Origin of the sequence: Paenibacillus sp. RC67 (genome assembly GCF_030020805.1) — a bacterium.
Lineage (GTDB): Bacteria > Bacillota > Bacilli > Paenibacillales > NBRC-103111 > Paenibacillus_S.
This window is the reverse complement of record NZ_CP125098.1, coordinates 2,445,019-2,502,689: the sequence shown is the minus strand read 5'-3', so window position 1 is coordinate 2,502,689 and position 57,671 is coordinate 2,445,019. Positions and strand designations below refer to the sequence as shown.

Annotated in this window: 47 protein-coding genes, 1 pseudogene and 1 other annotated feature (2 of these 49 only partly in view); of the genes and pseudogenes, 9 read left to right on the top strand and 39 right to left on the bottom strand. The window is 46.9% G+C overall.

Annotation, left to right across the window (positions count from 1 at the left end):
* From addA to QMA13_RS11255, 3 genes are all read right to left on the bottom strand, one after another.
* Window positions 1–3,506 carry the 5' portion of a helicase-exonuclease AddAB subunit AddA gene (addA, locus tag QMA13_RS11265; RefSeq protein WP_282941459.1) on the bottom strand. It extends 538 nt beyond the left edge of the window, so only the first 3,506 of its 4,044 coding nucleotides appear in the window; its start codon is at window positions 3,504–3,506; the stop codon falls past the left edge of the window.
* The gene (gene addB / locus QMA13_RS11260; protein ID WP_282941458.1) at window positions 3,487–7,185 is read right to left on the bottom strand and encodes a helicase-exonuclease AddAB subunit AddB; all 3,699 of its coding nucleotides are present in this window, start codon (window positions 7,183–7,185) and stop codon (window positions 3,487–3,489) included. Before addB ends, addA begins: the two co-directional genes overlap by 20 nt.
* A gap of 294 nt (window positions 7,186–7,479) precedes the next feature.
* Entirely contained in the window at window positions 7,480–8,580 is a 1,101-nt protein-coding gene (locus QMA13_RS11255) for a rhamnogalacturonan acetylesterase (RefSeq protein WP_282941457.1), read from the bottom strand.
* A gap of 205 nt (window positions 8,581–8,785) precedes the next feature.
* Here QMA13_RS11255 and QMA13_RS11250 point away from each other — a divergent pair, with 205 nt between their 5' ends.
* The 4 genes from QMA13_RS11250 to QMA13_RS11235 are packed head-to-tail and all read left to right on the top strand — an operon-like array spanning window position 8,786 to window position 13,036.
* Window positions 8,786–10,456, top strand: a complete 1,671-nt coding sequence (locus QMA13_RS11250) for a spore germination protein (RefSeq protein WP_282941456.1) — start codon at window positions 8,786–8,788, stop codon at window positions 10,454–10,456.
* The gene (locus QMA13_RS11245) at window positions 10,453–11,547 is read left to right on the top strand and encodes a GerAB/ArcD/ProY family transporter (RefSeq protein ID WP_282941455.1); all 1,095 of its coding nucleotides are present in this window, start codon (window positions 10,453–10,455) and stop codon (window positions 11,545–11,547) included. Before QMA13_RS11250 ends, QMA13_RS11245 begins: the two co-directional genes overlap by 4 nt.
* Entirely contained in the window at window positions 11,544–12,851 is a 1,308-nt protein-coding gene (locus QMA13_RS11240; protein WP_282941454.1) for a Ger(x)C family spore germination protein, read from the top strand. Before QMA13_RS11245 ends, QMA13_RS11240 begins: the two co-directional genes overlap by 4 nt.
* Window positions 12,848–13,036 carry a hypothetical protein gene (locus QMA13_RS11235; RefSeq protein ID WP_282941453.1) on the top strand — a complete coding sequence of 63 codons (189 nt, stop codon included), beginning with the start codon at window positions 12,848–12,850 and terminating at the stop codon, window positions 13,034–13,036. Before QMA13_RS11240 ends, QMA13_RS11235 begins: the two co-directional genes overlap by 4 nt.
* Before the next feature lie 114 nt (window positions 13,037–13,150).
* Here QMA13_RS11235 and QMA13_RS11230 read toward each other — a convergent pair whose 3' ends face one another.
* From QMA13_RS11230 to gpr, 20 genes and pseudogenes are all read right to left on the bottom strand, one after another.
* Window positions 13,151–13,747 (bottom strand): nitroreductase family protein, encoded by a 597-nt coding sequence (locus QMA13_RS11230; protein WP_282941452.1) that lies wholly within the window; start codon window positions 13,745–13,747, stop codon window positions 13,151–13,153.
* A 343-nt stretch (window positions 13,748–14,090) separates the two neighbouring features.
* Window positions 14,091–15,464 (bottom strand): class I SAM-dependent rRNA methyltransferase, encoded by a 1,374-nt coding sequence (locus QMA13_RS11225; RefSeq protein ID WP_282941451.1) that lies wholly within the window; start codon window positions 15,462–15,464, stop codon window positions 14,091–14,093.
* 190 nt (window positions 15,465–15,654) lie between these two features.
* Window positions 15,655–16,083 carry an NUDIX hydrolase gene (locus QMA13_RS11220; protein ID WP_282941450.1) on the bottom strand — a complete coding sequence of 143 codons (429 nt, stop codon included), beginning with the start codon at window positions 16,081–16,083 and terminating at the stop codon, window positions 15,655–15,657.
* An 81-nt stretch (window positions 16,084–16,164) separates the two neighbouring features.
* Complete coding sequence (gene mtaB, locus QMA13_RS11215; protein WP_282941449.1) at window positions 16,165–17,505, bottom strand: tRNA (N(6)-L-threonylcarbamoyladenosine(37)-C(2))-methylthiotransferase MtaB; 1,341 nt, start codon at window positions 17,503–17,505, stop codon at window positions 16,165–16,167.
* Between the two features lie 5 nt (window positions 17,506–17,510).
* Window positions 17,511–18,314 carry a 16S rRNA (uracil(1498)-N(3))-methyltransferase gene (locus QMA13_RS11210; RefSeq protein ID WP_282941448.1) on the bottom strand — a complete coding sequence of 268 codons (804 nt, stop codon included), beginning with the start codon at window positions 18,312–18,314 and terminating at the stop codon, window positions 17,511–17,513.
* Window positions 18,315–18,454: 140 nt separating this feature from the next.
* Window positions 18,455–19,132: a site-2 protease family protein gene (locus tag QMA13_RS11205; RefSeq protein ID WP_282941447.1), complete on the bottom strand. Its 678-nt coding sequence runs from the start codon at window positions 19,130–19,132 to the stop codon at window positions 18,455–18,457.
* Between the two features lie 10 nt (window positions 19,133–19,142).
* Window positions 19,143–20,120, bottom strand: coding sequence for a 50S ribosomal protein L11 methyltransferase (gene prmA, locus QMA13_RS11200; protein WP_282941446.1), 978 nt, complete (start codon window positions 20,118–20,120; stop codon window positions 19,143–19,145).
* Between the two features lie 108 nt (window positions 20,121–20,228).
* Entirely contained in the window at window positions 20,229–20,621 is a 393-nt protein-coding gene (locus tag QMA13_RS11195; RefSeq protein ID WP_282941445.1) for a hypothetical protein, read from the bottom strand.
* 28 nt (window positions 20,622–20,649) lie between these two features.
* Complete coding sequence (locus QMA13_RS11190; RefSeq protein ID WP_282941444.1) at window positions 20,650–20,799, bottom strand: YfhD family protein; 150 nt, start codon at window positions 20,797–20,799, stop codon at window positions 20,650–20,652.
* 205 nt (window positions 20,800–21,004) lie between these two features.
* The gene (dnaJ, locus tag QMA13_RS11185; protein WP_282941443.1) at window positions 21,005–22,120 is read right to left on the bottom strand and encodes a molecular chaperone DnaJ; all 1,116 of its coding nucleotides are present in this window, start codon (window positions 22,118–22,120) and stop codon (window positions 21,005–21,007) included.
* 207 nt (window positions 22,121–22,327) lie between these two features.
* Window positions 22,328–24,169 (bottom strand): molecular chaperone DnaK, encoded by a 1,842-nt coding sequence (gene dnaK, locus QMA13_RS11180; RefSeq protein WP_282941442.1) that lies wholly within the window; start codon window positions 24,167–24,169, stop codon window positions 22,328–22,330.
* 98 nt (window positions 24,170–24,267) lie between these two features.
* Window positions 24,268–24,840, bottom strand: a complete 573-nt coding sequence (gene grpE, locus QMA13_RS11175; protein ID WP_282941441.1) for a nucleotide exchange factor GrpE — start codon at window positions 24,838–24,840, stop codon at window positions 24,268–24,270.
* Between the two features lie 121 nt (window positions 24,841–24,961).
* Window positions 24,962–26,503 carry a TCP-1/cpn60 chaperonin family protein gene (locus QMA13_RS11170; protein WP_282941440.1) on the bottom strand — a complete coding sequence of 514 codons (1,542 nt, stop codon included), beginning with the start codon at window positions 26,501–26,503 and terminating at the stop codon, window positions 24,962–24,964.
* The gene (hrcA, locus tag QMA13_RS11165; protein WP_282941439.1) at window positions 26,500–27,525 is read right to left on the bottom strand and encodes a heat-inducible transcriptional repressor HrcA; all 1,026 of its coding nucleotides are present in this window, start codon (window positions 27,523–27,525) and stop codon (window positions 26,500–26,502) included. Before hrcA ends, QMA13_RS11170 begins: the two co-directional genes overlap by 4 nt.
* A 149-nt stretch (window positions 27,526–27,674) precedes the next feature.
* The gene (locus QMA13_RS11160; protein ID WP_282941438.1) at window positions 27,675–28,136 is read right to left on the bottom strand and encodes an N-acetyltransferase; all 462 of its coding nucleotides are present in this window, start codon (window positions 28,134–28,136) and stop codon (window positions 27,675–27,677) included.
* A 152-nt stretch (window positions 28,137–28,288) separates the two neighbouring features.
* Window positions 28,289–29,443 carry a radical SAM family heme chaperone HemW gene (gene hemW / locus QMA13_RS11155; RefSeq protein ID WP_282943373.1) on the bottom strand — a complete coding sequence of 385 codons (1,155 nt, stop codon included), beginning with the start codon at window positions 29,441–29,443 and terminating at the stop codon, window positions 28,289–28,291.
* A 72-nt stretch (window positions 29,444–29,515) separates the two neighbouring features.
* Window positions 29,516–31,328 (bottom strand): annotated as a pseudogene (lepA, locus tag QMA13_RS11150) (translation elongation factor 4).
* A gap of 94 nt (window positions 31,329–31,422) precedes the next feature.
* Entirely contained in the window at window positions 31,423–31,803 is a 381-nt protein-coding gene (locus QMA13_RS11145; RefSeq protein ID WP_282941437.1) for a DUF3679 domain-containing protein, read from the bottom strand.
* A gap of 30 nt (window positions 31,804–31,833) precedes the next feature.
* Entirely contained in the window at window positions 31,834–33,087 is a 1,254-nt protein-coding gene (gene spoIIP / locus QMA13_RS11140; protein ID WP_282941436.1) for a stage II sporulation protein P, read from the bottom strand.
* A 314-nt stretch (window positions 33,088–33,401) separates the two neighbouring features.
* Window positions 33,402–34,394 carry a GPR endopeptidase gene (gene gpr / locus QMA13_RS11135; RefSeq protein WP_282941435.1) on the bottom strand — a complete coding sequence of 331 codons (993 nt, stop codon included), beginning with the start codon at window positions 34,392–34,394 and terminating at the stop codon, window positions 33,402–33,404.
* Window positions 34,395–34,587: 193 nt separating this feature from the next.
* On the opposite strand from gpr, the gene rpsT reads away from it, so the two are divergent.
* Entirely contained in the window at window positions 34,588–34,860 is a 273-nt protein-coding gene (rpsT, locus tag QMA13_RS11130; protein WP_028549191.1) for a 30S ribosomal protein S20, read from the top strand.
* 136 nt (window positions 34,861–34,996) lie between these two features.
* On the opposite strand, the gene holA is transcribed toward rpsT, so the two are convergent.
* The 4 genes from holA to QMA13_RS11110 form a co-directional block, all read right to left on the bottom strand.
* A complete protein-coding gene (gene holA / locus QMA13_RS11125) occupies window positions 34,997–36,016 on the bottom strand; it encodes a DNA polymerase III subunit delta (protein WP_282941434.1) in 1,020 nt (339 codons plus the stop codon).
* Window positions 36,017–36,249: 233 nt separating this feature from the next.
* Window positions 36,250–37,635 carry a zf-HC2 domain-containing protein gene (locus tag QMA13_RS11120; RefSeq protein ID WP_282943372.1) on the bottom strand — a complete coding sequence of 462 codons (1,386 nt, stop codon included), beginning with the start codon at window positions 37,633–37,635 and terminating at the stop codon, window positions 36,250–36,252.
* A 101-nt stretch (window positions 37,636–37,736) separates the two neighbouring features.
* Window positions 37,737–38,294 carry an RNA polymerase sigma factor gene (locus QMA13_RS11115; protein ID WP_282941433.1) on the bottom strand — a complete coding sequence of 186 codons (558 nt, stop codon included), beginning with the start codon at window positions 38,292–38,294 and terminating at the stop codon, window positions 37,737–37,739.
* A 226-nt stretch (window positions 38,295–38,520) separates the two neighbouring features.
* Window positions 38,521–39,666, bottom strand: coding sequence for a serine hydrolase domain-containing protein (locus QMA13_RS11110; protein ID WP_282941432.1), 1,146 nt, complete (start codon window positions 39,664–39,666; stop codon window positions 38,521–38,523).
* Between the two features lie 233 nt (window positions 39,667–39,899).
* Between QMA13_RS11110 and QMA13_RS11105 the strand changes: the two genes are divergently transcribed.
* The gene (locus QMA13_RS11105) at window positions 39,900–41,042 is read left to right on the top strand and encodes a DUF2264 domain-containing protein (protein WP_282941431.1); all 1,143 of its coding nucleotides are present in this window, start codon (window positions 39,900–39,902) and stop codon (window positions 41,040–41,042) included.
* A gap of 120 nt (window positions 41,043–41,162) precedes the next feature.
* Here QMA13_RS11105 and QMA13_RS11100 read toward each other — a convergent pair whose 3' ends face one another.
* Entirely contained in the window at window positions 41,163–42,065 is a 903-nt protein-coding gene (locus QMA13_RS11100) for an EamA family transporter (RefSeq protein ID WP_282941430.1), read from the bottom strand.
* Window positions 42,066–42,316: 251 nt separating this feature from the next.
* Here QMA13_RS11100 and QMA13_RS11095 point away from each other — a divergent pair, with 251 nt between their 5' ends.
* Complete coding sequence (locus tag QMA13_RS11095; RefSeq protein WP_282941429.1) at window positions 42,317–42,565, top strand: DUF3951 domain-containing protein; 249 nt, start codon at window positions 42,317–42,319, stop codon at window positions 42,563–42,565.
* A 35-nt stretch (window positions 42,566–42,600) separates the two neighbouring features.
* Here the strand turns inward: QMA13_RS11095 and QMA13_RS11090 are convergent, their stop codons facing one another.
* From QMA13_RS11090 to QMA13_RS11080, 3 genes are read right to left on the bottom strand one after another with little or no spacing between them, the layout of a single operon-like run.
* On the bottom strand, window positions 42,601–43,119 hold the full coding sequence (locus QMA13_RS11090; protein WP_282941428.1) for a P-loop nucleotide/nucleoside kinase family protein: 519 nt from the start codon (window positions 43,117–43,119) through the stop codon (window positions 42,601–42,603).
* A gap of 34 nt (window positions 43,120–43,153) precedes the next feature.
* Window positions 43,154–44,128, bottom strand: coding sequence for a pectate lyase (gene pelA / locus QMA13_RS11085; protein WP_282941427.1), 975 nt, complete (start codon window positions 44,126–44,128; stop codon window positions 43,154–43,156).
* Window positions 44,112–44,666, bottom strand: coding sequence for a hypothetical protein (locus QMA13_RS11080; protein WP_282941426.1), 555 nt, complete (start codon window positions 44,664–44,666; stop codon window positions 44,112–44,114). The genes pelA and QMA13_RS11080 overlap by 17 nt, the downstream gene beginning before the upstream one ends.
* A gap of 244 nt (window positions 44,667–44,910) precedes the next feature.
* Here QMA13_RS11080 and QMA13_RS11075 point away from each other — a divergent pair, with 244 nt between their 5' ends.
* Window positions 44,911–45,777: an AraC family transcriptional regulator gene (locus QMA13_RS11075; RefSeq protein WP_282941425.1), complete on the top strand. Its 867-nt coding sequence runs from the start codon at window positions 44,911–44,913 to the stop codon at window positions 45,775–45,777.
* Window positions 45,778–45,878: 101 nt separating this feature from the next.
* Here the strand turns inward: QMA13_RS11075 and QMA13_RS11070 are convergent, their stop codons facing one another.
* From QMA13_RS11070 to QMA13_RS11050, 5 genes are all read right to left on the bottom strand, one after another.
* A complete protein-coding gene (locus tag QMA13_RS11070) occupies window positions 45,879–47,201 on the bottom strand; it encodes an ABC transporter substrate-binding protein (protein ID WP_282941424.1) in 1,323 nt (440 codons plus the stop codon).
* A gap of 139 nt (window positions 47,202–47,340) precedes the next feature.
* The gene (locus tag QMA13_RS11065) at window positions 47,341–49,929 is read right to left on the bottom strand and encodes a DNA internalization-related competence protein ComEC/Rec2 (RefSeq protein ID WP_282941423.1); all 2,589 of its coding nucleotides are present in this window, start codon (window positions 49,927–49,929) and stop codon (window positions 47,341–47,343) included.
* 108 nt (window positions 49,930–50,037) lie between these two features.
* Window positions 50,038–50,553 (bottom strand): deoxycytidylate deaminase, encoded by a 516-nt coding sequence (locus QMA13_RS11060; protein ID WP_282941422.1) that lies wholly within the window; start codon window positions 50,551–50,553, stop codon window positions 50,038–50,040.
* A gap of 16 nt (window positions 50,554–50,569) precedes the next feature.
* Window positions 50,570–51,862 (bottom strand): homocysteine synthase, encoded by a 1,293-nt coding sequence (locus tag QMA13_RS11055; RefSeq protein WP_282941421.1) that lies wholly within the window; start codon window positions 51,860–51,862, stop codon window positions 50,570–50,572.
* 90 nt (window positions 51,863–51,952) lie between these two features.
* Window positions 51,953–52,579 (bottom strand): ComEA family DNA-binding protein, encoded by a 627-nt coding sequence (locus QMA13_RS11050; RefSeq protein WP_282941420.1) that lies wholly within the window; start codon window positions 52,577–52,579, stop codon window positions 51,953–51,955.
* 147 nt (window positions 52,580–52,726) lie between these two features.
* Between QMA13_RS11050 and comER the strand changes: the two genes are divergently transcribed.
* The gene (gene comER / locus QMA13_RS11045; protein ID WP_282941419.1) at window positions 52,727–53,560 is read left to right on the top strand and encodes a late competence protein ComER; all 834 of its coding nucleotides are present in this window, start codon (window positions 52,727–52,729) and stop codon (window positions 53,558–53,560) included.
* Window positions 53,561–53,621: 61 nt separating this feature from the next.
* Here the strand turns inward: comER and leuS are convergent, their stop codons facing one another.
* From leuS to QMA13_RS11030, 3 genes are all read right to left on the bottom strand, one after another.
* Window positions 53,622–56,072, bottom strand: coding sequence for a leucine--tRNA ligase (gene leuS / locus QMA13_RS11040; RefSeq protein ID WP_282941418.1), 2,451 nt, complete (start codon window positions 56,070–56,072; stop codon window positions 53,622–53,624).
* Window positions 56,073–56,135: 63 nt separating this feature from the next.
* Window positions 56,136–56,402: a binding site (T-box leader), on the bottom strand.
* A 254-nt stretch (window positions 56,403–56,656) separates the two neighbouring features.
* A complete protein-coding gene (locus tag QMA13_RS11035) occupies window positions 56,657–57,442 on the bottom strand; it encodes a class I SAM-dependent DNA methyltransferase (RefSeq protein WP_282941417.1) in 786 nt (261 codons plus the stop codon).
* Between the two features lie 132 nt (window positions 57,443–57,574).
* Window positions 57,575–57,671 carry the 3' portion of a CvfB family protein gene (locus QMA13_RS11030; protein ID WP_282941416.1) on the bottom strand. 809 nt of this gene lie beyond the right edge of the window, so the window shows 97 of its 906 coding nt (coding positions 810–906); the start codon falls outside the window, past its right edge — the gene reads right to left on this strand; its stop codon occupies window positions 57,575–57,577.

The following is a 57,671-nucleotide window of genomic DNA, read 5'->3' as shown; positions in this document are numbered from 1 at the left end:
TGCTCCATAAAACGAGGCCGCCTTACAATGGCAGGCCGATAATCCTTCTTCTGGCCTTGATCCATAATAAAGTCGGATTCTCCGGCAGGCGTCTCCTCAGAAAGAAGCTCCAGCAGCTTATGATGCTCGGACAACCTTTTTAATTCCGTTACGGATGTTTTGGAAAGAAGCGAGGATGCCTTCTCAAAATCATAAGACCAGGAAAGTCTATCTTGTATTTGCGATGCAAGCAGATTCTCCGAATCACCATCTCCTGCTACAGGCTCCAGCCTGAACACAGCTTGCTTCCGTTCCTCGGACACTTCATAGACGACGGCCGCTTCTTGTATTGCAGAGAACAGCTCATGGCGCAGCCAATGAACCTGCCATTTGGACGGCTCGTCTACCATAAAATAAGGCATACGGTAAGAGATCCCTGCATAATCCCTCAATTCCTTCCCGTCAGGATGCCGCATCAGTGCAGGACCGATCCAATCCAAATAGCATTTGGCACGGGCAATTGTGTCATCAGGCAATAACGGCTGCTCATGCTCCAACGCCCTTCCCCAGCTTTGGAGCAGCTTGTCCGTCCCTTTTACCGTAGCTAACAAGTACAGCTTTTCTCTGGCACGGGTCAGCGCCACATAGAGTACTCGCATTTCCTCTGCGAGCATCTCCATGCGCATTTTTCTGCGAATGGCAAGCCAAGGTAAAGTAGGGTAACTGATTCTGGCTTCGTTGTCCATCCATTTCGGTCCGAAACCAAGATCCTTATGCACCATAAAAGCGTCCGTCAAATCCCGCTGATTAAACCGTTTCGCCATTCCGGCGACAAACACGACAGGGAACTCCAAGCCTTTACTCTTATGTATGGACATAATGCGAACAACATCTTCCTGCTCACCTAATGCTCTGGCGGTACCCAAATCGCCCCCGCTATCCCTCATCCGCTCAATAAACCGCAGAAAGCGAAACAATCCTCTAAATGATGTAGCTTCATACTGGCGCGCCCGGTCGTATAATGCACGTAAATTCGCCTGACGCTGCTGACCTCCAGGCAGACCTCCTACAAAATCATAGAAACCCGTCTCTCTGTAAATAGCCCAGATCAAATCGGATAGAGACCCTTCTTTTGCCGCTTCTCTCCATGCACGCAGCCTTTTCAAAAACCGCTGTACTTTATTCTTGGCGTCGGATTCATCATCAACAGCTGATGAAGGTATTTCAATTCCCTTACCCATTTCATCCGAATAAGCTGCTGCAACTTCCTTCCAGGCAGCATTTCCCTGCCTATCCTCCGTCAACTGCTGCTCCGGTATACCTGTTTCCTCAGCTTCCTCCGACTCATATTCAGTCTCTTTGTCACTGTCCTTAGAGTAAGCACGGACCGCATCATAAAATGAGGCGTATTTTCCAGTAATCCGAATCTGGGCCAGCTGTTCTGTGGAAAGCTGTACGATAGGCGAACGCAATACGGACGCGAGCGGGATATCTTGATATGGGTTATCTATCAGCTTGAGCAGAGACAACAGGATTTCCACCTCGGTAGCCGAGAAATACCCCGAATTCAGCTCGGCATAAGCTGGAATACCCTGCTGACGGAGCTCCTCAATAAGTACGGGAGACCACTGCTGGGTTGCTCTTAGCAAAATCACCATATCCCGATAGGTAATATTGCGTTTGCCGCTCGTTGATTTATCATACACTTGAAAAGCTTGTTCCCCGTTCGAGCCGAGCAGCTTATGGATTTGAGCTGCAATAGCCCTCGCCTCCAGCTGAACCGTCTCCAGTTCTTTGCCTTCAAGGGCCGGATCAGCCGCTTCGACGTTTCCTGCGCTCTCCTCCGTGTTAGCTCCATCTTGATGTGCTATTTCTAGATCTTCAGCCCCATTGCCGCTTTCTACATCCGACCGATCTATCAAAATCAGCTCCGCAGCTTCTGAGCCATTGATCGCTGTATTCCATTCCGGATAATAGGAAGCCCCGTATTTGAGCTCTGCCTTTTCATCGTAGGCGATTTCTCCTACCGTCTCGCCCATCAGCTGCTTGAATATATAGTTAACTCCGTGAACGACAGACAACCGGCTGCGGAAGTTTTGAGCCAGATCAATCCGCTGTCCCGGTTCCGTGCCTTTGTTTTGGTAGCTCTTATATTTTTCTAAAAATAGTCCTGGCTCCGCCAGACGAAACCGATAGATGCTTTGCTTCACATCGCCAACCATAAATCGGTTGCCCGGTGCTGTCCGCGATATTAAAGCAACGATCGATTCCTGCACCCGGTTCGTATCCTGATATTCATCCAAGAGCACTTCAACGTAATGCTCTTGATAGCTAAGTGCAGCCTGTGATGGAGCTAGCTGCCCATTCTCACTGTCGTCCTCTGACAAAATTTGAAGGCAATAATGCTCCAAATCACCGAAATCAACAAGCCCTTTGGCCTTTTTGGCCTTTTGATACCGCCGACCGAACTCTATGACGAGCTCAATTAGAGTTTTCATCAAAGGAGCCATGACACGCAGTTCTTCATCATACTGCTCTGGCGTACGGCCAAACAGCTCCTCTCCTATTCCAGACAGCTGATCCTTGGCCCGGTTTCTGAGATCCTTTACTTGCTCCTGAAGCTCTTTATCATATTGATCTCCCTTGCAAGGTTTAAGCTTTCCGAAAGCCGTACCTTGGAAGGAGTCATATAAATGCTCCCACGAATAAGCAGCTACCTCCTGCAAGTAAGTAACGGCTTCAAGATCCTCTTTCAGATTGTACAAATAAGGAGAAGGACCGCCAGGCTGCTCAGCCACATGGACGGCTTCTCTCAGCACGGAAGCGACTCCTTCAAGTTCCAACCGTACCGAAGCAAGCAGACTTGGCAGCCAAGGATTAGGCGTTCCTTCGGCTCTTTCGAACATACCAGCCATTTCTTTAAGCCATTGTGATGGCTTGGGATGACTCCGAGATTCATCGTACAGACGCTGTACAAGCCGATACAACGAATCATCGCTCTTATCTCCGCTGAACCATTCTGCCAGCCTCCAAAAATCGCCTTCCTCCGTAGCAGCCTCGTATTGCTCCTCAAACAGCTCTTCGATTAGATCCTGTCTCATCAATTCGCTTTCCGTTTCATTGGCGATGCGAAACCCGGGATCGAGTGCGATTTTCTGATAATGGGTTTGAATCACTTCCAAGCAGAAAGAATGAAGCGTTGTGATGGAGGCTCTCCCGATCAGAGCCAGCTGTTTGCGTACATGATCCGACTCCGGATGGCGTTCCAATGTTTTTTCAAGCGCTTCGCTGATTCTATGCCTCATTTCCGCAGCAGCCGCATTCGTGAACGTAGCTACGAGCAACCTATCCACATCGACAGGATCCTGCTCATCGGAGATCCGACGAATAATTCGCTCTACCAAGACAGCCGTTTTACCGGATCCGGCTGCAGCAGCGACGAGCATATCATGACCATGGATCGAGATCGCGTCCCACTGATCATCCGTCCATGTTGCTCCTTCCGGTTTAGGTATCTTGTTGATCATTCGTCTTACCTCCTGTTGGATTGTTCAGCTCATCAGTTTGCAGCAAATCTACGTCAGATGTACTCTCATCGATGAACTCTATGGATAAAGCATCCTGCTTCTTACTAGCTCTTGCCGAGCGGAAAGGGACCACCTGCGGCGAAGATTCAGGAGCTTCCGTCCGTTCCTTCATCATGTCCAAGGCGCGGTCTTTGCCCAACGGCGTAAGCAGCCGATGTCCGTTCGCCTCAAACTGCGTATCGAACTGGCAGACCGGTTTAAATGAACAGAATGTACAGGCTACCTCGGCTCCCATCCGGTAAGGCTGAATCCCGACGTCGCCTCCTGTCATGGAAGACCCGATTTCCTTGATCGTCTTACGAACGTAATTGCGCATAACCGTCCACTGGGCATCGTCTGCAACCGAAGATGATTTGTAGAAGCTTCCGTCATTCTTGAGCGCAACCGGAATCAGCTGCGAATGTCCGCTCGAAGTGGCCAAGGCGTCGTCCATCAGTCGAGCGGTTTCTGCATCTGCACGAATAAGACCTCTCATTTTGAACTTCTTGCGTATCTCTTCCTCCGCTTTTTCTACCGAAATCCGGTTTTGTGTCTGAAGGAGTGGATTATGCACGTGGAAATACAGCACTCCTGCCGGCTTGGCATCTGTACCTAGCCATGCTTTGGCATGTGTCATAATTACGTCGAGATAGGTGAGCATCTGAAGCGACAAGCCGTAATAAACCTCCGATAAATGGAGAGCCGTCGCACTTGATTTATAGTCAATAACACGCAGCAGCGTGCCTTGTTCTGTATCCGCCCGATCCACCCGGTCAATCCGGCCCCTTACGTCCATTCTGATGCCATTATCCAGCAAATAGGAAAGTGGAGGAATCTCCTGATCCGAGCCAAACCCAATTTCGAGACCTATCGGCTCGAATAGACCATACTTTGCATGCTGACCTAGCATCATAGCCGAACGACCGATAATTTGCTTCAGCTTACGGGCAATATAGTGATTTCGTTGGGAACTGAACAATATCTCGCTCTGTAACCGGGGCGCCAGCAAATCGACGACACTATCGGCTTTGACCATGCATTCATCCGCCGTTAGACTTCCCCAGTCACCGCCATCTTGAGCGACCTGCTCAGCAAACAAGCTGAGCGCCGCATGGAACAGCTGGCCTATATCCGGCGCTTGAAGTCTATATATTCGTCTTTCCTGCAGCCGTAAACCATGAGATGCAAACTGTGAGAATGGACAAGCGACAAACCGCTCCATTCTGGAAACGCTGGTAAGTACATGTTCACCGTACAATAGTCTGCTCGTGGTAAGACTAAGCGGTTTAGCTTCGTTCGTATATTGAAGCGATCTCAAGGTTAACCCTAAACGCGCACCCCAACCCGGCTGACGTACAAACCAATTGTAGACCGACCACCAGACCTCCGATATCGGCTCCCCTTTCATCCACTGTTTCAGCTGGACGACAAGGTAGGATAGGGCATTACCTGGACTCGCTACATAACCAAGTTGTTCGGTCAAACTCATCCCCATTATGGGCTCACTCATCAAGAGCCGTTCTTTCACTCCCGGGAACATTCGCTTCGTATGTCGGATGATTTCCGAAGGAAGCAGCATCTTGCCTTCCTCGTCAGCCAGAGGATAACTGAGCCACAAACATTGGGAAGGCGTACTAAATGAGCAATAAATAAGGAACTGCTCATCCAGCAGCTTTCTGCGGCTCCCTTCCGCCATTGGAAGTCCAAGTCCTGTCAGCTTCTCCCTCTCCGGTTCGCTCAGAACACTGTCCTCTTTCATCTTAGATGGAATGACACCCTCGTTCACGCCCAGCACAAAGACATGCTTGACGTTCCCTGTCCGGGTCCGGTCCATACTCCCGATCAGAACCTGATCCAGTGAAGGCGGGACTAAGCCGAGCTTAATACTTTCCATTCCCGTTTCCAGGAGACCAGCAAAAGTATCCGTCGATGCTTCCTCATCTCCAAGCAGCTCGACCAATTGATCGAACATATCGATAATCCGATCCCATACTTGAGCGTGCTCACGGGCTTTTTCAGGCTTGCCGTCGCGAATCGCTTTCGAACTCCAGCTTTCCAACCTTTGTGGAACTTGAAGCTCCACCAGCAGTTCATATAGCGCCTTGACTTGCTCTTGAACCGTCCGACTACGCTTCATTCGCTCTTGAAAAGTATACAGTGGCTCGACGACCCTACTGCGGCAAGCATTCATTTTATTTAAAAAAGCAGTCTCCGTTTCGCTTGCAGACGTATCCGGCTGCTCTAGACTCGAACGCATCGAATAGGTCCACGGCCTACCGTCAAACCATCTTGCCCCTTGGATCCCAAAAGCAAGCACATAGTTTTCCAGCTGATCCATAGCATGGCGGTCCAGCTTGGTCTCCATTTCGCTATAATCGATGGGTAGAAAAAAGTCTGTTTTAACACAGCGAAACACTGCATCGTACTTCCAATAATGTAGTATCACCTCTAGTGACGAGCGGATCAGCTCGACCAAAGGATGGTGCATAACCGTCCTTTTTTGATCAAAAAAATACGGAATACCGAAATCGGTGAATGTTGAAGACAGCAGGTCACCATATACCTCGGCGTTCCTCACGGTTACCGTTATATCCCGAAAACGAACCTGCTCCTCTCGGACAAGGTGCAAAATATGACGGGCAGCTCCTTCAACCTCCGCTCTCCGGTTCACTGCTGCGGTAAGCCGAACCCCTTCCAGCTCCCCCTTCTGTTGACTAGGGAAAGGCTTCTTAACCCTTTGTTCAAAGGATCTCTCCATATAAGCCAGCATTGGACTCTTATGAAAACGAATCGGCGGATTATCGTTCAACACAACCGTTTCCTTGATTGGAATCTGAAGATTGTCCATCCTCTCGAGCATTTGAAGCATAGTTCTGGCTGTCGGATGAAATAAATCAAGCTCATGAGGCTTCTCTCCCAGCCGGTATTCCCGGTCTAAGCAAAGTGTCATCGTCACATCACTGCAAACAGCGGCCAAGCTTTCAATAACTGCAAATTCCTGTGGGGTGAATCCGTGAAAGCCATCAATATAGCACTCTGCACCGCGGACATAATCCGATTGCGATAGCTGTGTCGCGAGTAGTGTCAGATAATCCTCTCCGTCCAAATAGGCACGGGACAGCTCGTGCTCGAATTCTCCGTATATCACCTGAAGATCGTTTAGCTTCTCTTTTATTGACAACGACTGTGACTGCACGGGCGAACTTTCCACAAATTGGGATAAACCTTCGGCCGTGACGCAGTAGCGTTTAAATTCTTTAAACAAATCATTTATTTTCTCGATGAAGCCCATTTGATCCGCTGTTGCGGAAAACAGCTTCAATCGATCTTTTTGTTTATGTATTATTTTATGTAAAAGCAGCTTCTTGCCCGTCTCATCTATAGGCAATCGCGCTGTTCCTCCCGCTTCCTGCATCACGCGCCATGCCAGCCTGCGAAAGCTTAACACTTGTGCACGAAGCGTACCCCCTAGCTCAGGAGTAGACACCAACGCATATTCTGCCTGAAACGTAGCTTGCTCCGGAACAAGCAGGATAATCGGTCTTCCGCTCGGCGACTCTATCAGCTTATCTTTTATATTACGCAAACAATATTCGCTTTTTCCGCTGCCGGATCTCCCCAACACAAAACGGATCGCCATGCCGCTTCCTCCTCTATGAACAAAGACCTAACTGCTCTTTTGTAAAATAACTCCCTAACTCTATTATTCTACCAAAAAATAAGGATTAAAGGGAAAGGGATGTTTTGGATTAGTATAACATAATAGTTCTAACAAGAACATTTGTTCCGATAACTTCAAACTGCAGAAGATAGCCCAATACGAGTCAAAATGTTCTCTAAAAACTTCAATCGTAGCGTTTATTAAGATTCAACTAATACAAAAAACCGGACGCTCTGCAGCTCTCCGGCTCTCTATACTCAGTTCCAATGAAATTTAACGCAAATACTTATTCAATGGCTCGCTGCCTGCTTCCTGAATGCATTCCACGACCAACTTGGCCATTTCCACGCCGCCATATTGGCTAAAATGAGTGTTGTCCTGAACGCCTTCTGGCAAATTAGGCAAAGCTCCAGGATCAGCCCACATAAAGATGGCTTTGGTAGCTTCTTCACCCAGATTATCGAACAAACGTTTGCTTTTGGCTGCCAGATCCAGAAACGGTACACCTTCCTGTTCCGCAAGCTGCCGCATCGCTTCTATGTACTCTCCGTGAGTGTTTTTAATGCAGTGCTGCTCATCAAAGAACCGTCTGTGCATTGGGGCTACCAATACGGGATAGGCCCCCCGTTGACGGGCACCGTCGATGTATTCCTTCAAATATTGCTGATATGATGTGAACGGCTCGGTTCCTCCGTCGTTATCTTTCTCGTCGTTGTGCGCGAATTGAATGAACAAATAATCAGAAGCCTTCATTTTGTTCCAGATGTTGTTCAACCGATTCTCCTTAATAAAGCTCTTCGAGCTTCTTCCAGAGCGGGCATGGTTCAATATTGCTATATCAGGACCTAGAAACTTGCCTAGCATCTGTCCCCAACCAGCATAGGGATATTGACCGGACGGCTGATCCGTAACCGTAGAGTCACCAGCCAAAAATAGCGTAGGGAGATGCGGTGCACGTTCGATTTCGATAGCTCTTACACTTGGCGCTTCCCCCGAAAATGCTAGCTTCAGCTGACCATCTTCAACAAATACAGCAAAGGCAAGCCGAGCCGTCTGCCCTGCTTCCATACGAATGTTATCCAGCATAAGTCTGCCGAGTCCAGCCTTGACCGTGGTTACAGAGGCTGCTTCTGAATTACCTACAGTGACGGACACCTTGTAGGCTCCGTACGGCACATCCACTAACAACGTTGGCACCGGCTTGTCAAAGTAATCTCCCGGCCAGGAGTCACGCAGATCCTCATTTTTTGATGGCTTAACCGATCTGGCGTAACCATAGCCTCGTGAACAAGCATAAGCAGTGGATTCATCGATCAGAATCGAATTAGGGCTGGTCTCATCCTCAATGAGCGTAAATTGATAGTTAACCTTCATCTCCAAGTCCCTCCTGTAATAGCTTGTTTTTGCGTTAGACTGCTCTGTTCCTCTCATAGCATCATACCATGACAACCGCTTTCCGGATACGTTACGGACGCTAATGAATAGCTCTATGGGTTACAGTACAAACTATCTTCATTATTGACTGGTAATGTTATACAAGAATGAGCACATATCCCTCACGATACAGGAGATGAATGACATGGTCCGCTGGAAGAAAATGAAAAAATACTTCATAGCGGATTTGGAGGCCGACCCTAATCGTTTTTCCTTAGGCCATTGGGGAGACCAGAATCAGTCTGAGGAGGTTACTCCTCTGGGAAGCTCGGAGGCTAAAACAACAAGTATGCCGCAGCTGGACGATCTGGTGAAAGACTACGGACTTCTGTCAACCCAACTGAGCGTTAATATGGAGTGGTTTAAGCAGCATTTCTCTTATCCTCAGAACCACGGACTCATCGTGCGTCAGTTTCTGATTGGACACTCTACCTTACTTGGGGCTGCTATTTATTTAGAAGGCCAGGTAGATTGGGAGCATTTGAACCGGACAACACTCCTACCCTTGATGACTATGCACCTGCCAGAAGACACTTGGATGAACGCTGAAACCATCATGGGCGAAATCATAACGGAATGTCAGGTCTCTTCCACTGACTTGCTTCGAACGATTGTGAACGATATTTTGAAGGGCTCAGCCGCAATTTTCGTAGATGGAATGGACGAGGCCGTAATAGTACAAGTCCAGGGCTGGGAGAAAAAAGCCATTGATGCCCCGAGAACCGAGACAGTCGTACGTGGTTCCAACGAAGGCTTTACAGAGGATATTGAAACTAACGTCTCGATGATCCGAAGGCGGCTGCGCACACCGGACCTCATGGTCGAATGGGGCAGGGTGGGCACGATATCGCGAACCGAGATTGCCATGATCTATTTAAAATCGATCGCTAATGAAGAGATTGTCTCTGAAACCCGAAAGCGTATTGCCGCTATCCAGTATGATTACATCGGCGATAGCGGGATGATTGAACAATTCATTGAAGATCATCCCAATGCTATTTATCCCAATGTTCTAGGGACGGAGCGCCCCGATCGGGTAGCAGCCCATATTTCCGAAGGCTATGTGGGCATTATTGTTGACAACTCACCCTTTGCATTAATAGTCCCAGCGCACTTCCCTCTTTTCCTGCAGACAGCGGAGGATGCAAATCTAAGGTGGCCTTACAGCACCTTTCTGCGCATAATTCGTACTATCGGCTTCTTTATCTCGTTGTATTTACCGGCCATCTATGTCGGTGTCGCCAATTTCCATCAGGAAATGATTCCAACGCCATTAATTGTAGCCATTGCAGGAACACGGGAAACAGTCCCGATTCCTGTAGCGGCAGAAGCTTTTATGCTGGAATCGATGTTCGAGCTGATACGTGAAGCAGGAGTTCGGATACCGAGTGTCATCGGACCTACCATCGGTATCGTGGGGGCCCTGATTCTCGGGCAAGCTGCAGTTCAAGCCAATATCGTAAGTCCCATTGTCGTTATTATCACGGCAACAACCGCTCTGGCATCCTATACGATTCCTAACTACAACATGCAGTTTGCCGCACGTATTCTCCGCTTTGTTTATTTGCTTGCCGCATCCTTTCTCGGTTTGGTTGGAGTCGTACTTCTATCCATGATGCTGTTATCCTTCAGGGTAGGTAGCAGCTCGTTCGGCGTGCCAATTCTTGCACCTATTACGCCGCATCGTCAGAGCAATGACACCATGGTTAGAGGAGCATTGCGAAATCAAAGGCTCCGTCCTTTCTCTATCCGTCCCAAAATTATCAACAAAATACCAACGAATACAAATAATCCGCAAAAGGAGGAAAAACCGTGAGACAGCATCACATCGGTGTACGCGAAGTGACATCGATCGGGATTATTTTTATCATAACCAAAATCTTCCTGCCGTTTCCTAGGTCGATGACTGAACTCGGCGGAACTGCCGCGTGGATGATTGTTCTCATTGCCATGCTGCTTTGTCCCTTATCCTGGCTTGGGATACGTGGTGTCATCAAGAACAGCAAGCAGGGCTCATCCCTTATTACGGGTACAGAAGAAATCATGGGACCTTATGTGGGCACCCTAATTAATTTAAGTTACTTCATCTTCTTTTTCATGATCACCTTTATCGTACTTAGAGAATTTTCGGAGATTTTGGCGACCGATATTTTGATCAAAACACCACTTACCGTCATCCTCGTGTCGCTTCTACTCCCTGTATCCGTTGTGGCCCACTCTGGGATTGAAGCATTAGGACGCATATCCTGGTTATTTCTCGGGTTAATCCTATCGAGTCTGTTGGTCCTGCTTATTGGCGGACTATACACCCATGCGGAATCGGATGCCTTAGCTCCCCTATGGGGAAACGGTAAATCGATCATCCTGAGTTCCGGCATTATCAAAACCTCTTTATTCTCCGAGATGCTTGTCTTCGGATTTCTGCTGCCACTCATGCGTAAAGAGCAAGAATGGGGACGCGCGGGGTGGTGGTGTATGGGCGTCTCTTCTTTAATTTTGCTAAGTACGGTCATAGTTTGTCTATTTGTATTTCCATATCCAACCATTTCCAGAATTAATACACCGGTATTCGAAATTAGCAGGATCATTATATCGGGACGTTGGATCCAACGGGTGGAAATCATTTTTCTGGTCGTTTGGCTGCTGTGTACTGTAATTAAACTCGCGGTAGGAATGTATTGCAGCGCGACTACTTTATCGCAAATTTTGCATCTGCCCAAGCATCGGCTGCTTGTATTTCCTCTAGCCATTTTAGTGTACAGCTTCTCGATTCTACCAGAAAGCGAGATGGAGGCGATAGCTTTGGATCGAGATATTTTGCGGAATTACGGTTCTATCTTTTCCATTTGCTTGCCTATTTTAACATGGCTCGTGGGGATGTACAGGCAGAGAGGGAAAAAGTCGTGAGAAGCTTTTGGCGGGGAATTAAAACTTCACTGGTATTCGTCTTGTTAGTGCCGTTGTTGTCCGGCTGCTGGGATCGGCTGGATCCCGAGAATATGGCCTTCATTGTTGCAATTGGCGTTGACCCTGGACCCCAAAATGATTACCTATTCACCTTCGCGATTGCTGCACCGAAGTCCATTAATGTCTCCTCTGGAGGAGGGGGACAAAGCTCGGGAGGCAGTGAAAAGAAGATCCTTTCCCTTTACACGGTGGAAAGCGCGAACATTGCTACAGCCATCCAAACAAGCCAAAGCTTTATCGCCCGTAAGCTCACCCTTATCCACTCGAAGGTATTTATATTTGGTGAAACGATAGCTCGTAAAGGAATTATGCCGATCCTAAGCGAGGTTGTGCGTAATCGTGAATTTAGAAGAACCATGTACGTTCTGACTAGCCATGGAAAAGCAGAAACTTTTATCAAAAATATCATGCCCACAACGGAAACGGATATCAGCTTATGGTTCGAGCTGGAGTTGGATCCGAATGATATGGGATCTGTGATCCCGCGCAATCCCCGGTTTCACGACTTTATTATGGATATTGAGAATGTCGGGAGTGGTGCGATTACCATTCAAACCGCTCCTCGTATTGATGTTCGACAGAATAAGGCAGGCTTTCCAGAACCCGTTGGGACATCCGGCTCAGAAGCTTCTCAGCCCTTTTCCGGTAATCAAAACGCAGGTAAAATCCACAGAGCGGGAGAAACGCCCGTTGAATTTTTTGGCACTGCTGTGTACAAGAGCAGCAAACTTGCTGGCTTTCTCAAAGGCTCCGAAACGCGTATTCTGAATATGCTGCGCGGCGACTTTTTGAAGACAAGTTGGGATTTCTCTGATCCCGCAGACACCAAACTGAATCTTACCATCGATATGAAAGCTCAAAGGCAAATCAAGATGAAGGTCACCCGAACAAACGATTCAGTTAAGGTATCCTTTCATGCCTCTATGGAAGGAGACTTAATAAGTGTTCAAACGAATGTAGACTACACGAAACCGGAAAATGAAAAAAAACTTGAAAAAAGTATCGAGAAGCAAATCAGGGAGCAATCCATCGAGCTGCTCCGTAAGACACTCCATGAATGGCAAACGGATTGTTATCATATCAATAACCGCGTCAAAACAACCTTTTCTACACAAAAAGAGTGGGATGAGTTTCAATGGGACAAGCGAATAAAAGATATCGAATTCGATGTAGACATCAACTTTAAAATGCGTCGTTACGGAGACCAAGTCGGTCCTGCTATGGAAGGAGATGAGATCCAATGATCGTGCAAACCTTCAAATTGTTCCTTCTGTGCGTTATATCCCTCTGGGGCTGCGTATATGTCGGCAGTCTCGCTCCCAAGTTATGGAGACAAAAAAACTATCGCGGGGCTATTGGAGTGGGGATGATGGCTTGCCTAACTCTCGTGATGCCAACATTAATTACGCTATATATCAATAATCGGTAAATACGATGTGAACGGAGAGTTTCGTGGACCCCTTATATTTGAAGGTCAAACAAAAAACTCCCTCTCGCTGAAGCTTGATAGCTTCTAGCTGTAAGGAGTTCGTCCTGTAGGAGACTATTCTGTCATCCATACTGTTTTGTCAGTCACCGGCTTTCTTTTGCCTGACATCTGCTGCATATCAGGGTAACCGACATAGATCAAGCCGACTACTGCTTCCGATTCAGTCAAGCCGAACGCTTGCTTCATTCTTGGATGATAGGCAGGCTCACCTGAACGCCATATAGCGCCAAGACCCAGAGCATGTGCGGTCAATAGCATATTCTGGACGGCGGAATGCGCTGCGGCAAATTCCTCCATTCGATTCACGTTCGGTGCTGTAGACGGTGAAACAGCTACAGCGATGACCACTGGCGCGCGGAAGGCTTTATCACCCGCCTTACGTCTCAACGTCTGCAGCTCTTCATAAACTGCATTTGGGGCTGCCTCCGCCGCAATATCGGCATAAGCATCTGCCAGAGCTTGTCTACCGCCCCCCGTCATGACGAAGAGGCGCCACGGTTCTGTGGCATGATGACTAGGTGCCCAATTCGCTGCTTCCAACAGCGTCTCAATTAATGAAATATCTACAGGGTCCTGCTTCACTCTTCCTACACTTCTACGGTCTTTAATAGCCTCCCATAAAGGCATTTCTATATTGATCAATTGAGTCATTTGTCGACTACCACCTTTTCTTAGCCATTGCTTTCTAATCTAACATTTGAGAATAATTATCATTACCATTATAAGTTCAGCACACTGTAATTTCAAGCCCATTTGCTTGCACAAGCATCCCGTACCCTTAAAAAGCAAAAAAAGCCGCAGTTGGCTTGCTTACCGCTTATGAAGAACTAGAGGAATGGATAAATTCAATATGGGACCGGAAGGTAGGCTATCGTAAGCTTCGAGTCAATGTAAAAATTCATAACCTAACCTTAATAAAAAACAGCGGCTGTCTAGGAATTTTTATTATTTCCCAGTTCGCCGCTGTTTCATTATTTGGGTTAGTCTATCCCCATTATTTACTTCTAACTTCAAAAATCGCAAATTTAAGGTAATGCCCTTCATCCACACCTAGGATACGAGGATGATCCTTGCCCGCAGCCCGAAATTCGATTAACCGCAATATTTTTTTGGCGTCGATTGCCGCAGCGTGGATGGTCTCCAAAAACAGCTCCGGTTTCATGTGGTACGAGCAGCTGGCTGTAACTAGATAACCACCTTCATTGACCAGCTTCATTCCATGGAGGTTAATGTCCTTATAGCCTCTGCAAGCCCCTTCTACTGCGCTTCTCGTTTTGGCGAACGCCGGAGGATCAAGAATAACGACATCCCATGTTTTGCTTTTGGCTTGAAGCGGCTGAGAGGTGTCCACCTTCTTCTTGTCCGCCTGTCCACGTTCTAATCGCTGATCTTGGCCCCTGACCTGCTCGCGCAAGTATTCGAAAGCATCAGCGACAACAAATTCTACTCGATCCTCGAAGCCGTTCAGCTTCACATTCGTCCTCGCACTTTCAATAGCGTGCTCGGATATATCCAGGCAAGTAACTTTCTTTGCACCGTATTTGCACGCATTCAGCGTAAAGCTTCCTGTGTGGGAAAAGCATTCCAGCACCGTCGCGCCATCCCATAACGGAAAAGTTACCTGCTTGCCATTGGCATTGAAAGGTGCTTTAATACCTTGGGTTGTACCGTCTTCTGTCACGACCTCTTTCAGCTCGATCCCGCTTCGTTTACCCCAACCTAGCATCAGTGGAGCAATGGCTGCACGGTTTTCACGCTGATCAAAGAAATAACCGGTTTTCTGGCCCTGCATAATATCGATATCCATCAGCAATCCGTTCTCTGTTATGCGAACATGCTGCGTGCATTCTCCATACAACAGCCCGGTGCGCTGCTCTAAGCCTTCCAATTCGCGTACAGATACGTCACTGCGCTCGTAAATTCCGGAGGGGCGCATCACCTCTACTAACGCGGATACAATAGACTCACGAACGCGGTCCATGCCGAGCGTCAATATTTGAACGACTAAACTATTCTCGAAACGATCTACAATCAAGCCAGGCAAAAAGTCCGCCTCGCCGTAAACAAGTCTATAGGATCTCGCATCCTGCAGAAATCTCTCTCTATGCTCTAAGCAGCGTTGAAACCGCTCCACGAAAAAGTCATGCGTCATTTCCGCCAGCGGCTCATAGGAGACAACTCTCACGACGATCTGAGAAGCGGGATTCCAATAGCCTGTCGCCGCATATTGCCCCAAATGGTTATATACTTCTACTAGCTGACCTGGCTCTGCCTCACCCTCGAGTCGTTCTACTTCTGTTTTGAAAATCCACGGATGACCTGCTTCCAACCGTTTCTTTCTTTTCTTGTTTAATATTATCGATGCCAATGTAGCCGTTCCTCCCAAAATGCGCTGTGAAGCAAGCCATAGCTTACTGCCTAAACACTATTTATTTTAATAAAATGAAAAGCACCAGAGCTAGGACACAAGTCTGGTGGTTTTGGAGCTTACGCGATGGAAGACAAGACTTTCTTGCACATCAGCTTAAATCCTTTGGACCTATGCTATGGCGTTAAAGTCACTTTACTTCATATCCTAAAGCATGTAATGCCTTCTTCAATACACTATCGTTGTTTCCGTAACCGGAATGGGTCTGTTGGTGCCATGCCTCGAGCGGATGAAGCCATTCTACCCCACGAATTTCTTCGACCTGAGCATGTAGTGTTCCTCCTGTTGCCTCAACCAGGAAGTAGTGAACCTCCTTATCGACAAGACCGACACCTGACATTGTAAATTGATATTTAATCGTTTCAATGGGCTCCACAATCGCTCCGACAATACCCGTTTCTTCCAAAATCTCCCGAAGCGCCGTTTGCTCCACGGTTTCTCCAGGCTCCATTTTCCCTTTGGGAAGCGTGATCTTGCCATAGCGATCCTGAATCATCTGAACATGCGTTTCATTTCCTTCTTTACGAAAAACAACCCCTCCAGCAGATATTTCTTTCATGCGGCCCACCCTTTCCGTTTAGTTGAGAAAGAACAAGGATTTCACCCTATAACCAGAATGAAATCCTTGCTTATTACTGCTCTACACGATCAATACTCGCGGCATTTCAGGAAGACGCAGCAGCTGCCCACGGGATTCATTAACACCCGCCTCGGTCACTTTCACATTGCATACGCTGCCGATCCAATCTTCGCTTCCTTCAAATACCAACTGAATATAATTATCGGAGTAGCCCATGATAAGCCCGCTGTTCGCCTCACCTTTATGGGCGCGTTCCGGGATGACTTCAAGAACTTGCCCGACAAATTGCTTAGCATAAGCAAGCTGCATCCGTTCAGACAAATCAATCAACTCGTGTACACGGACATTTTTAATTTCTTCATCAATTTGATCCTCCATACGTGCTGCAGGAGTTCCTGTACGTTTGGAGTACGGGAATACATGCATTTCGGAGAACTGCATTTGCTCCATAAAGCGGTAGCCCTCACGGAACATTTCTTCCGTTTCTCCAGGGAAGCCGACGATGACGTCAGTCGTAATGGCGACTCCAGGCATTATCTTATGGATTCTTTCAATCTTGTTACCAAACTCAGCCGTCGTATACTTACGGCGCATTCTGGCTAGAACCGCATCATGACCGGCTTGAAGCGGAATGTGAAGGTGGCGGCACATTTTATCCGACCCTTGGAGCGCCTCCAACACTTCATCAGTGATTTGACTCGCTTCGATAGAGCTGATACGAATACGTTTGAGCCCGTCCACTTTATCTAAATCCCACAGCAGTTTGGCTAAACTGTAGTTCTCCATATCTTCTCCATACCCGCCCGTATGAATACCTGTCAGAACAATTTCTTGATAGCCTGCATCAACGAGCATATGCGCTTGCTTCAACACGCTTTCCGGCTCCCGGCTTCTCATCAGACCGCGAGACCAAGGGATAATACAGAATGTACAGAAGTTGTTACAGCCTTCCTGAATTTTCAGAAATGCCCTTGTACGATCTGCAAAATCAGGAACATCCAGCTCTTCGAACTGTCTGGTTTTCATGATATTACGAACTGCATTAATCGGTTTGCGCTCGTTCTCAAGCTGCTGAACATAAGGAATAATTTTATCCCGATCCTGTGTACCAATGACGAGATCCACACCGGGAATCGCCATAATCTCTGCAGGAGAGGTTTGAGCATAGCAGCCTGTGACAGCTATAATCGCTTCGGGGTTACGGCGAACCGCACGACGAATCATCTGCCTGCTCTTTTTATCGCCCGTATTGGTTACGGTACAAGTGTTGATAACATATACATCCGCTGTTGACTCAAAATCGACCTGTTCATAGCCTTCATGCTTGAACAGCTGCCAAATCGCTTCCGTATCGTAAAAATTAACTTTACAGCCTAACGTATGAAACGCAACTGTAGGCATCTTCGTTATCCTCCCATCTCACCGGTTTCGTACAAAATACATGTAAGACCAACCATTGCTGCCGTTTCCGTTCGCAATATACGTCTTCCCAAGCTAACAGAATGGCAGCCTGCCGCTTCTGCCGCTTTTACTTCCTGCTCAGTAAAACCGCCTTCAGGGCCAATGATCAGCATCAGCTTCAATCTTTGTCCCAATTCTCCGGTTGCTTCACTGTCAGACGAATCTATACGAAACGCTTTGCTTTTGGACAAAGCTTCTTGAATCTGTTTTCTTAGTGTTAATCCGGATTGCTTCTCATAGCAAATCCAAGCAGCATCCATTTGCGGGATCAGCTGTAAAAGCTGCTTCCAAGAATGGGGTGTCTCAACACCAGGTACTCGGTTACGATGAGCCTGCTCGGCAGCTTCTTTGGCAATCTTTTGCCAACGCTCAATTCGTTTTCCTTCTTTTTTAGCATCCAATTGGACTACTGTCCGCTCCGAAACAAACGGAACAAACCGATCTGCGCCGATCTCGGTTCCCTTTTGAATGACGAGCTCCATCTTGTCGCCCTTGGGCAAGCTCTGCGCTATCCAAACTTCAACCACCGGTTCTTGGGTCATCGGCAGCCATTCAACGATATCGGCTTCTACCCGATCCTTCTCCGGCTCTCTAAGTCTTACCAATGCCTCACGGCTCATTCCATCACTAACAATAACTTGATCTCCCGCTTTTGCACGCATGACGCGCCCCAAATGATGGGCATCGTCTCCGATGATCGCAACAGACGTGTCCGAAAAAAGCTCAGGAGCAATAAAGTAACGCTGCATGGTATTATCTACTTCCTCTTTCTCATGTCAACTGCTTAGGAATCAAATTTCATCATACAACTTTTTTTATGAAAAAGCCACCGTTTACAGCAATACCCAAGGGGGATCAGCACTAATCATTCTCCAGCTCCCCCTACAGATTATTTGCCGAAGATCATAAAAACAACTCGATTCATAGCATCAAGAATATCCCACTGCAGGGCGAATACGGGCCCAATCGTTACCCTCCGGATCGGTGGAATAAAGAACATTAACAGGATGGCATAAAACAGCCATTGCTCATAAGCCTTTATTTTCATCATGATGGAGGTCGGAAGCAAATCTTCAACGATCCTATAGCCATCCAAAGGAGGCAGCGGAAGCAAATTCAAAATAAACAGAAAAATATTTTGCAAAATCATTAAGTTAAAAAACAGCTTGACTGCCACGCTAACCCCATTGGACACATTGTCCAATGCATGGAACCTCATCAGCAAATAAAACACAATAAGACTGATAAATGCAAGAATAAGGTTGCTGACAGGTCCTGCTATCGAAACGATGATTCCCATGATACGGGGACTCTTGAATTTGGAACGGTTAACGAGTACGGGCTTAGCCCAGCCTATTCCAATAATGAGAAAAAAGATCATCCCGAGCCAATCCAGATGAACTCTCGGGTTTAACGTCAGCCGTCCCATGGAACGGGGAGTTGGATCCCCGAACCGGTCGGCAAAAAAGGCGTGAGCAAATTCATGTATCGTGAAGCCTATCAGCAGCACGATGAATACAAAGGGAAGCTGCTCCAGCGGAAACGGTAAAAATGAACTCAAATCCATTGCCTCCCAACTACAGCTTTCGAGCGATAATTACAACCCAATCTTGATCCTCATGGACCTCAGTGACTGTAAATCCTGCTTCAGCCAATCCTTTTTCAACGTCTTTCTGTTTGCTTTGGATAACTCCAGACACAACGTAAGTACCGCCTGGTGCCAGCACATCATAGACATCCTTCACAAACAGAAGAATAATTTCAGCCAATATATTGGCTACTACGACCTGTACCGGTACTTTCACGCCCAACGATACCTCAGAGCCCGCCACTTCGCTCTCTCTAAGAACACCGAGCAAGTCGGACAATTTAATCGTAATGTTGGACTCCAGCCCGTTCAATCTGGTGTTTTCCGTAGCGCTGGACACAGCTACCGGATCCAAATCTACAGCCAAAACATGCTTAGCCCCTAGCTTGGACGCTGCGATAGCAAGTACACCGGAGCCTGTGCCTACATCGATTACATCTTCTCCGCCTTGAATGACCTTCTCCAGCGTTTTAAGACACAAGGAAGTAGTAGCATGAGTACCTGTGCCGAAAGCCATTCCTGGGTCCAGCTCAATAATCAGCTCCTCAGGTCCTGGATTATATTCCTCCCAAGTTGGCTTGATCGTCAAACGTTCCGAAATGCGAAGAGGCTTGAAATATTGCTTCCAAGCATTGGCCCAATCCTCATCGTCCACTTCTTTAAGTTCATAAGTCGGGTTTCCTGTATCAACGTCAAACTCGGTTAACTGCTCGACAGAGCGCTTCAAAGATTCCATAATGGTATCCATTTCCGTATTATCGGAGAAATAACCTTTGATTATAGCACGGCCTTCTGGAATATCGTTAAGCGGCTTCTCGTACCATTGGCCAAGCGATGTGTCTCTCTCCTTGTTCAAGGTTCCTGATTCCTCTATGGAAACCCCGCCTGCTCCGAGCTCATGGATAAAATTCGAAATCATCTCAATTGCTTCTTCTGTCGTATGTACGGTAACTTCATGCCAACGCATGTCTAAATCCTCCCTAAACGTTCAACTAAGGCAATGCACATGATTCCCAGTATACAATAATTCTTGCAAACAAAAAAGCTTCCCGAATCAGGAAGCTTTTGACCTGCCTTATATTTTCCCTCCGGCTTCTGTAATGACGCGAAGAGCTTGCTCATAATAAGGCTCATTAACGACAACGGTTAGCAGGGTATCCATCCGATCCGTTCCGCTAAAATCTCCACCAAACACTTCTTCCATAGGCGCACTCATACCGCTTGCATCAACACTTGCCGCGGAGAGAATCCGCTCATCGATTCCTTGCCCTTCCGTTCCATAGGTCAAAAAGGAGAGTCCAGGGAAAGTCCCGGTTACCGGGTTCATGGACTCACTGACACCTGCTGCACCATTATGATGAATGGAGTCCACTGAAACATCGACTACTCGCAATGCTTTCAGCTTGGGTACAATCCGTTCGGCTTGATCGGGAGATTGGAAAAAGGCCAATATGCTTTTTTCAGTCACAATTAGTTCGCCTCCTGCAACCTAGGTCTCAAGATTGCTGTCTGGAATCTGCCTGCTCTGCACGTTCAAGAGCCTCCAGATCTTCTTCATCGGCAAATTCAGCATTATATTCAACATCCTCGTTCTTTGCTACAAGCAGCTTCTGATTTTGTTGATTCGATTGTTGTTTCTTAGGCATGAGTCACCAACACTCCTTTTTCTAAATAAGTTAAAAAACCTCCTCCTATTGTCCGCAAAACCGATGTTAATATTCAAAATAAAATAACCCCACAAAGTGAAGTCTTTAGCTTCGAAGTGAATTCAGGTACTTTGCGGGGAGCCCCTTAACTTAAATTATTTTTAAAAAAACACACTGCGGGTTTCCCTGCAGTGTGTCCTTCCCTTTAGTCCCCTAAAAACGCTTTTTTCATGCGCTCAAAGATGGATTGCTGCTGTTCATGAGTGTTTTCTCCGCTGAGGCGGGAAAATTCTCGCAGCAGTTCTTTTTGCTCGTCATTCATATTCGTCGGCGTGACGACAACGACCTTCACGTGCTGATCCCCTTGACCGTAACCTCTTAAACGAGGTACGCCTTTGCCTTTCAAGCGGAAGTACGTATCGGTTTGTGTCCCGGCCGGAATTTTCAGCTTAACCTTCTCAGTTAGTGTAGGAATCTCAATCTCGTCACCAAGCGCAGCTTGCGCAAAGGTCAGAGGGATTTCGCAATAAATATCGTCGCCTTCACGCTCGAAGAAATCATGCGACTTCACGCGAATGACAACGTATAAATCACCGGCTGGACCTCCGCGGGTACCCGATTCGCCTTCACCGGAAACACGAAGCTGAGCTCCGTCATCAACGCCCGCAGGAATATTAAGATGAATAGTGCGCTGTTTTTTCACTTTTCCGGATCCGTGACAAGTGCCGCATTTTTCCTTGATCGTTACGCCCTGGCCTCCGCAGGCCGAACATACCCGGCGATTGACGATCCGGCCAAAAGCCGTATTCTGAATGACTTCCTGCTGACCGCTGCCTTTACACACGGTACAAGTTTCAGGCTTCGTTCCAGGTTTCGCACCATTACCATGACAGGTCTCGCAAGTTTCCGTGCGCGGAATATGAATGTCCGTTTCTTTGCCAAACACCGCTTCTTTAAATTCGATAGTTAGCGTGTACTGCAAATCGTTGCCTCTTTGAGGTGCATTCGGGTTGCGACGTTGACCGTTGCCACCAAAAAACATATCGAACAAATCGCCAAAGCCACCAAAATCGGCACCGCCGGCGCCGCCCATTCCCTGATTCGGATCGACGTGACCAAATCGGTCATATTGCGCTTTTTTCTGGTCATCACTTAGAACGTCATAAGCTTCCTTCGCTTCCTTAAACTTTTGTTCAGCATCTGGAGCTTTGTTAACGTCTGGATGGAATTGCCGGGCCATTTGGCGATAAGCCTTTTTAATTTCATCTTGCGAAGCTTCCTTGCCTACCCCAAGTACCTCGTAAAAATCGCGTTTGCTCATTGTTCCACTCCCATTCTTAAAGCCATGAGAAAACGTCTAACGACGTATCCCACGATGAACGACCTAAAGTTTTGCTATAGCAAAAATCGCTTCATAAGCAAGTAGGTTTTATCGCCAATAGCCAAATTCCTATTCTACATAGGGAAAGTCAAAGCCGACAGGCGGCTTTGACCGTTCCATACACTATAGGGTATAACTACCGGGAAATTAACCTTGCTTTTTATCGTCGACAACTTCGAAATCAGCGTCTACGACGTTGTCTTTCTTCGATGCGCCTTCAGAGCCAGCGGCTCCAGCATCACCAGCTTGTGCTTGTTGAGCTTGCTCATACAATTTTACGGAAAGCTGCTGAACCACTTCAGTCAATTCTTCTGTAGCGGCTTTGATTTCTTCCAAGTTGTCGCCTTCCAAAACTTTTTTGACTTTCTCTTTAGCAGCATTTGCTTTATCGATTTCAGCTTGGTCCACTTTATCTCCAAGATCTTTAATCGTTTTATCTACAGAGTATACCAGCTGATCGGCATTGTTGCGAGCCTCTACCAAATCTTTACGATTACGGTCTTCATCCGCATGGGACTCAGCATCTTTCATCATGCGATCGATTTCTTCATCGGACAAACCGCTGGAGGAAGTGATCGTAATTTTTTGGCTTTTGCCTGTGCCTTTATCCGTCGCGTTTACGTTAACGATTCCGTTCGCATCAATATCGAAGGTAACTTCGACTTGTGGAATACCGCGTGGAGCCGGCGGAATGTCGCCAAGGATAAAGCGTCCCAATGTTTTATTATCGTTAGCCATTGCGCGCTCACCTTGAAGCACGTGAATTTCTACGCTTGGCTGGTTGTCAGCATAAGTAGTAAATACTTGGGATTTTGTTGTAGGGATCGTTGTATTGCGGTCGATCATTTTAGTGAACACGCCGCCAGCTGTTTCGATACCCAGGGACAATGGAGTTACGTCCAAAAGAACGACATCTTTTACATCGCCAGTCAATACGCCTGCTTGAACAGCTGCACCAAGTGCTACAACTTCATCAGGGTTAACGCCTTTATGCGGATCTTTGCCGATCAAACGTTTAACCGCTTCTTGAACAGCAGGAATACGTGTGGAACCACCGACAAGAACAACTCTGTCGATTTGGCTTGCGGACAAGCCAGCATCGCTAAGTGCTTGGCGTGCAGGTCCCATGGTTCTTTCAACAAGCGCAGCAGAGATTTCCTCGAATTTAGCACGAGTCAGGTTTAATTCCAAGTGCTGAGGAACTCCATCTACTACCGTAATAAACGGTAGGGAAACTGTCGTAGTCAATACACCGGAAAGTTCTTTCTTAGCTTTTTCAGCAGCGTCTTTCAAACGTTGAACAGCCGCTTTATCTTTGCTAAGGTCGATGCCTTGCTCTTTTTTGAATTCAGCTACCAAATAGTCGATGATAACTTGGTCAAAGTCATCGCCGCCCAGACGGTTGTCACCGCTCGTAGCTTTAACTTCAAAGAAACCGTCGCCCAGCTCAAGAATGGATACGTCAAAGGTACCTCCGCCCAAGTCATAAACCAGGATGGTTTGGTCTTCGGATTTCTCCATACCGTATGCCAAAGCAGCTGCCGTTGGCTCGTTGACAATACGCAGAACTTCAAGACCAGCGATTTTACCCGCATCTTTCGTTGCTTGACGCTGGCTGTCGTTGAAGTAAGCAGGAACCGTAATAACGGCTTGAGTTACAGTCGTTCCAAGATATGCTTCTGCATCAGCTTTCAGCTTCTGCAAAATCATAGCGGAAATTTCTTGAGGCGTATATTCAGTGCCATCAATGTTTTCTTTATGGTTTGTACCCATGTGACGTTTGATGGAAATAACTGTACGGTCTGGATTCGTGATCGCTTGACGTTTAGCTGTCTCACCGATTACACGCTCTCCGTCTTTCTTGAAGCCTACTACGGAAGGAGTTGTACGGTTACCTTCCGGATTTGGGATAACAACCGCTTCTCCGCCTTCCATTACGGCTACACAAGAGTTCGTTGTTCCTAAGTCAATACCGATAACTTTACTCATGTTGGATTAAACCTCCTTTAAATTTACAAACAATCGCTTGAAGCGTTTATGTTATTGATGGATGTCATGATAGATGACGATGAAAAATGCTGATTGAACTAGGAGCTTACTTTCACCATTGCAGGACGCAGCACTTTATCTTTGAGCATGTAACCTTTTTGCACTTCTTCCACAACGATGCCTTCCTCGTACTCATCAGACTCCACTTGCATGATCGCTTGATGGAACTCTGGATTAAACGGTTGCCCTACAGCATCCATTGCTTTCAAGCCCTCATTGGCAAGAGCTTGATCCAATTGGCGGAAAATCATCTCGACGCCCTTCAACAGCGCATCGTAATCATTGCTGTCTTTACTAGCGGCCAAAGCTCTCTCGAAGTTATCCACTACCGGGAGAAGCTGCTCAACCACCTTCAAGGACGCATACTTAGCGAATTCCTCTTTTTCTTGACGCGTACGTCTTCTGAAGTTATCGAAATCCGCTTGTGCGCGAATGGAGCGCTGGTAATGCTCTTCTGCTAGCTGACGAAGCTGCTCCAGCTCACCATCCTGCTCGCTTGCCGTTTCCTGCTGTTGGTTTGCTGCAGTATCGGCATCTTCGTTATATGTAGCGTCAACCTCTGGCCCGTTGTCCGCTTGGTTTTCGAATTGGTTTTTTTGTTCCGTACTCAATATCTGTCACCTCCTTGATCCGAATCCGATAGTAATGTTCCTATTTATTTATTTTAACCAGACCATCCCAGATGTAAGCAAGCATAGTTGACCGAACTGAGGGTGACCGGATAAAAGCGCGTTATTCCTCCGTACGAGGCTGCTTCATCTTAATCACTGTGTGAATGCGAAGTACGGCGGCTGCCACCTCGCCTGCTGCCTGCAAGGCATGCAGCTTCACGTGAGCAGGGTCGACAACGCCCTGCTCCAGCATGTCGATTACCGCGCCGGTATCACAATCGATACCAAGCGCATCAGAGCCCGCATTAATTTGCGCGGCCTTCACTTCTTCCACCTTCTCAAGCGGGTTGTAGCCCGCGTTGACGACGATTTGCGCAAGTGGCTTGCGCAGCGCCTGTGCAACGGCGGCTACGCCGAAGCCCTCCATGCCCTGGATCGTCTCTCTCAGACGATCCAGCTCGTAGGCGGCAGCCATCTCGGCTGCACCTCCACCGGGCAAGCACCCGCCGCGCAGAGCAGCCTGTACAGCCGAGGCTGCATCTTTTGCGATGCGCAGCCGCTCGCCAACAACCTCGCTCGTGCTTGCGCCAACGACGATGGTCACCTGCGTCCGGCCTTTGCCTTCCGCCATGCGTACGCACTCTAGACGCTCGTCGTATGAAACTCGTCCGGCGAAGCCAAGATAACCTGCGAGCTCCGAGGAAGGCTTGCGAAGCCCGCTGCGGCGAATAGGGCGAGCTCCTGTGTATTCGCAGACAAGTCGGAGATCAGAGCGCGGCACTCGCTGTACGACCATGATTCCGTGATCGGTACAAAACTGCTCCGCCTCTGCATTCACTCCTCGATCCGCAATGATCAGCCCCACTTGCAGCTCGACGAGCTTCTCGAGCGACTTGCGGAACTGTTCCTTCAGCTGCATTTGCTTCTGAAAGCCTGCCTCAGTCATGAGTGCTTCCTCATCGATCGTCTCCGGTTCGAAAGCATCCTGAAAAACAAGCACAGAAGCTGCATCTGGCGGAAAATCCAGCTGCGAGTTGATAGGCTTCTTCTGAATCAGAAGTCCGGGCCACACTTCACTTACAGCACGGCTGTGCGAAATAACCACATCTGCAAATCGGAAGTTTTCCTCCTGCAGTTTATGCACTCCTAATCGCCGAGCTCCTTCGAGTACTAGCTCCGCCAAATCGGAATGCTCACGCCCCGCTATATATCCTATACGATATAGAAGCGGATCTTTTAAGCCTTCAATACGCCGGCTTCGCTTGGCAAGCGAAGCCAGAGCCGCAGCAACCCCCTGCTGAATCCCCCTTACGACTTTGGCTACAGGAACTCCGCGTGTAACCTGAGCTACCCCTTCAGCTACCAGAGCTCCCGCCAATACGGTAGCTGTAGTTGTTCCGTCGCCTACCTGCTGCTGCTGCGAGCGGGCTACTTGGATAAGCAGGCGTGCAGCTGGATGGGTAACGTCCATTTTTTCCAAAATGGTCACACCGTCATTCGTAATAATGACTTCACCCTGTCCGCCGACCAGCATCGTGTCCAGACCCTTAGGCCCGAGAGTACCTTCAACAGCCGAACAAATTGCACGGATAGCTCCGGCATTATTCAACAGTGTTGCATACGTATCATCGCTTTCATGCGTGACAGGCTTGATTTGGCTCATTTATACCATCGCTCCAGCATCAACGTCATATCTTTTGACAAGTGGTCCAGCAAATTAATCACTTTACCGTAATCCATCCGTGTGGGTCCCAGAATACCGACGGTTCCAAGATGCTTGCCGCCAAACGAATAAGAGGCAGTTATAAGACTGCAATCGTTGATTGCTGCTACCGAATTCTCACTGCCGATCTTAACTTGTATGCCTGATGGCGTTCCCGTTATCAGCTTGGCAAGAATTGGCGTCTCTGCGAGCAAATCAAGAATGTTCTTAACCTTCTCCATATCTTGAAACTCTGGCTGCGTCAGCATGTTAGTCGTTCCACCCAAGAAAATTCGATTTTCTTCGTCCGGATCGACGATGTTATTGAGCATTGACATCAGTTCTTCATAGCCGCTTACGTAGCTGCGCATCTCCTCGCCGATTTCGCTGAACAGCTTGGATTTAAAATGAAGCAGCGGCACATTCTGAAGTCTGGCGTTGAGTAAATTGACGAACTTCTCGATTTCTGAGACAGGAATTCCTTCCGGAATCGTTACCGTTTTGTTCTCGACATGCCCCGTATTCGTTACGATAATGGCAACAGCGGTACGCTCATTCAACGGCACGATCTGCAAATGACGCAGCGTCGTGCTGAACATTTCCGGTCCCATGACAATGGATGTATAGTTTGTGAGATTGGACAACATCATTGCAACGTGCTGAATGACTTGCTCCATCTCCTGCATTTTCTCTGAAAAAAAAGATTTAAGAGCCTCGACCTCATGCTCCGCTAAACTGCCGAAAGTGACAAGATGATCGACATAATAACGGTAGCCTTTGTGTGATGGGATACGCCCTGCGGACGTGTGCGGCTGTTCCAAGAACCCCATCTCTTCCAAGTCGGACATTTCGTTACGAATGGTGGCAGGGCTGAATCCCACATTTCCGCGTTTGGATATACTGCGGGAACCTACAGGCTCTGCTGAACGAATATAATCATCTACGATAGCACTCAAAATATGTCGTTGGCGTTCGGTCAACATGTTCAACCCTCCCAAAATATTTCAATAATAGTTGTTTGAATAATAAGACTCTTCTTCAACTACCTTTTTATTTCTTCGTCGTTAGCACTCCGAACTGTTGAGTGCTAAATCATAATACAAAAATAACAGACCCGAAGGTCTGTGTCAAGTCAATCCAACCGCTTCAAAACGGCTATTTCGTCGCAGCATTGCTGCTTTTTACAGTGAATACAGTCGCGCCATACCTTCTCAGGAAAAATCTCTTTTTGAACAACGGTGAAGCCATTTTTCTCAAAGAAAGCTACTTCGTAGGTTAATGCCATTACTTTTGGTATTTCCTGCCGTTTTGCTTCCTCTACTAATGAATCAATAAGTGATCTTCCGATTCCTTGCCCTTTGTAACCGCCCGTTACCCCTAGTGAACGAATCTCAACAAGATCCTGACCTAACCGCGTTAAAGAACCGCAGCCGACCAATCGGTCTTCTATAACAGCCACGACAAAGGTATCCAACTGCTCCCTCAATATCTCCTTTGATCGGGGCAGCATGATCCCTTGCTCTGCATATCCTTGTATAATTTCATATAAAGTATCAATATCCTCTTCTGTTGCTTTTCTGCATGTGACTGCCATAGAAAACCCACCATTCATAGTAAAAATTCGATATGAATAAATATACAACAGGACGTATAAAAAATTCAATAAGAAAAATGCTCAACCTTGTAAATTTCAGGAACCCAGCACAATAAGAAAAACCCGGCAGAAGCCAGGTTCGTTCCATACGATTATTCACTTAAAAATGCGCCGAACACCTCATTGCCAAGCAGCACTCCTTGAGCAGATAAGCGGTAGCCGCTATCTGTGATCTCTAGCAGCTGCTGTCCCAGAAGCTTGTTTAGTTCCGTTCCAAACACCGACTCCAGTTCACGCCCAAACTGCTTATTGAAGTCCGCCCTGTCTACACCGCGCAAGAGACGCAATCCGACCATCATGAAATCTTCCATAGCATCCTGCTCGGAGATTTCATGCTTTTCAAGAATAGGCAGTCCCTGACGGGTAGCATCGATATAGGGCTGAACGCCCTTGATATTGATATGGCGGATACCATAGGTATAGCCATGCGCACCTGCACCGATCCCGTAATAGCTGCGGTTCAGCCAGTACATACTGTTATGACGGCTTTCGAAGCCCGATTTAGCGAAGTTGCTAATCTCATACTGCGAATATCCCGCATTCTTCAGTCGCTCCATTATAAGCAGAAACATATTCAGCTCTTCGTCTTCCTCCGGCAGAGGAAGCTGGTTTTTCTGGTACAGCGTATGGAACAGCGTGTTCTCTTCCACTTTCAAGCTGTAAATGGAGTAATGAGGCAAATTTAACGCTAATGCCTTGTCTATTGTATCGTTCATGATAGCTACCGTCTGCTTGGGAAGCCCGAACATTAAATCGATGGACATATTAGTAAAGCCAACTTTACGGGCATTCTCCAGACTACGATACACATCATCCGTATTATGAATCCTACCGATTCCCTCCAGAAGGGCATTGTCAAAGGACTGCACGCCGAAGCTGATTCGGTTAACGCCCCCCTCTTTCATAGCCTGCAGCTTCTCTAAGTCCGTTGTTCCCGGATTGGCTTCCATCGAAAATTCGATGTTTGGCGATTGGTTAGGAAAGTACGTCCTGACTCTTTTCAAAAAGCTCTCCATCTGGTCTGGCAGCAATACGGTCGGAGTTCCTCCGCCTACAAAGATCGTTTCAATCTCTCCTGGCGGCACCGCAGCAACCGTCTGTTCCATCTCACGCTCCAGCGCGTCCAAATAATCCATCACTGGCTGACCCTTTAACACAAACGAATTAAAATCGCAGTAATGGCATTTGTTCGTGCAAAAAGGGATGTGGATATAAACAGCCTGAGGCGTTTCTTGCCGTTGGTACATCATTCAAGTTCCTCCTTCCCCTTCTAATGGAAAAGCAGATGCGCTTGCTCGGCGCACCTGCCTCCTTAAGTTCTACTCGTCTATTCTTAAAACGGCCATGAACGCTTCTTGCGGAACCTCAACGCTTCCGACCTGCTTCATCCGTTTTTTACCTTCCTTCTGCTTCTCCAACAGCTTCCGTTTCCGTGAAATATCGCCGCCGTAACATTTGGCCAATACGTTTTTGCGCATCGCTTTAACCGTTTCACGGGAAATGATTTTTTTGTCCGATCGCGGCCTGAATAGGCACCTCGAACATTTGACGCGGAATGAGATCCTTCAGCTTTTCGCAAATAATGCGCCCACGATTGAATGCACGGTCACGGTGAACGATGAACGACAGTGCGTCCACTTGCTCCCCGTTCAGCAAGATATCCATTTTGACGAGATTGGATCTTCTGTAACCCGACAGCTCGTAATCAAAGGAGGCATAGCCTTTCGTGCTTGACTTCAATTGATCAAAGAAATCATAGACAATTTCGGCCAATGGAATCTGGTACGTTAGCGTAACACGGGTTGTGTCCAAATATTCCATGTTTACGAACTCGCCGCGCTTGCCTTGGCAAAGCTCCATAATCGCCCCAACATAGTCGTTAGGCACGATAACCGCCGCTTTGACATAAGGCTCCTCGACAAAGTCGATCTTGCCCACCTCAGGGAACAAGGATGGATTCTCGATGGTCATAACTTCGCCGTTCGTCTGGGTAACTTTGAACACAACGCTTGGTGCCGTCGTAATAAGCGGAATATTGAACTCACGCTCAATCCGTTCCTGGATAACGTCCATGTGCAGCAATCCAAGGAAGCCGCAGCGGAAACCAAATCCGAGAGCCGTCGATGTTTCTGGCTCAAAGCTTAATGACGCATCGTTGAGCTGCAGTTTTTCCAGCGCTTCACGCAAATCGTTGTAGTCACTGGTCTCGATCGGATACAAACCGCAGAATACCATCGGGTTAATCTTACGGTAACCTGGCAGTGCTTCGAGTGCCGGATTTTTAGCATCGGTCACCGTATCCCCGACACGCGTGTCACCAACATTTTTAATACCAGCTACTATAAAGCCTACATCCCCGATATCCAATGAATCCACAATGGACATGCGCGGCTTAAACGCACCTACCTCAATAACTTCAAACACTTTTTCCGTTGCCATAAACTTGATTTTGGAGCCTGCGCGGATCGAGCCGTCAATAACCCTAACGTACACGATAACCCCTTTGTAAGGATCATAGTGCGAGTCGAAAATAAGAGCCTTCAAGGGCTCGTCAGGACTTCCCGTAGGTGCAGGGACACGCTGTACGACCTGCTCCAATATTTCCTTGATACCTATACCGGCTTTAGCCGAAGCCAGAACCGCATCGCTTGCATCAAGTCCAATAACATCTTCGACTTCCTGCTTCACCCGCTCGGGATCCGCACTCGGCAAGTCGATTTTATTAATGACCGGCAAAATCTCCAAATTGTTATCCAGCGCCAGATATACGTTAGCCAGTGTTTGCGCCTCAATCCCTTGAGCTGCATCCACGACTAACAATGCGCCTTCACAGGCTGCCAAGCTTCGTGACACTTCATAAGTGAAATCGACGTGTCCCGGTGTATCGATCAAATTTAAAATATATTCTTCTCCGTCATCCGCACGATAGTTTAAACGTACGGCCTGCAGCTTAATCGTAATGCCCCGCTCCCGCTCCAGATCCATTTGGTCCAGGACCTGCTCCTGCATCTCACGCGAGGAGAGAGCTCCAGTGAACTCCAAAATCCGATCGGCCAAAGTCGACTTACCATGGTCGATATGGGCAATAATCGAAAAGTTTCTTATCTTCTTCTGTCTTGCTTGAATATCCATCTGCGGAGACCCTCACTAACCTACAAATTTACAATACCTCTAATTATAGCAGTTGTGAGGGTGCGCAGCAATGGATGCTTGACGGAAAGCTTTTTCAGGTAATGGTATCGAACAGAGCGACAAACAACTTGATCGTATGAAAGGCCAGGATTTGCAGCAGCTCGCCTATTTTATTACCTAGTCGGTTGATACCCGATGCTTTGGAAATTTCAGCTCTAGGTTCGGGAGGCTCCACCTGTTCCTTCGTCTTTTCTTCTTTAGCTGCATTAGAAGGGGCTGGCGGCTTTGGAGTTGGAGCGTTCATTTTCGTTTCCTGTTGTTTGGAGGCGGGCTGCCAAGGTTTTACGATTGCTGTGTCCGATGCTACAGGACCTTGGATTCTCTCAACACCACGAGTCGCCAAATCCACTCCAAAAAATATACAGAATCCGATTCCAAGAACGACAAGAAGCAGTCTGACATAAAACTTTCTCATTGTTTCCGCCCCCGTTGGCCCGTTCGTCCACTAATTTTTCTTAGCTTCCTTAGCATCGTTCTGTACTCCACCATCCACTTTTTGTACGTTCAGCACGACTTCAGTAATGGCTTGAGCCAATACATCCGCTGTCCGGTAGCATTCTTCAAGAGAGTTATCCACACCACCCACTTCGATAAGTATGCTATTCGGTGAGAAGTTCTGATTGTAGACACCGTTGCCCTCTGCCGCTTTGGCGAACATCCCCTTGGATAAACCCGGATATTTAGCTTCTAGCACTTGATGGATTTGGGAGGCGAACTGTTCATTTTCTTTCCAGTCCGGATTTTTGCCCCCAATGATGAAATACAACTGCGCGTAGTCTTTTCCGTTAAATGTTGCCGTCGTTTTTTCACGCCGCTGCGAGTCTCTATGAATATCAAAATAAAATTTCAAATCCGGGTGAGAGGTGCTTGCCTCCTGCAGCGTTTTTAGCGAGTATTTGTAAGAATACGGATAATAAAACTTTTTCTCTATCGCTGGATAGTTGAGGTCGGAATGAACCGCTCCAATGCCGTCCTGCTCCAGCTTCTGGGCAAGTCTCAAGCCTACCAGCGTTACGTTCTTCTTGGAGTCATAGGCTTTATCAGGATCAGTAACTCCGGGAAGCTCCGGCAAATAGGACTCGGTATTATGCGTTTGATAGATAAAGGCAACATTTTTCCCGGCCATCTTCGGGGGCTGCGCAGCAGGGGCTGGTACAGCTGGTCCGACAACGGCATCCCCGTCTTTGGGAGCTGTAGGATTCGCAGTAATAGAACCTTCAGCGCCTTCTCCACTTTTCGGAAGCGCGTCGGCTTTGGGGCTGTAATCCTCCGGACCATCATCGCCCGTGGTGCTGCTTTTGCGTAGAACGACCGAACGATCCTCGGTCAGCCCCGGCATTTCTCTGGCAATGAACGTCTTCGGATCCTTAAAATTAAGATCAGTGACCAATGAGAATAAAAACCCGGAAACATTAGCTTGGGAAAAGGTGAACGATTGCCTGTCTTTCTGCAAATGAGGCATTTCCATCCCCAGCATGTCCATAAAGAAACGGCTCGATACGGCTGCTGCCAGCCCTTTCATTGAAGTAGATGGTGTCGTGCTGCTCCACTTAGACTGTGCATATCCTAGCAATCCTAGTGCTATGAAAAAAAACAGGCAGCCTGCAACCAAAACACTTATGATGCGGAAATACACACCCAGGTCTTGTCCCGCTTTGCGATATTTGTTCAGATTCACCGTTACTGCCGTCCATTTCAATGGGGTTCCCTCCTCAGAGTTTTCCGTAGGAAAACTTTCTTCGTAAGCGTTGCTAAGCTTTCCTTTAGGAAAGCTGTCTTCGTAAGCGTTGCTGAGCTTTCCGTAGGAAAGCTTTCTAGTAACCTAGCACACGACAATCTCTTGTCACCCAACCTCTAATTCAAATCTATGAGTGTTTGCTAGAAGATAGAACTACAACTTCATAGTCATGATTCTCCCAGTTACTAGGAACGCTAAAGACGAAAAAAACGCCAAGCTTCAGCCGCTATATTAGCAGCCTTGTCTGGCGTTATTCTCAAGGTATGCGAAGCTATTTAATGCGTATAGGCAGAGACATTGTCGGCATCTATGGCTTCATGGAGCGCTGCATTTAAGCCGCTGGCAATGATGTTGGCAATGTCTTCAATGAACTGATCGATTTCTTTTGGAGTAACCAGCAGGTCATGCCCAAGTGGATTCAGCACTTCCTTCACCAGCTCCAACCGTTCACTTTCCTGCATGTTATCCAGCAGTCCTAATATTTTGCCCGTGTTATCGGTCTGCTTCTGAAAATGGTTATGCATCATATCGAAAGCATTGTTAACGATAGTAGAGGCAAAAACAACGGTCGGTACGCCTATGGCTATAACCGGAACGCCTAATGTCTCCAGCGTCAAGCCTTTTCGTTTATTTCCGATACCCGACCCTGGATGAATGCCAGTATCAGCTATTTGAATGGTCGTATTAACTCTTTCCAGAGAAAGGGAAGCTAAAGCGTCAATGGCAATAACCAAATCCGGTTTAGACTTCTCAACGATCCCTTGAACAATTTCTCCTGTTTCAATACCAGTGGTCCCCAGGACGCCGGGAGCTACAGCACTGACAGGACGGTAACCGGGACTTACTTGCCCAGGCATCAGCTCGAAATAATGGCGGGTAACCATTATATTTTCAACAACAATCGGTCCTAGCGCATCGGGGGTAACGTTCCAGTTGCCGAGACCGATAACCAACACTTTCGCCATTGGGCTTATGTTGAGCTTTGCCAAGAAGGCCTCGAACTCTTTTGCAATAACCATAGCGACTCGATCCTGCAAATCACTGTCCTTTTGGCGCAGCTCGGGAACTTCTATAGTAATGTAATGACCCGGCAGCTTACCAATTGCTTGAGCACCTTCATTTGAAGTAATATCGATTGTGCTGATGCGAATACCATCCTGATTTTCTACTGACCTATGTACTCCCGGAATGATTTGACCGGTTGATGAAGCCAAATCATGAGCTTCCAGTGCTAAATCCGTACGGACCGAATAATCGCTTAAATCCATTGGGCATTTCTCCTTTCAACGTAAGCATGCGTAATTAGTGTGTGACAAAGGGATTGACGCTATTCAAACAATTGTCAGACCTGCCCAATGACTCTATTGCATTTTGATATGGGTCATGTTAGAATATCTAGAGTTGTCAACAAATAGGCATCGAAATGATTTTTATGCAAGTCGTATTAGGAGGTGAACGTCAATGCCGAACATTAAATCCGCGATTAAAAGAGTAAAAGTAAGTGAAAAGCGTCGTCTTCGCAACGCATCTCACAAATCCGCTCTTCGCACTGCAGTTAAGAGCTTTGAAACTGCTGCAGCCAGCAACAATGTGGACACTGCAAAAGCAGCCTTGATTGCTGCCAGCAAAAAACTGGACAAAGCAGCAACTAAAGGTTTAATCCATAAAAATGCCGCTGCCCGCAAAAAATCCCGTTTAGCGAAAAAACTGAACGCGATTTCTGCTCAGGCTTAATACAAAAAACGACCGATTCCCCAGGGAATCGGTCGTTTTTTTATATATATTTCGGGGCACCCCCCAAAAGTACCTGAATCAGCATCGTAGCCAAGACCCCACTTTGTGGGGTTATTATATATATCCGTCGGTTAGCTTAAGCAATAAGCTTTAGAAGGAACATCTCCAGCCCCAATACTTTATCGATTTTCCCGCTCTTCATTTGGTAATCCAAATCAGACAATTGATTTAATATATTAGCGAGCTGTTTTAATTCAAATCGGTTGCTTTGACCTGAGGCAATCTTTACAGCATAAGGATGGAGTCCAAGCTGGGTGGCCATTTGCTGCTGAGAATATCCCTGCTGCTGAAGATCTTTCACCTGAAACATGATACGGAATTGCCGAGCAATAAGAGCCATGATCTTAATCGGCTCTTCCTTTCTGCGAATCAACTCTGACAGCATCGTGAATGCCTTCTCTAATTGAAGCTGAACAATATGCTCAATCAGTATAAAAATATTCTGCTCTATGGAACGCGTGACCAGTTGCTCCAGAGCATCCTCCGTAAGCATCCCCCCGCGACCCACAAACAGTGCACACTTTTCCAATTCACTTGATAATGCCTGCAAGCTGGTTCCGGTATACAGGATGAACTGTTCTGCTACTCCTGGTGCGAACGTGAATCCTGCCTTGTCAGCCTCCTGCTTCACCCAATGCGATAAATCGTCGGCAGACAGTGAAGCGCAGGAAACCAGACAATCCGCTTCCTTTAATGTCTTGACCAGCTTCTTTCTTTCATCGAGCTTGTCCGCATCAACTGTCAGCACGACAACGGAAAAATCAGTTGGCGTCTTCATGTATTGGATTAATCGTTCCGGCTTATGATCTACCTTGGCACTTTCCTTTGCACCGGTAAGAAACAGAGCATTTGTTGCAATAACCAGCTTGCGAGGCACCATAAACGGCAGCGTTTCCGCTTCTTCAATTACGGTATCAAGCGATGTTTCTGACAAGTCATATTTGTTCACCGCGAAAGGCCGTTGATCGGGTTCTACAAGACGCTCCGTCAACTTATCTATTAATGCATGTATCAAGTACGATTCAGCACCATAGCACACATAAACAGGAGCAAACTTCCCCTGCTGAATTTGTTTCAATGCGGATTTATAATCCATCTCCGATCACCCCTACTTTCTTCTTTTGACATTGTAGCAACAACAAAGGGATTACGTCAAAACCTGCAGGTTTTGGACATAATCCCTTTGCACGAAACCCCATCTATATAAACACTATGAGGAAAGCTCTAGAAACCTTCCTCGTGGTGGTCATACGACGCGCTCGTAGAGTGACGCTACACCATATTATATTACGCCGCGCCGGATTGGTGACTGGCCGCGGCGTAAACAATTTATTTTTTTAACTCCGTTTTGTCTTTTGCATTAATGACATAGGTTATAGTTCCCGATTCATTAGTTACCCGATAAGTCAACAGTTGACTCTCTGTCCATTCAACCAGTTCGATTTTATCCTTCTCCGTCCAGGTATGACTGGATGTGAATAATACCTTCTGTTGATTGTCGGTAATAACGACTTGACGCTTGTCGTTGATAGAAGCAACATAGACCTTACTCTGGGATGTTAATGTACTTGGACTGCCGGTTGAACTCACTGAGTACAGTTGGTTCAATCCCATTTCCCCTGACTTCTCTTTATTAACGTTATCACCATTCTGCTGATCTCCAGTCGCAGTTTCATTCTGATTGGCTGCAAACGAAGAAGCGCTGCCTCCAGTACTATCAGACAATGCTGAGTCTGGATTGGCAAAGGATTGGGCCGAATTCGGTGCACCCGTTTTGTTAGCCGATAATCCTCTTCCACCAGCCGTCGAATCTACAGGCGGAGGAGCCAATTCCTCATTAACAGGAGCCTCTTTCGACTTCGGCTCAGTAGACGAAGATGACGACGTATTGGAATCATTGACCGTACTACTATCCGTAGAAGGCTGCTGCACCTGTTCCTTGGAAGGTTCTGCTGTTCTCGCATCTGCACTCTTCTTCTGAGGCATATCCGTTGATGCCACTGGTTTGTTTCCATCAGCGCTAGCTTGAGCCTTACTTTCTTGTCTCTGGGCTGGAGCAGGAGCAGGCGCGGGTGCTTTCGCAGCGGAATCCGGCTGATAAGTATCCATCGCTGCCTTTTGATCGGCCGGCTGATTCGAGGTACCTCCCGCACCAGTTGGTTCAGCCGCTTTCTTGCTGCTAGCACTTGGTGCCGTATCCTGCTTCGCCATGTTCTCGGCTTTGCTTTGTGATGCTGTAGAGGACAACAACATAGACCCTGCATCCTTCATGCTGCCTTTCTGGTCCTGCTGCTCAAACACGAAAAATCCGAGTACCAAGCCGGCGGCAACAACACCACCAACTATCCGCATTGAAACAAGTCCGCGCATCTTTTTGCGCCATCCAGCTGCATGCTCGACGTGTGCCTTCGCCTCTTCAGCGATTTGTGCGTCCTTATACTTATCCGGAAAAGTAACCACAGGCGCCGCCGGATATTCTACTGCCGGGAAGCCTTCGTCTATCCTCTGAAGCTTCGGCATAATAGCATCCACCAAGCTGTAAGCCGGTGTTACCTTTGGTAATTGTTCTAGTTCTTGAGACAAAGATACCAAACGCTGGAACAGCTCCGTACATTCCGAGCAGTGCTGCAGATGTCCCAGCATTTGTTCATATTCTAATTTATCGAGATCCTGATCGAGGTATCTCTGCATGAGTTCGATCACCTCTTGACACATCATCCCGCACACTACCTTTCTGAACAATTCACAATTGATATTTACAAATACGAAGCAGAATAAATAAGACCTTGATGAAGATACGCAAACCGTTTCAGTGATTAGCCTCTGACAGCATCACTCTTGGTTTTTTTGTAATCCTGCAACAACGTTTGTAACTGCTGCCTTGCCCTGAATAAATAAGACTTCACCGTGTTGATGGGCAAATCCAAAGATTCGGCAATTTCGTTGTAGGAGAAATCCTGCAAATATCGCAGTACAACAACCGATCGATGATGTTCCGGCAGCTTATCAATTGCCTCTTTAATATCTTGGGCAATATATGCGGACATAACCTCATCTTCTACCGTCTTATTTGCAGTAAAGTTAAGCTCATGCTCGTCAATGGAAACGGTAGGCTTGGACCTTCTGAATTTGTCTATGCATAAATTAGTGACAATTCTCTGAACCCACGTTTTGAACTGAGCTTTCTCTTCATAAGAATTAATTTTGGTATAAATACGTATTAACGCTTCCTGTGCGGCATCCATAGCGTCCTGCTCATTGCCCAGAATGTAATAAGCAGTTCGATATACATGATTTTCTATTTCACGCAGTAGGGTAATTAGAGCGTCGCGATCGCCCGACTGGGCAGCCTTTATCAGTTCTGGCGCTACCACTGGGATCCCCCTCTCTTGCAACTATATAAACGAACGTTATTCATAAAATGTTGCACTCAATGAACTCTACTTAGAATATCAAATTTTGGCGTGCAGGTATACCTGAGTTTCCAGCGTAGGTAAACCGACCATGCAACATAAAAAATCCCGTACGCCTGCTTAGACGTAACGGGAACTGGATACTGAGTATCCCACGAGTAGATTCTACTGCTTGCTCAGAGGAAGATTATAAAATACCAGACCACATGATCGATCTTGGATGAACAACCGAGCGTTCGATAAATCTTGTATTCGTCGGAACCATATAAACGGCTATGAATTGCTCGACAGGATCAATATAAATTGCGCAGCGCCCCGCTCCTTCATGCGAGTAAGTTTCCGGCGATGCAAGCCCGATTTCCCTCAGCTGAACCCCTAAGCCGTATTTGATCGCGGGTTTGCGGGCGCCCCAGTGAAAGCCAGGCACATTATGTAAGTGATTTCGTGTCATTAGTTCTATTGTTTTGCGGCCAAGTATGCGTCTACCATCGCATTCTCCGTGGTTAAGCATCATTTGCCCAAGCTGCCACAAGTCGCGAAGGGTCGAATGCAGACCACCGCCGGCTCTTGGCGGACGCTTCTTATTAGATTCATCTGCCTTGTCCGTTCGAGGCAAGTCCCATTCGCTCGTGACGCATACCTGCTCATGCAGATTCTCCGGCACTTTGAAGAAGGTACTTTCCATCCCTACTGGTTCTATCAGATTACGCTCAATATACTTCTCATATTCCAGCCCGGATAGGATAGAGATTAGCTCCCCTAACACGGCAAAGCCTGAGCTTGAGTAATTCCAAGCTTTACCGGGCTCATTAAGCAGCGTTCCTGCCAGCATGGACTTGATCCAATTGTCACCTTTAGCACCCTCCCACCAACCACGTGGGTAAGGTTCCGTGAAATAACCCGAATCAGCTGCCATCCCTGAAGTATGGGTAAGCAGGTGAAAAACAGTAATTCCTTTGTGCATCGGTGTGTCAAATTCCGGAATCCAGCTCGCGATCGGTTGATCCAGCAGCAGCTTCCCTTCTTCCATTAGCTTCATAACAGCCAAGGAGGTAAACAGCTTCGTTACCGAAGCAATGCGCCGGATGGAGTCAGGTAAAAATAATTTATGTTCATCCCGAAAATCAAGCTTTCCCATAGATCGACTTGCAAACACTTTACCGTTACGTGATAATAAATAGCTGGCGCACTGCAGCTCTCCCGTCTGAACCAGTTCCATAAAATGAGCGTCAAGCTCATCCAGCTTAGGTGCGTAATAGCCCGCTTCTTCCGGAGTGGCATCGATTGTGCCGTATTGTACATCATACATAGATTCAACCATTTCTTGGCTCATTACTTCTTTAACCTCCATTAGCTCTAATCATTAATGCAAGCGCTAACAAAAGATGTCTGTTGAATATTACATTATAATCCATAAATTGTCTATGTAAAAATCAATTATAATTTTACAGCTTTTTTCCACAAATATTATTGTTAGGTTCACCAATGACCCATGTCGTAATTTGTTGTAAAATGGTGAGCAAATAGAATCGAAGCTTGTTTTACTTATGAGAGGGGATTATCGCCATGTCACTAGGAAGCGCAGACCGCATTTATTGGATTGACACGATGAGCCGAATCGCTCAACCCGTACTTCATCATTTAAATCATCGTCAGTTAAAAGCGAAAATGCCTATTGAACGCAAAATGGACGATCGGCATATGTACACTTACTTGGAAGCGCTAGGACGCTTATTGACCGGGATGGCTCCTTGGCTTGAACACGGCAGTCGTGAAGGCGAGGAAGGTCGACTGCGGGAACGATATGCCGAGCAGGCAAGAGGCGCTATTGAAGCGGCAACGGATCCCTCATCTCCTGATTTTATGAATTTCTCAGAAGGCTATCAGCCGATTGTGGACGCCGCATTCTTATCGCATGCTCTTGTACGGGCACCGGAAGAACTGTGGAACAAGCTTGGAGACCAAGTTAAGCAAAATGTCATCGAGGCATTAAAATCAACTCGCACCCGCAAGCCTTACTATAACAACTGGCTGTTATTCTCCGCTATGATTGAAACAGCACTGTACCGTGCAGGCGCCGATTGGGACAGAATGCGCGTCGATTATGCTCTTAGACAGCATGAGCTGTGGTATAAAGGGGACGGCATCTATGGGGACGGCCCGGATTTCCACGCTGATTATTACAATAGCTTCGTGATACAGCCTATGCTCGTAGACATCATCAGTACACTCAAAGGAGAAGATCCGACTTGGGCGGATATGGAGGAAAATGTCATCCGCCGTGCGCGCCGCTATGCGGTTCAGCAGGAAAGATCCATTTCTCCTGAAGGAACGTTTCCTGCCGTCGGACGCTCATTGGCGTATCGGTTCGGAGCCTTCCAACTGCTCAGTCAGATGGCTCTCCAGCATCAATTGGATGCAAGCCTTGAGCCAGCTCAAGTACGCTGCGCATTAACAGCCGTTATGAAACGTGTGATCAACGCGCCGGGGACTTTTGATGAGGATGGATGGCTTACTATTGGCTTCTGCGGTCATCAGCCAGAAATCGGAGAAACTTATATTTCTACAGGAAGCCTCTACTTATGCTCTGCCGTATTTCTTCCTCTCGGTTTGCCTGCCAATGACCCGTTCTGGCAAGGCGAGGCGGACTGGACTAATAAGAAAGCTTGGAACGCTCAAAGCTTCCCTATCGACAAAGCGCTATATTAACACTCAACTGAGTTGTCATATTCTTGCTCCAACAAATTACAAAAAAAGCAGCAACCTGTTTAAACAGGTGCTGCTTTTTTAACGTTTAGTATATGCTCACGATACTCTCAATCGGGTCGTTTAAGCTTTTCCTTCAGCTGGAGCTGCTATCTTTCGTTCCGACACCATGACACCGAGCAAGATAACTCCAATACCAACCCACTGCAGAACATAAGTGGATTCATGAAGCAGCAACGCGGAACAAATAATTACGACGGGAAGTTCCACAGAGCCCAATACAGCGGCTAACCCTGTTTCAATAAATGGCGCTCCCTTGGCATACAGGAATGGTGGGAGAATCATGCCAAATACGCTTAATAAAATTCCCCACTTCCATAAGCCTTGGCCAAGCGAACCGTTCCATAGAAACTGCGGTGGCATCAAGATCAACACGATCACTGCAGCCCCTGTAATCATCCACGTGCTGCGGAACAGCGCGGGTAAATGAGTGGCTACTCTTCCACTGAAGAAGATGAACATCGTGTAGCAGCAGGCAGCCAGTAAGCCGAGTCCAATGCCGCTTGCGCTTGGTCGGTCCATCGTACCCGACAAAATACCGGAGGCCATGATCGTACCTATGAGTGTCAGTACCATAGCTATCCACTGAAAAAATGTGGGCACTCTTCTTGCCACAATCCAATCGAGCAGCATCCCCATCCATGTAAATTGGAACAGGAGCAATACCGCGAACGATGCATCCAACACTTGAAGCGATTGGTAGTAAAAATAACCAGTTAGTCCTGTAAACGTACCGCCCGCAATAAGCTTCAGAATGATGCTGCGTGATATTCCTTTCATTTGACGAAGCTTCGGTAAGCTTAAGAGCCACAGCACAATTAAGCCAAACAGCACTTGGCTGCCCGTAATTTCCGATGCCGTAAAGCCGCTTTCGTAACCCAGCTTAACGAAAGTTGACAACACGCCATAAGAGGCGGCGCCCAACAAGACGAACCAAATGGCCTTCCAACGGTTCTGAGATGTCATGTCTTTTCCTTCTTTATGATTTCCCTCACCCACCCGTGAAGTCTGTTAAAGACTCACACAATCTAACACTATAAGCGAAGCGGCAGAAATATTCAAGCGGTCGTTTATGTTTTTCCCTCTCACAGATAATGGAATCAACTAATTCGAACTAAAATCGAAACTAATTGGAATACCATTCGTATAATATGTAATTTTCATCGGAAGCCTAGCATTGTAAGCTCATTGATTCACTATGGAAAGGACTAATCTATATGGACTTTGGTTTATACGTTACTCTGTCCCTGATTGTGCCTATTTTAGTCTTATTAGGAATCATAAGCGCCAAAATCATTTCCGGCAAAGGTATCCCAAGCAATGACTTTACTCCATTCGATAACATAACCGGACAAACCCCCATTGAGATTCATGAGGAGAAACAAGAGAAAGAAGAACGGGACGACCAAGGGGATGATAAAGACAAACATTTCTCTCGAAAAATAAAGTACACTCGTGGAAGGTAATCCTTCCTCCTGGTGTACTTTTAACTGACCTTCGCTTATTGGGAATGTATAAATGACATGATTTTCTCCAAAATAGAATCCAGTGTCTCTACTGTATCCACAGTCAATTCATCCTGAATCGATTGGATACTTAAATTACCGTAATAAGCCTTTAACTCAGTAAAATCCGTAATAAGCTGATTCGGTAAAGGGTTCTGCTTTCTTTGATTAAAGCGTTCAGCCCATACGGTCTCATCGCTGCATACGCATAAAACGCTTGAAAGCATATACCCCTGACTGTTCAGAAAGGATTTGAACCTAATCATTTCATCCTCTCGGTTAAAAGGAAAGTCCAGTATCCATCGGCCTTCTACATTTTTGTTGGTTTCGAGAAATTGAAATAATATCCCATAGCATATTTTATTTCTTTGTTCATGGTCTTTTAGGTATGCTGCCGTTGCATCATAAAAATCATCTTTGCGGATTACTGGAAGATTAAGCCGGGAACTAAGTTGATTAGAAATGGTAGTCTTGCCGACACCAGGGCGCCCCCTTAATAAAATAATCTCAGGCAATAAGATCCTCTCCCACCATAAACAAATTCTTCACCTATTTGGAGCTGGAAGGTGTAATGACAGATAACTGTCCTTGCTTCAGGGATTGACCTCCGGTGTCCTTTGAATCTGTTTTAACCACTTGGACATATACATGATTTTCAAAATAACCCGTTGTTTTGGCGGTTTGAAGCAGCTTCTCAGGCCAAGTGCCGGCCCATGCATAGCCATTGCGTCTCTCTTCCTCAATTTCCGATAATTGATGTTTGATGATCCCATCACGTCCCGAAAATATCGGTTGATTCGTACCAATCTCATAGAAACGGTACCAGGTCGAGCTTTTGGCTTCAGAGACGAAATACACGTTATTGGGGTCCCGCGGTACATACTTGATTCCTTTAAGGCGTGCCTCCTCAAACCAATTCAATGCGCCTTCAATTGCCCTCTTCACCTCATCCGAAGGCTTCGGCAGTGACATCAGGTACTGAACAATAGCAACTGATTCGGATCCCGAGATCGATGGGAACTCATAAGCACGAGCTGGTCTTGGTTCATAGGTGACAGGATCATGCTGCGCACACCAGGCCGTTCTTTTACCGTTGACGATGATTTGCGACTTTAGAATATAATCAACGCCGCGATCAAGAGCATATTGAACGGCTTGACGCCTGTCATCATCGACCAAATCCGTGTCGAACGGGTATTTCTTCTTCGCTGCCAATGTTAGTACATTCATGACTCTCATCATAGCATTGTCGTTGAACGTTGCATAATCGGAATAATTGCCTCTAGCAGGATAGACCTGCGGCCAACCGCCGCTTGAATACTGCATTTTCAATAAGAAATCGACCGCTTTCAACGCCGATTCCTTGTATTTCTTGTCCCCCGTATCCTTGTACACCATAGCCATAAACAGCAGTTCATTCGTAGTACCATCGTTATCGATCGTTCCGATATCTTGACCGTCCTTGGTGCGCCATTCGGAGCGGAGAGCTTTGCCGTCCCAAGGCTTCTTATATTCGTTGGCCATATTTTTTAAACCAGCCGCCGTTATCCATTTGCCAAGTGATCAAATGATTCGCCTGTTCTATATTTTGTTCCTTGCTGCCAGTATAATAATCGGCTGTAAAGTATGGGGCTTTACCAGGCACGATGATTTCCTCTTTGGGAAACGTGGCGTCCTCGTTCAGCTTCTGCTCCAGTTCAAGGACAGCAACCGTTTGATGGTTCTTATTTTCACTTGTCGTTACTTTGCTGACTGGCAAACCGGCACTTAGCAGCGGCTCGAGACCATACCAAGCACCCTGCGCTTTTTTGATAGCTAGGTCACCTGCGTTGAAGGAACTCATTTTCCCGGTAAAAGTGACCTCCACTGTGCTTGGATTTGTCAGCACGGAGCTGATTACCTGCAATTCTGAAGGAGCGCTGCTTGAGACTAGGGTTGGTGTCGGACTGGTTTCTAGAATGAGATTACGATCTTTTGAAAAGACAAATAACACAGTGGCAATACCGATAAACAGGATGGAGCCTGTTGCGATGACAAGTTTACGTTTCCCAGTTAGATTCATGCTTCTATTCCTTTTCTATTGATTTGACTAGATCCCCCAATGACCTCTTTGTTCGCTCGGATGCAAAATCTTTCAAACTTATTGTAATCAAAACATTTTCCATTTTCTATGCAATCCCATGCTTTATTAAATCAAATATTTGCTATTTTTGTTTTCTTTTAGTTTGTAACTTGCCATTTCTTAGTAATTTATGACACAATCAATAACAGAATGGATTGTATTTCAAGCGGGAGGGGGCACTTCCATGAGAATAAATAGAGAGCTTAATCTAAAAGCGAATCCGTTTCAATTCGACTATTTAAAAACCGAACCTAAAGTGGACACCTTTCATTCCCATGAAGGAATGGAATTTCTATTTGTATATGACGGGTATGGAACAGCTATCGTGAACGGGCATCTGTATGATATCAAGCCGGGTATCCTGTTATACTTTCAGCCCTTTCAGCTTCATCGTATTCAATTCGCTAAGGAAGAAGCGCCCCGATACAGACGATCAGTGCTTACATTCGAGCCCGCTGTCATGGACACCTATTTGAAATCGCTACCCAGCCTCCGTTCTTTTTTACATTCCGTTTGGAAGGAACAGTTGGAGGCTCCTTATATCGATTTAACTCCGATAGCAGATCATATCAGCGGAATGCTAGCGCTGTTTCACCAGAGACTAGCATCGCTCCCCTCGGAACATAGGGTAGAAGAATATGCTGGATTCATGATTGGTTTTATCCAATGTATCCGGCCTTATTGGTTGAAAGCCTACACGGTCGACCTGGGTACTAGACAACCCAGGATTCCGCACCATGCGGAATTGATCATGCAATGGATCGAGGAGCATTTTCAAGAAGAATTTCGGCTGGAAAAATTGGCGAGCGATATCCATCTATCGGAAAATCATATCTCCTCCTTATTTCGCAGAGCTACCGGAAGCACAATTTCACAATATTTAACTGCCCGGCGGATTAAAGAGGCTTGCCATCTTTTGCGGTCAACCGATTTGCCTCTTCAGGAAATCTCTTTACGTATCGGCTTTAGCAGCACATCCTATCTATGTCAGCTATTTAAAAAACAAAAGCAGCTGTCGCCGTTTAAGTTTCGCGAGCTTCATGCCAATTAGATAATCAGGAAAACCAGAAAAGAGCTCTCGCTTTTATCCAACGGACGCAAGAGCTCTTTTCATTTTATTTACTATGCCCTAGGAGACTAGCCTAGCTACACTTATTTCTTTTTGCTGTCCAGGAGCTTGTTGACCTTCTCGTCGGCTTCTCGCAATGCTGTATTGAGATCCTTGGTATCGTTAAAATACTCCTCAAAGCTGCCCCAGACTGAACCTCTCGAATCATTCTCGTACGGGGAGAAATAAGGGGCTGGGGCTGGTGTATCCTTAATCACGGATTGCAAATTCTTCCCCTTTAGAAAAGGCATATCCGCTCCCAATTCTTTCTTAAGCTCAGGGTTCTTGAGCGGACTCGGCTTAGCCGCTGTCCGAACGCTCAACCGCTGTACCTCCTCCGAGGTAATCACATCCAACGCCTGCATAGCCTGATCCTTGTACTTAGTCGATTTGGTAATGGCAATCAGATGAGCTTCTGCATAACGATATACGTTAGGATTTTCCTTGTACACCGGGAATGTTACGACATCCCAATTCAAGCCGTTTTTCTCCGCGCTCTCCAATGAAGATAAAATGTTCGCTGTGGTAAGCATAGCCACGTTCTTATCCTCCATAAACCACTTGCCTCCATTAAAAGTCATCATTTTGGGAGGCGTATTGTTCGGGAGGGACCATACTCTTTTGGCCGTTTCGAATAGCTTTTTCCATCCCTCATTGTTGACTGACGCTTTATTCGCTTTTCCATCCACCATCGTTAAGGAAAGTTGGGTACTCATCCTTCCCAATTGGTCACTGTCCAAGCCTCGATAGGTGACCCCGTTATCCAAACGACTCATTTTCTTGCCGAGCTCAATAGCCTCATCCCAGGTCATCCCGTCTTTCGGATAAGGAACACCAAATTTATCGAACAGCTCTTTATTGTAGTAAGTTGCATTAAAATTCAGTGAAAAAGGCAGCGCGTACAACTCCGATTTTTCCGCTAATTTGGTGATCGACTCCAGCACGACCGGCTCGAAGCGCCCAAGATCCACATTGTTCTTTTTGGCAAGAGGAGTCATGTCCTCCAGCAAATCCATTTGCTTGAATTTCCCAAGATCTCCATTCCACGTATAAATCAAATCAGGGATTTTACCTGCGGTAACCAAATCTTCAATTTTGGTCCCTTGACCGGGAATCAGCGGCTCAATGGTGATATGAGGATATTTCTTCTTGACTGGATCTACGATCAAATTTTTGACGTCTTTGTCTGCAATTCCCGTTGCTATGTACAAGGTTAAAGTCACTGGAGACGTATCAACTATGACCTTTGGTGCCGAAGTAGGACCCCCTTTGCTTTCTGTTCCTATTGTTCCACCCGTACTGCTGCTGCACCCAGAAATGAATATTAGTAGCGAAGCAGCAGTGATGAATCTGTTTCTCTGTTTCATAGAAACCCTCCCATTGTATGAATTTCAGCTACCTCAGTCAATATAACTGAAAGCGCTTGCCTACTTCTTATCATAGCAATATTACGGAGGTTCAGATTTAGTGCAATTATGATAATATTTAGCTGCTTTATGAAATTGGTTAATCTGCTTCAGCAACCCTGGCACGCATTCGGATCACTCCATCCCGTATCGTCATTTGAATCTCCCCTTGGTTATCTGTTCGTAAAATATGAACATTCCTTTCTTCCAGCCTGCTCATCACCGTCGGATGGGGATGCCCGTATACATTGTTCTGTCCTACGGAAATCACCGCATATTTCGGCTGCCATTCATCCAGCCAAGCGGCTGTGGTGGACGTTTTACTGCCATGATGTGCAATCTTCAGAACATCAATCTGTCCTGAAGGCAGCAGCAGTTGCTGCTGACCGATCACTGCAGCGCCTGGGGAAGCATCCGCAGTGCTAGAGCCATGGATCATACGGAGAACAGCTGCTTCCGATGCTTGTTCCATATCACCTGTAAACAACCACCTTGTGTCCTGCATTTCCATCAAAAAGACAACCGATTCCGCATTCTGTTCCTTTTCAAGCCTGATTCCTGTCTCACCTTGTTTAGTAGGGAGCGGAAAAAGAAACCGAAGCCGGGTGTCTTTATCAATCTGCAATACATCTCCGGCATAAACTTTAACCAGCTTAACGCCATAATATAGTGCCGTTTGAAACAGCTCCTCCGCACCGGATGTCGGTTTAGCAGTACCGTTAAATATGAGCTGCTTCACTGGAATTTGCTCCAAAACCGCTTGAAGCCCTCCAATATGGTCTGCATCCTGATGCGTTACTATCAAATAATCGATATGTTGTATTCCACGCTGCTTCAACAAAGGCACAAGCAGCTTGCGCCCTACCTCATACGGATCGGATCGCTGCTTCCATTCTTCCCCCTGCTTCCGAAAGGTGACCGTACCTCCCCCATCGACTAATATGACGCTGCGACTCAACGGAGAACGGATGAATATACTATCTCCTTGCCCGACATCCATGAAATTCACCTGCCCCTCCTGACTCCAACGCGCTGGCTGATAGGCGAAAAGCAGCAGTATAATGAGACATAAAGATGCCGCAGGAAATAGCGATACTTTGAAAGTTGACCGTACCTTTGGGCCTAATGGTCCAGCCGGTTTGCTCTTAGATGATAATCCAGTAAGCATGGGGCCTGGAATTTCATTAGCCTGAAGTGCTGTGTCCCCTCTCTTTCTGTTTAGCAGCCCCCAAATAAGCAAGCTCCAAGCCGCATAATATCCGATGATCCACACAAGGCCAGGAGTCGGCCAAATCGTCTGAAACAGATGCCATTTGCTGACTGCAGACACGAGCATAAAGATCCACTCATTCACTTTGGCAACAAGCCAGGCTAGAGCTTGACCGACCGGTTTGAATGCGAAGCTTATGAGAAGAGCAGCGGTTCCCGCAGGCATAGTGAACATGCTGAATACGGGAACCAACGCAAAGTTAGCTGCCAAGGAAAGCAATGAAAATTGATTGAAATAATAAATCGATACAGGAAACGAAATACACTGGGCGACTATCGTAATGGACAGCGCATCTCTCCAGGAGCGCGAGCGAATCGGCATTAATCTATTGGCATAAGGAACGCCAAGAATGAGTCCAATCGTCACCAGGAAAGAGAGCTGGAAGCTGACGTCAAGCAGATAGTAAGGCTCCCACAGCAGCATGACACAACCGACGATCAAGACCGTATGGAGCCCATCCTTTAAAGTATGACGGTATGCCGCGTACAACCCTATCATGGCCATTAACCCTGCCCGGATGATGGAAGGAGAAGCTCCCGTTACAGCAATGTAAATGGGCATCATAATCATCGCTGTAATTAAATACGTTTCCCGAGTGAATCCCAATCTGCGCATGATCCACAATAAACAAGCTAAGAAAACCGCTACGTTCAAGCCTGATATGGCGATAATATGCGTTAAACCAAGCTGTGAAAATTGCTGAAACTGCTGCGGGTCAATGTCGTCGGTCAATCCGATCAGCATTCCTTTCATAAACCCCGCCTGCTCCTTCGGAAACAACCGATCTACCCCATCACCAAGCATAGAGCGAAATTGATCGTTCCAGCGAAACACATGCCCCCAAGCCCACGATTCAGGGGGAGTATTGTTAATACTAGAGGCACCTTTTACTGTGAGCTGCCAATGAATATGCTGAAATCGCAAATAATGACGGTAATCAAAGCCCCCAAAGTTGCGAGATTCTCCTGGTAATTGCAGAACTCCCTGCAGATTCATACGATCACCACGCTGCCAGGTCATAGCTTCCAGCTGCTCTTGTTTGGAAAGCAGTCTAACCGAAACTATAATGCGTTCCCCCTCATAATCATCCGATTGGACAATAAATGCCGCCTTGTCTCCGTCTACCTCTACTTGGTTTACGATAATACCTTCCACATGAAAACTGGCTGCTTCCGTACTATCTGCAGTAATTGCGCTTTGATTGCGACGATCGTAATCTTCGTAATACCCTGCAGCAATAAATACAACTAACAGCATGCACACCGCTTTGGACCAAGGCCCACGAATCATCCACAGCACAATAACAGCTATGCCTCCAAAAAGACTTGTATATAGGGAAAGCCACGGAAATTCCGCCGTATAGGCCAATATATAGCCGAACGTCCAGAGCAAAGTAAAGAGAACAACAGGCCGATTCACTTCTCTCCTCCTTTCTTATGAGCACAGTTATACCAACCATGATTTAAGCAACAAAAAAAGAACCTCCTTCGATAAACGAAAGAGGTTCTTCCTCATACATTCATTCCATTAATGCTGAACTTCTGTCATGGTTCCTGATGGAGGCTCATAGGTTTCCAGATGGCGAAACGTAATGCCTTTTTGCGCCATCAATGCTTTTACCTTGTCACTATCCTTTGGATAGGGCCGATGGTATACAATTTCACTGATACCACTGTTAGCCAACATATTGGCGCAAGTCCAACATGGCTGATCGGTAACGTAAACGACAGAACGCTCCCGGTCCTTCGGGTCCGTAAATAAAAGCAAGTTTTGCTCGGCATGAATCGTACGAATGCAGCGCTGTTTTTTGACAACCTGCTCCGTACCTCCCTGCTCTACCATTTCATACTCTTCAACCAGCATGCAGCCGGCCTCCGAGCAGTCTGGAACTCCCATAGGAGCTCCGTTATATGCGGCACCTAGCAGCTTCTTCCCTTGCACAAGTACCGCTCCAACATGCCTGCGGCTGCATTGGGATCGAGTCGATGCCATGTACGCCATATCCAAGAAGTAAGTATCCCAATCTTTGCGAGTCGTCGTCATGTTCTTAATGCTCCGTTTAGTTCTGACTTGCTTGGATCGCCTGATCCAAGTCATAAATAATATCTTCAATGGATTCGGTTCCGATAGATAAACGAATCATCCCTGGGGTCACGCCGGCAGCAATTTGCTCCTGCTCGGACAATTGCTGATGCGTCGTGCTTGCAGGGTGGATAATCAAGGATTTGGAATCGCCAACATTAGCAAGATGCGAGAACAGCTTGATATTATTGATGACCTTGCGTCCTGCATCAATACCGCCTTTAATACCAAAGGTCATGATAGCGCCTTGGCCTTTAGGCATGTACTTTTGTGCGAGCTCATAAGAAGGATGGCTAGGCAAGCCTGCATAGCTAACCCACTCAACCGCTTCATTTTGCTCAAGGAATTGAGCTACTTTCAATGCATTGGAGCTGTGACGCTCCATACGCAAATGCAGTGTCTCCAAGCCTTGCAGAAGCTGGAAGGAGTTGAACGGAGAGATCGCCGCGCCCATGTCTCTCAACAGTTGAACGCGAGCTTTAATAATATAAGCAATCGGTCCTACCGCATCGGTATAGACCACGCCATGATAGCTTGGATCTGGCTCAGTCAAGCCTGGGAACTTGTCGTTCGCTTTCCAGTCGAACTTCCCTCCGTCAACGATAATACCGCCGATGGAAGTTCCGTGACCACCAATAAATTTGGTTGCCGAGTGAACAACGATATCAGCTCCATGTTCGATCGGACGCAGAAGGTACGGGCTTGGGAAAGTATTATCCACAATAAGAGGAATACCGTTTTCATGAGCGATTGCCGCTACAGCCTCAATATCAAGAATATCTCCCTTAGGGTTACCAACAGTTTCCGCGTACAAAGCTTTTGTTTTCGGTGTAATTGCATTGCGGAAGTTCTCCGGATTAGAAGGATCAACAAATTTAACGTTGATGCCTAGCTTAGCCAATGTTGTTGAGAATAAATTGTATGTACCGCCGTACAAGCTTGCAGCGGAAACAATCTCATCTCCGGAGCCTGCGATATTCAAAATGGAATAAGTAATCGCAGCTTGTCCTGAAGCCGTAGCAAGAGCAGCTGGAGCTCCCTCCAACGCCGCAACCCTTTTCTCAAAAACATCCGTCGTCGGATTCATCAGTCGGGTATAAATGTTGCCAAATTCCTTCAGAGCAAACAAATTGGCTGCGTGATCTGTATCGCGGAAGCCATAGGATGTTGTTTGGTACAAAGGTACCGCGCGTGACAAGGTTGCCGGGTCAATCTCCTGACCAGCATGTACTGCCAGCGTTTCAAAACCAAGCTTACGTTCATTAGACATTCGTAAAATCCTCCCCAAATAATTATGAATGATGTCTCTCTCTACTATTTTCTCATATATTGTAATAAAACAAAAGCAGGATTCGTAGGACTATGGATCTACCGTAATATACGGCTTCATTTTAGCCAAAAGCTTGTCTCCGATCCCTTTTACATCCTTCAATTGATCAACCGACTTAAAGCGGCCACCCAGCTTCTCCCGATAGGCGACTATTGCCTTAGCCTTGCTCTCACCGATACCCGGCAGCGTATCAAGCTCCTTTTCCGTAGCTTTATTTATGTTCAGCCTGCTATCTTTAGATGATGCTGCAGTGCTGCTGGATACGGGCACAGGGGTCGATTCCGTCGTCGCTGTAGAGATAGTCGGCTGCTCAGTGCTCTGACTGCTTTCTTTATTGGTGGCAGCGGTCGATGCAGCTTGTGAATTTTGCTCGAGCGGTGTGGGCTTGGAACCCGCTTCCTTACTATCCGGGCTGTTCTTAGTTGTCGTTTGTGTTTTAGTATCATTTCGTCCTGCCGCTCCATTCTGCGCCACCCGCTGCTCCGATTGCTCTATAAGCAAACGCTGCATATCATCGTTGGCCAACCGCCACTCGGCCGTTTCCCGAGCCGCTTCCTTCCATGCCGTATATCCGAACCATCCTCCCAAGGCAACCGTCAGCGACACTACAAGAAGCACAGTGCCGGATTTCGTTTTATTCACAAAGGATAAAGCCAATTTAGTTCCCTCCTTCAGTTTCTGATTAATAAGCAAGCTATAGATCTTTACTTTTAAATAGCAATCGTCTCAACAACTCCGACAATCATATTTATTAACTAAGATGCATAAGGATTAAGAAGGCTGCACTTTTCAGGGGGGATGGTCATGAAAGTAGGATTCATAGGCACAGGCAGCATGGGCAGCATACTGATAGAAGCATTTATACAGTCCGGGGCTTTGAATCCGGATCAAATGGTAGCCACCAACCGGACCATTAGCAAAGTGGAACAGCTGGCTGCGGCCTATCCGGGTCTCCAGGTAGCCCATTCGAATATAGAAGTCGTACAGGATTGCTCGCTTATTTTTTTGTGCGTAAAGCCTTCCGATTATAAAATCGTAATTACAGAAATCAAGGACGTGGCCGAACCTGAGAAATTGCTAGTTTCGATTACTAGTCCTGTTCAAATACGTTTATTGGAGGAGCAGCTTCGTTGCAAAATCGCGAAAATCATACCGAGCATTACCAATTATGTGTTCAGCGGCGCTACCTTATGTATATTCGGCAGTCGATTAGAGATTGAGGATACGGAACTACTGGAAAATCTTCTGTCTCACATTAGCGCGCCCATACGGGTGTCAGAAAATCATACTCGCATTTCTTCTGATCTATCCAGCTGCGGCCCTGCTTTCCTCGCCTATTTCGTTCAAAAGTTCATTCAGGCTTCTGTAGAGGAAACCGGTATTTCAGAGGAAGAGGCCACTCAATTGGCTAGCGAAATGACGCTCGGTACAGGCAAGCTGCTTACAACAGGCGGCTTTACTCCTGCTTCTCTGCAAAAAAGAGTATCCGTTCCAGGAGGTATTACCGCGGAAGGTCTCCGTATAATGGAAAAAGAGCTGCACGGGATGTTTAATAACCTCATCCGTACAACTCATTCTAAATATGAAGAAGATTTGGAAAAGGTGGAAGCCCTGTTTCATGAATCGAAGGACGATTAGAACGTGATGCTTTCACGCTTTTCCAATATGAACCGCCTGCCGAGGCAGCGCGGTTATTTGTTTACCCTACTACTATATTGACCAGCTTGCCTTTTACCGCAATGACTTTCTTAATGGATTTACCATTCATCGCCTCTTGTACCTTGCTCATGCCCAAAGCCAATTCTTGAAGCTCAGCTTCATTAGCATCTTTGGATACAAGAGTACGATCGACGATTTTACCATTAACTTGAACAACGATTTCAACTTCATTGTCAACAGTCCAAGCTTCATCGTACGTAGGCCACGAAGCATAGGATACCGTATCAGTATGACCCAGCTTCTCCCACAGCTCTTCTGCCAAATGTGGAGCAATTGGAGACAGCAGCTGAACAAAATGCTCCATTGCTTGCTTAGGCAAGGTATCTGTTTTGTAAGCTTCATTGACGAAAATCATCAACTGGCTGATTGCCGTATTGAAGCGAAGCGCGTCCAGGTCTTCCGTAATTTTCTTAATGGTACGGTGCCAGGTCCGTTTGAATGTATCGCTTCCCAACGTCTCATCGGCACTAATCTTAGCACTAAGCTGACCGTTTTCTCCGATAAACAAACGCCAGATCCGATTCAAGAAACGATAGGTTCCTTCTACTCCGTTTACATTCCACGGCTTCGTCGCTTCCAGTGGCCCCATGAACATTTCGTACATCCGAAGTGTGTCTGCACCGAATTCATTAACAATAACGTCCGGATTAATGACATTACCGCGGGATTTACTCATTTTCTCGTTATTTTCACCCAAGATCATGCCTTGGTTGACCAGTTTATAGAATGGCTCTTTCGTCGACACAACGCCTAAATCGTAAAGGACTTTATGCCAGAAACGCGCATACAGCAAGTGAAGCACCGCGTGCTCCGCTCCACCGATATACAGATCGACTGGCAGCCATTTTTGTTGAAGGTCTTGAGAGCACAATTCTTTGTCATTCTTCGGATCAATAAAGCGCAAGTAGTACCAGCAGCTTCCTGCCCATTGCGGCATTGTGTTCGTCTCGCGACGCGCTTTCATGCCGGTCTCCGGATCCACGGTTTCTACCCACTCTGTTACATTAGCCAACGGGGATTCGCCAGTGCCTGACGGTGCGATTTGATCCACATCCGGCAGCAGCAATGGCAGCTGATCTACAGGAACAGTTTTCATAGTGCCATCTTCCAGATGAAGGATAGGAATCGGCTCTCCCCAATAACGCTGACGGCTGAACAGCCAATCGCGCAGACGGTAGGTCACTTTGCCCTGCCCTTTGCCGTTAGCCTCAAGCCATTCGATCATAGAAGCGATAGCCTGCTCATTATTCAAGCCGTTCAACTGCTCGGAATTGACATGCTCTCCATCGCCTGCATAGGCTTCCTTCTCCACATCTCCGCCTTTAACAACTTCGATGATCGGAAGGTCAAATTGCTTTGCAAACTCCCAGTCGCGTTGATCGTGACCTGGTACAGCCATAATAGCTCCGGTACCGTATCCGGCAAGCACATAATCGGCAATCCAGATCGGCGTTTTGCTGCCATTAACCGGATTAATCGCATACGCACCTGTGAATACGCCTGTTTTATCCTTAGCCAGGTCGGTACGTTCCAGATCGCTCTTGCGAGCTGCTTTTTCCTGATATTCCTTCACAGCAGTCGCTTGTTCGGAAGTTGTGATCTTATCCACCAACTCATGCTCAGGAGCCATTACACAGTAAGTAGCACCGAACAAAGTGTCAGGACGGGTTGTAAATACTTTCAAGTTAGCATTTGCTTGGCCTTCGATTTCGAAAACCACTTCCGCGCCCTTCGATTTTCCGATCCAGTTGCGCTGCATATCCTTGATCGATTCAGACCAATCCAGCTCCTCCAGATCTTCCAACAAACGTTCAGCGTACTCGGTAATTTTCAAAACCCATTGACGCATTGGTTTACGGATAACCGGATGATTACCGCGTTCACTTAAGCCGTCAATAACTTCTTCATTAGCTAATACTGTACCCAGTGCCGGACACCAGTTCACAGGCACCTCGTCAACATAAGCAAGTCCCTTGTTGTACAATTGGATAAAAATCCATTGCGTCCATTTATAGTAATCCGGGTCTGTCGTACTGATTTCCCGGTCCCAATCATAGGAGAAGCCCAGTGATTTAATTTGACGGCGGAAATTGTTAATGTTCTTGATCGTAATATCCCTTGGATGCTCCCCCGTATCCAATGCGTGCTGCTCAGCTGGCAAACCGAATGCATCCCATCCCATTGGGTGAAGTACATTGTAGCCACGCATCCGTTTGTAGCGAGATACGATATCCGTTGCCGTGTAGCCTTCCGGATGACCTACGTGAAGACCTGCGCCAGATGGATATGGGAACATATCCAAAGCGTAAAATTTAGGCAAGCTATCGTCGTTCAGCACTTTGAACGTTTTATTGTTTTCCCAATATGTTTGCCATTTCGGCTCGATGACCAGCGGGTTATAGCCCTGCTGTTCTTTTACTTCCTGTGTCATTCGATTGTGCCCCCTTCGAAAGTTCAACTTCTCAATATAAAAGCCCCTCATCGCTAGCGCAACGCTAGGGACGAGAGGCATAATTCCCGTGGTACCACCCTAGTTAACACAGGCATTCTTTGCCTTGTGCTCACTCTTCCCCTTAACGCGGGGGCGACGATCCGGCTAAGTTCTACCGCTGACAGAGCGGTTATGCTCCTGTCTACAGCATACTTGAACTTCACCTTCTGGCTCCAAGACGAGTTCACTCTTCTCCTATGTCAGCTCTCACCAGCCGCTGACTCTCTGAAAATAGGGTGTGGAGTTACTACTTCTTATCCCAGCCGTTAACAGCATATAAAGCGATTATATGTAAAAAACGGCAGCTGTGTCAAGTGTGCGTGCCTTATCCTGTCATCAAATCATTGGAATGTCCATGATTATTCGTCACCGAAGCTGGGAAAACTAGGTTTCATAGAGTTCTCAACTTATGCAAGAGGTGATAAATATGACAGGTCTCATCAATGGCATTGCTCTTTCCCTTCCACTATGGGGCATCATTTTAAGTGTAATCCATTTCCTTCTCCAGTAGTCATTGCAGTGACTTATTTTCGTGCAACAAAGAACGCCCGCTGCGTCGTATCCGTAACGGATTTCCACATAAAGTCCGCATAGCAGTCCACTTCATGGAAGCCCGCAGCCATTACCTGCTGTTTTATCCAAGTCAATGGATAAGCGCGTTGTATATGGACCTCATCGACTCTTTGAAACCGTTCCGCTGCATCGTATACGTTGTCCCGGCCATTCTCCCGCACAAAGATGGTTAATGCGTGTTCGATTTCGCAGCGTTCTGCATCCAGCTCGCTAGTCCAGATGTAAGCAATGTCATCCTCATTCAAAAAAAACGGCTGCTCCTCAGCGTACGACTCCAGCTGATACGGAGTATGTACATCAAATACGAACACGCCCCCATCTTTTAAAGCAGCGTAAGCCTGACCTAGTGCTTCGACAACCTCTTCCTCTTCAAGAAGATAATTCATGCAATCGCAAAGTGAGATGACGGCATCAACCGGTTGAAGCAAGCTCCAATCCCGCAGATCCTGCTGAAGCCACGTGATGGCCCCTTTACCTGAAAAAGCTTGAGCGCGTTCAGCTTCATGGGCTTTTTGTTGAGCTACCGCCAACATATCCTCTGATAAATCGATTCCGTATACCTCGTAGCCCTGCTGTGCCAATGGAATCGCAATATTCCCGGTACCGCAGCCCAGATCAGCTATCGTTCTCGGCCGGCCATATTTATCCCAGCATTGACTCAAAAAATCAAGCCATTCCGCATAGGGCATCTCTTCCATCAAACGATCGTAATGATATGCGAACAACTCATATGCCACGAAATTCGACCTCCAGTCTTGATGTAGCCATATAACAACAAAAAAACCGGCATTCCTGCAGCCTGCGAACGGTAATTCCCCCGTCTATATCGCATTCAATGACTTGGCTGCTGCCGGTATAAGATGAGAAGACTAGCTCTGTTCTCCACCTTGTTCTTTATGTTCATCCTTTAAATGAGTCCAGCTTCCTTCTTGGTAAACGAGGCCTTCCTTCATCAGTTTGCCGACG

Excerpts from the sequence above, each read along its gene's own strand:
- QMA13_RS11160 (WP_282941438.1), bottom strand. The coding sequence starts at position 28,136 with ATGGCAGTCACATGCAGAAAAGCAACAGAAGAGGATATTGATACTTTA.
- QMA13_RS11220 (WP_282941450.1), bottom strand. The coding sequence starts at position 16,083 with ATGAAAGAAATATCTGCTGGAGGGGTTGTTTTTCGTAAAGAAGGAAAT.
- dnaJ (WP_282941443.1), bottom strand. The coding sequence starts at position 22,120 with ATGAGCAAACGCGATTTTTACGAGGTACTTGGGGTAGGCAAGGAAGCT.
- QMA13_RS11250 (WP_282941456.1), top strand. The coding sequence starts at position 8,786 with ATGGTCCGCTGGAAGAAAATGAAAAAATACTTCATAGCGGATTTGGAG.
- QMA13_RS11105 (WP_282941431.1), top strand. The coding sequence starts at position 39,900 with ATGTCACTAGGAAGCGCAGACCGCATTTATTGGATTGACACGATGAGC.
- QMA13_RS11205 (WP_282941447.1), bottom strand. The coding sequence starts at position 19,132 with ATGGATTTGAGTTCATTTTTACCGTTTCCGCTGGAGCAGCTTCCCTTT.
- rpsT (WP_028549191.1), top strand. The coding sequence starts at position 34,588 with ATGCCGAACATTAAATCCGCGATTAAAAGAGTAAAAGTAAGTGAAAAG.
- comER (WP_282941419.1), top strand. The coding sequence starts at position 52,727 with ATGAAAGTAGGATTCATAGGCACAGGCAGCATGGGCAGCATACTGATA.
- QMA13_RS11075 (WP_282941425.1), top strand. The coding sequence starts at position 44,911 with ATGAGAATAAATAGAGAGCTTAATCTAAAAGCGAATCCGTTTCAATTC.
- gpr (WP_282941435.1), bottom strand. The coding sequence starts at position 34,394 with ATGGATTTAAGCGATTATTCGGTCCGTACGGATTTAGCACTGGAAGCT.
- QMA13_RS11095 (WP_282941429.1), top strand. The coding sequence starts at position 42,317 with ATGGACTTTGGTTTATACGTTACTCTGTCCCTGATTGTGCCTATTTTA.
- mtaB (WP_282941449.1), bottom strand. The coding sequence starts at position 17,505 with ATGCCTACAGTTGCGTTTCATACGTTAGGCTGTAAAGTTAATTTTTAC.
- QMA13_RS11100 (WP_282941430.1), bottom strand. The coding sequence starts at position 42,065 with ATGACATCTCAGAACCGTTGGAAGGCCATTTGGTTCGTCTTGTTGGGC.
- QMA13_RS11110 (WP_282941432.1), bottom strand. The coding sequence starts at position 39,666 with ATGAGCCAAGAAATGGTTGAATCTATGTATGATGTACAATACGGCACA.
- prmA (WP_282941446.1), bottom strand. The coding sequence starts at position 20,120 with ATGCGTTGGCATGAAGTTACCGTACATACGACAGAAGAAGCAATTGAG.
- QMA13_RS11190 (WP_282941444.1), bottom strand. The coding sequence starts at position 20,799 with ATGCCTAAGAAACAACAATCGAATCAACAAAATCAGAAGCTGCTTGTA.
- dnaK (WP_282941442.1), bottom strand. The coding sequence starts at position 24,169 with ATGAGTAAAGTTATCGGTATTGACTTAGGAACAACGAACTCTTGTGTA.
- QMA13_RS11055 (WP_282941421.1), bottom strand. The coding sequence starts at position 51,862 with ATGTCTAATGAACGTAAGCTTGGTTTTGAAACGCTGGCAGTACATGCT.
- hemW (WP_282943373.1), bottom strand. The coding sequence starts at position 29,443 with ATGTACCAACGGCAAGAAACGCCTCAGGCTGTTTATATCCACATCCCT.
- addB (WP_282941458.1), bottom strand. The coding sequence starts at position 7,185 with ATGGCGATCCGTTTTGTGTTGGGGAGATCCGGCAGCGGAAAAAGCGAA.
- QMA13_RS11235 (WP_282941453.1), top strand. The coding sequence starts at position 12,848 with ATGATCGTGCAAACCTTCAAATTGTTCCTTCTGTGCGTTATATCCCTC.
- QMA13_RS11060 (WP_282941422.1), bottom strand. The coding sequence starts at position 50,553 with ATGACGACGACTCGCAAAGATTGGGATACTTACTTCTTGGATATGGCG.
- QMA13_RS11170 (WP_282941440.1), bottom strand. The coding sequence starts at position 26,503 with ATGAGCCAAATCAAGCCTGTCACGCATGAAAGCGATGATACGTATGCA.
- QMA13_RS11230 (WP_282941452.1), bottom strand. The coding sequence starts at position 13,747 with ATGACTCAATTGATCAATATAGAAATGCCTTTATGGGAGGCTATTAAA.
- QMA13_RS11210 (WP_282941448.1), bottom strand. The coding sequence starts at position 18,314 with ATGCAGCGTTACTTTATTGCTCCTGAGCTTTTTTCGGACACGTCTGTT.
- QMA13_RS11255 (WP_282941457.1), bottom strand. The coding sequence starts at position 8,580 with ATGAAGGTTAACTATCAATTTACGCTCATTGAGGATGAGACCAGCCCT.
- QMA13_RS11120 (WP_282943372.1), bottom strand. The coding sequence starts at position 37,635 with ATGTGTCAAGAGGTGATCGAACTCATGCAGAGATACCTCGATCAGGAT.
- leuS (WP_282941418.1), bottom strand. The coding sequence starts at position 56,072 with ATGACACAGGAAGTAAAAGAACAGCAGGGCTATAACCCGCTGGTCATC.
- QMA13_RS11145 (WP_282941437.1), bottom strand. The coding sequence starts at position 31,803 with ATGAGAAAGTTTTATGTCAGACTGCTTCTTGTCGTTCTTGGAATCGGA.
- pelA (WP_282941427.1), bottom strand. The coding sequence starts at position 44,128 with ATGGCCAACGAATATAAGAAGCCTTGGGACGGCAAAGCTCTCCGCTCC.
- hrcA (WP_282941439.1), bottom strand. The coding sequence starts at position 27,525 with ATGTTGACCGAACGCCAACGACATATTTTGAGTGCTATCGTAGATGAT.
- QMA13_RS11080 (WP_282941426.1), bottom strand. The coding sequence starts at position 44,666 with ATGAATCTAACTGGGAAACGTAAACTTGTCATCGCAACAGGCTCCATC.
- QMA13_RS11070 (WP_282941424.1), bottom strand. The coding sequence starts at position 47,201 with ATGAAACAGAGAAACAGATTCATCACTGCTGCTTCGCTACTAATATTC.
- holA (WP_282941434.1), bottom strand. The coding sequence starts at position 36,016 with ATGGATTATAAATCCGCATTGAAACAAATTCAGCAGGGGAAGTTTGCT.